This is a genomic window from Pseudomonas sp. TWP3-1, assembly GCF_049896625.1.
Lineage (GTDB): Bacteria > Pseudomonadota > Gammaproteobacteria > Pseudomonadales > Pseudomonadaceae > Aquipseudomonas.
The window spans coordinates 1-57,671 of sequence record NZ_JAFCUQ010000020.1; the positions used below are offsets into that span (position 1 = coordinate 1).

General features: G+C 59.4%; 48 protein-coding genes, 1 tRNA gene and 2 pseudogenes (1 of these 51 running past the window's edge). 25 read left to right on the plus strand and 26 right to left on the minus strand.

Annotated elements, in window-relative coordinates:
* Positions 1-374: 374 nt before the first annotated feature.
* Together fadD1 and fadD2 are read right to left on the minus strand one after the other, a co-directional pair.
* A complete protein-coding gene (gene fadD1 / locus ACP7BN_RS22945; protein ID WP_426206224.1) occupies positions 375-2,072 on the minus strand; it encodes a long-chain-fatty-acid--CoA ligase FadD1 in 1,698 nt (565 codons plus the stop codon).
* 346 nt (positions 2,073-2,418) lie between these two features.
* Complete coding sequence (fadD2, locus tag ACP7BN_RS22950) at positions 2,419-4,107, minus strand: long-chain-fatty-acid--CoA ligase FadD2 (RefSeq protein WP_426206225.1); 1,689 nt, start codon at positions 4,105-4,107, stop codon at positions 2,419-2,421.
* Between the two features lie 223 nt (positions 4,108-4,330).
* On the opposite strand from fadD2, the gene ACP7BN_RS22955 reads away from it, so the two are divergent.
* Positions 4,331-5,275, plus strand: a complete 945-nt coding sequence (locus ACP7BN_RS22955) for a lysophospholipase (RefSeq protein WP_426206226.1) — start codon at positions 4,331-4,333, stop codon at positions 5,273-5,275.
* Positions 5,276-5,318: 43 nt separating this feature from the next.
* Complete coding sequence (locus ACP7BN_RS22960) at positions 5,319-5,789, plus strand: MaoC family dehydratase (RefSeq protein WP_420646355.1); 471 nt, start codon at positions 5,319-5,321, stop codon at positions 5,787-5,789.
* A 74-nt stretch (positions 5,790-5,863) separates the two neighbouring features.
* Here the strand turns inward: ACP7BN_RS22960 and ACP7BN_RS22965 are convergent, their stop codons facing one another.
* The gene (locus tag ACP7BN_RS22965) at positions 5,864-6,331 is read right to left on the minus strand and encodes a ferritin-like domain-containing protein (protein ID WP_426206227.1); all 468 of its coding nucleotides are present in this window, start codon (positions 6,329-6,331) and stop codon (positions 5,864-5,866) included.
* A gap of 207 nt (positions 6,332-6,538) precedes the next feature.
* On the opposite strand from ACP7BN_RS22965, the gene ACP7BN_RS22970 reads away from it, so the two are divergent.
* Both ACP7BN_RS22970 and ACP7BN_RS22975 read left to right on the plus strand, forming a co-directional pair.
* On the plus strand, positions 6,539-6,775 hold the full coding sequence (locus ACP7BN_RS22970) for a DUF3820 family protein (RefSeq protein ID WP_010457368.1): 237 nt from the start codon (positions 6,539-6,541) through the stop codon (positions 6,773-6,775).
* A gap of 26 nt (positions 6,776-6,801) precedes the next feature.
* Positions 6,802-7,983: an aminotransferase class V-fold PLP-dependent enzyme gene (locus tag ACP7BN_RS22975; RefSeq protein WP_426206228.1), complete on the plus strand. Its 1,182-nt coding sequence runs from the start codon at positions 6,802-6,804 to the stop codon at positions 7,981-7,983.
* Here ACP7BN_RS22975 and ACP7BN_RS22980 read toward each other — a convergent pair.
* The 4 genes from ACP7BN_RS22980 to zwf form a co-directional block, all read right to left on the minus strand.
* On the minus strand, positions 7,980-8,696 hold the full coding sequence (locus ACP7BN_RS22980) for an intradiol ring-cleavage dioxygenase (RefSeq protein ID WP_420646351.1): 717 nt from the start codon (positions 8,694-8,696) through the stop codon (positions 7,980-7,982). The genes ACP7BN_RS22975 and ACP7BN_RS22980 overlap by 4 nt on opposite strands.
* A 182-nt stretch (positions 8,697-8,878) precedes the next feature.
* Complete coding sequence (locus ACP7BN_RS22985) at positions 8,879-9,544, minus strand: bifunctional 4-hydroxy-2-oxoglutarate aldolase/2-dehydro-3-deoxy-phosphogluconate aldolase (protein ID WP_426206229.1); 666 nt, start codon at positions 9,542-9,544, stop codon at positions 8,879-8,881.
* Positions 9,545-9,561: 17 nt separating this feature from the next.
* On the minus strand, positions 9,562-10,275 hold the full coding sequence (gene pgl, locus ACP7BN_RS22990; protein WP_420646349.1) for a 6-phosphogluconolactonase: 714 nt from the start codon (positions 10,273-10,275) through the stop codon (positions 9,562-9,564).
* Positions 10,262-11,731, minus strand: coding sequence for a glucose-6-phosphate dehydrogenase (zwf, locus tag ACP7BN_RS22995; protein WP_426206230.1), 1,470 nt, complete (start codon positions 11,729-11,731; stop codon positions 10,262-10,264). The genes pgl and zwf overlap by 14 nt, the downstream gene beginning before the upstream one ends.
* Positions 11,732-11,957: 226 nt before the next feature.
* Between zwf and ACP7BN_RS23000 the strand changes: the two genes are divergently transcribed.
* Complete coding sequence (locus ACP7BN_RS23000) at positions 11,958-12,818, plus strand: MurR/RpiR family transcriptional regulator (RefSeq protein ID WP_178129043.1); 861 nt, start codon at positions 11,958-11,960, stop codon at positions 12,816-12,818.
* 219 nt (positions 12,819-13,037) lie between these two features.
* On the opposite strand, the gene ACP7BN_RS23005 is transcribed toward ACP7BN_RS23000, so the two are convergent.
* From ACP7BN_RS23005 to edd, 11 genes are all read right to left on the minus strand, one after another.
* Positions 13,038-13,892 (minus strand): D-hexose-6-phosphate mutarotase, encoded by an 855-nt coding sequence (locus ACP7BN_RS23005; RefSeq protein ID WP_426206231.1) that lies wholly within the window; start codon positions 13,890-13,892, stop codon positions 13,038-13,040.
* A gap of 287 nt (positions 13,893-14,179) precedes the next feature.
* A complete protein-coding gene (locus tag ACP7BN_RS23010) occupies positions 14,180-15,526 on the minus strand; it encodes a carbohydrate porin (protein ID WP_426206232.1) in 1,347 nt (448 codons plus the stop codon).
* 98 nt (positions 15,527-15,624) lie between these two features.
* The gene (locus tag ACP7BN_RS23015; RefSeq protein WP_426206233.1) at positions 15,625-16,785 is read right to left on the minus strand and encodes an ABC transporter ATP-binding protein; all 1,161 of its coding nucleotides are present in this window, start codon (positions 16,783-16,785) and stop codon (positions 15,625-15,627) included.
* Between the two features lie 2 nt (positions 16,786-16,787).
* Positions 16,788-17,633 carry a carbohydrate ABC transporter permease gene (locus ACP7BN_RS23020; RefSeq protein WP_426206234.1) on the minus strand — a complete coding sequence of 282 codons (846 nt, stop codon included), beginning with the start codon at positions 17,631-17,633 and terminating at the stop codon, positions 16,788-16,790.
* Entirely contained in the window at positions 17,626-18,534 is a 909-nt protein-coding gene (locus ACP7BN_RS23025) for a carbohydrate ABC transporter permease (RefSeq protein ID WP_420646343.1), read from the minus strand. The genes ACP7BN_RS23020 and ACP7BN_RS23025 overlap by 8 nt, the downstream gene beginning before the upstream one ends.
* Before the next feature lie 165 nt (positions 18,535-18,699).
* A complete protein-coding gene (locus ACP7BN_RS23030; RefSeq protein ID WP_426206235.1) occupies positions 18,700-20,001 on the minus strand; it encodes an ABC transporter substrate-binding protein in 1,302 nt (433 codons plus the stop codon).
* Positions 20,002-20,118: 117 nt separating this feature from the next.
* Positions 20,119-21,378: an AGE family epimerase/isomerase gene (locus ACP7BN_RS23035; RefSeq protein WP_426206236.1), complete on the minus strand. Its 1,260-nt coding sequence runs from the start codon at positions 21,376-21,378 to the stop codon at positions 20,119-20,121.
* A 295-nt stretch (positions 21,379-21,673) separates the two neighbouring features.
* On the minus strand, positions 21,674-23,143 hold the full coding sequence (locus ACP7BN_RS23040; RefSeq protein ID WP_426206237.1) for an ATP-binding protein: 1,470 nt from the start codon (positions 23,141-23,143) through the stop codon (positions 21,674-21,676).
* Positions 23,133-23,864 carry a response regulator gene (locus ACP7BN_RS23045; RefSeq protein WP_420646339.1) on the minus strand — a complete coding sequence of 244 codons (732 nt, stop codon included), beginning with the start codon at positions 23,862-23,864 and terminating at the stop codon, positions 23,133-23,135. Before ACP7BN_RS23045 ends, ACP7BN_RS23040 begins: the two co-directional genes overlap by 11 nt.
* Before the next feature lie 202 nt (positions 23,865-24,066).
* A complete protein-coding gene (locus ACP7BN_RS23050; RefSeq protein ID WP_426206238.1) occupies positions 24,067-25,026 on the minus strand; it encodes a glucokinase in 960 nt (319 codons plus the stop codon).
* Positions 25,023-26,849, minus strand: a complete 1,827-nt coding sequence (gene edd / locus ACP7BN_RS23055; protein WP_426206239.1) for a phosphogluconate dehydratase — start codon at positions 26,847-26,849, stop codon at positions 25,023-25,025. Before edd ends, ACP7BN_RS23050 begins: the two co-directional genes overlap by 4 nt.
* 220 nt (positions 26,850-27,069) lie before the next feature.
* Between edd and gap the strand changes: the two genes are divergently transcribed.
* From gap to ACP7BN_RS23095, 8 genes and pseudogenes are all read left to right on the plus strand, one after another.
* Positions 27,070-28,071 (plus strand): type I glyceraldehyde-3-phosphate dehydrogenase, encoded by a 1,002-nt coding sequence (gene gap, locus ACP7BN_RS23060; RefSeq protein WP_420646336.1) that lies wholly within the window; start codon positions 27,070-27,072, stop codon positions 28,069-28,071.
* Positions 28,072-28,152: 81 nt separating this feature from the next.
* Complete coding sequence (locus ACP7BN_RS23065; protein ID WP_426206240.1) at positions 28,153-28,671, plus strand: RNA polymerase sigma factor; 519 nt, start codon at positions 28,153-28,155, stop codon at positions 28,669-28,671.
* 126 nt (positions 28,672-28,797) lie between these two features.
* Entirely contained in the window at positions 28,798-29,763 is a 966-nt protein-coding gene (locus ACP7BN_RS23070) for a FecR family protein (RefSeq protein WP_426206241.1), read from the plus strand.
* Between the two features lie 120 nt (positions 29,764-29,883).
* The gene (locus ACP7BN_RS23075; protein ID WP_426206242.1) at positions 29,884-32,442 is read left to right on the plus strand and encodes a TonB-dependent receptor; all 2,559 of its coding nucleotides are present in this window, start codon (positions 29,884-29,886) and stop codon (positions 32,440-32,442) included.
* Positions 32,443-32,553: 111 nt separating this feature from the next.
* Positions 32,554-33,150 (plus strand): biliverdin-producing heme oxygenase, encoded by a 597-nt coding sequence (locus ACP7BN_RS23080; protein WP_426206243.1) that lies wholly within the window; start codon positions 32,554-32,556, stop codon positions 33,148-33,150.
* Positions 33,151-33,316: 166 nt separating this feature from the next.
* Positions 33,317-33,706 (plus strand): YbaN family protein, encoded by a 390-nt coding sequence (locus ACP7BN_RS23085; RefSeq protein WP_426206244.1) that lies wholly within the window; start codon positions 33,317-33,319, stop codon positions 33,704-33,706.
* Positions 33,707-34,328: 622 nt separating this feature from the next.
* Positions 34,329-35,288 (plus strand): annotated as a pseudogene (locus ACP7BN_RS23090) (chemotaxis protein); the annotation flags it as partial.
* Positions 35,289-35,666: 378 nt separating this feature from the next.
* Positions 35,667-36,194, plus strand: a pseudogene (locus ACP7BN_RS23095) (methyl-accepting chemotaxis protein); the annotation flags it as partial.
* 222 nt (positions 36,195-36,416) lie between these two features.
* On the opposite strand, the gene arcD (ACP7BN_RS23100) reads toward ACP7BN_RS23095, so the two are convergent.
* Positions 36,417-37,844, minus strand: coding sequence for an arginine-ornithine antiporter (gene arcD / locus ACP7BN_RS23100; protein ID WP_426206245.1), 1,428 nt, complete (start codon positions 37,842-37,844; stop codon positions 36,417-36,419).
* A 401-nt stretch (positions 37,845-38,245) separates the two neighbouring features.
* Here arcD (ACP7BN_RS23100) and arcD (ACP7BN_RS23105) point away from each other — a divergent pair, with 401 nt between their 5' ends.
* The 12 genes from arcD (ACP7BN_RS23105) (at position 38,246) to ACP7BN_RS23160 (ending at position 53,012) form a co-directional block, all read left to right on the plus strand.
* Positions 38,246-39,673 (plus strand): arginine-ornithine antiporter, encoded by a 1,428-nt coding sequence (gene arcD, locus ACP7BN_RS23105; RefSeq protein WP_426206246.1) that lies wholly within the window; start codon positions 38,246-38,248, stop codon positions 39,671-39,673.
* A 34-nt stretch (positions 39,674-39,707) separates the two neighbouring features.
* On the plus strand, positions 39,708-40,964 hold the full coding sequence (arcA, locus tag ACP7BN_RS23110; RefSeq protein WP_420646328.1) for an arginine deiminase: 1,257 nt from the start codon (positions 39,708-39,710) through the stop codon (positions 40,962-40,964).
* Between the two features lie 69 nt (positions 40,965-41,033).
* Positions 41,034-42,044, plus strand: coding sequence for an ornithine carbamoyltransferase (locus tag ACP7BN_RS23115; protein ID WP_426206247.1), 1,011 nt, complete (start codon positions 41,034-41,036; stop codon positions 42,042-42,044).
* Positions 42,045-42,204: 160 nt separating this feature from the next.
* Positions 42,205-43,134, plus strand: coding sequence for a carbamate kinase (arcC, locus tag ACP7BN_RS23120; protein ID WP_426206248.1), 930 nt, complete (start codon positions 42,205-42,207; stop codon positions 43,132-43,134).
* A gap of 12 nt (positions 43,135-43,146) precedes the next feature.
* Positions 43,147-43,509, plus strand: a complete 363-nt coding sequence (locus ACP7BN_RS23125; RefSeq protein WP_426206249.1) for a DUF5064 family protein — start codon at positions 43,147-43,149, stop codon at positions 43,507-43,509.
* A 258-nt stretch (positions 43,510-43,767) separates the two neighbouring features.
* Entirely contained in the window at positions 43,768-45,276 is a 1,509-nt protein-coding gene (locus ACP7BN_RS23130; RefSeq protein WP_420646324.1) for a sigma-54-dependent transcriptional regulator, read from the plus strand.
* A gap of 433 nt (positions 45,277-45,709) precedes the next feature.
* Complete coding sequence (gene gcvH, locus ACP7BN_RS23135; protein ID WP_426206250.1) at positions 45,710-46,093, plus strand: glycine cleavage system protein GcvH; 384 nt, start codon at positions 45,710-45,712, stop codon at positions 46,091-46,093.
* Positions 46,094-46,103: 10 nt separating this feature from the next.
* Positions 46,104-48,956 carry an aminomethyl-transferring glycine dehydrogenase gene (gene gcvP, locus ACP7BN_RS23140; protein WP_426206251.1) on the plus strand — a complete coding sequence of 951 codons (2,853 nt, stop codon included), beginning with the start codon at positions 46,104-46,106 and terminating at the stop codon, positions 48,954-48,956.
* Between the two features lie 228 nt (positions 48,957-49,184).
* Entirely contained in the window at positions 49,185-50,561 is a 1,377-nt protein-coding gene (locus ACP7BN_RS23145; RefSeq protein WP_426206252.1) for an L-serine ammonia-lyase, read from the plus strand.
* Between the two features lie 125 nt (positions 50,562-50,686).
* Positions 50,687-51,811, plus strand: coding sequence for a glycine cleavage system aminomethyltransferase GcvT (gcvT, locus tag ACP7BN_RS23150; RefSeq protein WP_426206253.1), 1,125 nt, complete (start codon positions 50,687-50,689; stop codon positions 51,809-51,811).
* A 402-nt stretch (positions 51,812-52,213) separates the two neighbouring features.
* Positions 52,214-52,426: a cold-shock protein gene (locus ACP7BN_RS23155; RefSeq protein WP_003227496.1), complete on the plus strand. Its 213-nt coding sequence runs from the start codon at positions 52,214-52,216 to the stop codon at positions 52,424-52,426.
* Between the two features lie 97 nt (positions 52,427-52,523).
* Positions 52,524-53,012 (plus strand): RDD family protein, encoded by a 489-nt coding sequence (locus ACP7BN_RS23160; protein WP_426206254.1) that lies wholly within the window; start codon positions 52,524-52,526, stop codon positions 53,010-53,012.
* Positions 53,013-53,066: 54 nt separating this feature from the next.
* Here the strand turns inward: ACP7BN_RS23160 and nadA are convergent, their stop codons facing one another.
* From nadA to tolB, 7 genes are all read right to left on the minus strand, one after another.
* Positions 53,067-54,125, minus strand: coding sequence for a quinolinate synthase NadA (gene nadA, locus ACP7BN_RS23165; protein ID WP_426206255.1), 1,059 nt, complete (start codon positions 54,123-54,125; stop codon positions 53,067-53,069).
* A 259-nt stretch (positions 54,126-54,384) separates the two neighbouring features.
* Positions 54,385-54,460: transfer RNA gene (locus ACP7BN_RS23170), tRNA-Lys, on the minus strand.
* 63 nt (positions 54,461-54,523) lie between these two features.
* On the minus strand, positions 54,524-55,216 hold the full coding sequence (gene queC / locus ACP7BN_RS23175) for a 7-cyano-7-deazaguanine synthase QueC (protein ID WP_426206256.1): 693 nt from the start codon (positions 55,214-55,216) through the stop codon (positions 54,524-54,526).
* Between the two features lies 1 nt (position 55,217).
* Complete coding sequence (gene queE / locus ACP7BN_RS23180) at positions 55,218-55,865, minus strand: 7-carboxy-7-deazaguanine synthase QueE (RefSeq protein WP_426206257.1); 648 nt, start codon at positions 55,863-55,865, stop codon at positions 55,218-55,220.
* Between the two features lie 166 nt (positions 55,866-56,031).
* The gene (ybgF, locus tag ACP7BN_RS23185; protein WP_420646315.1) at positions 56,032-56,868 is read right to left on the minus strand and encodes a tol-pal system protein YbgF; all 837 of its coding nucleotides are present in this window, start codon (positions 56,866-56,868) and stop codon (positions 56,032-56,034) included.
* Between the two features lie 6 nt (positions 56,869-56,874).
* Positions 56,875-57,372 (minus strand): peptidoglycan-associated lipoprotein Pal, encoded by a 498-nt coding sequence (gene pal, locus ACP7BN_RS23190; RefSeq protein ID WP_003178634.1) that lies wholly within the window; start codon positions 57,370-57,372, stop codon positions 56,875-56,877.
* 52 nt (positions 57,373-57,424) lie between these two features.
* Positions 57,425-57,671, minus strand: partial view of a Tol-Pal system beta propeller repeat protein TolB gene (tolB, locus tag ACP7BN_RS23195; protein WP_420646678.1) — the end only. The gene runs 1,034 nt beyond the window's last position; only the last 247 of its 1,281 coding nucleotides appear in the window; its start codon lies off the right edge, out of view; its stop codon occupies positions 57,425-57,427.

A 57,671-nucleotide genomic window follows, 5' to 3' on the forward strand; every position in this document is an offset into this window, starting at 1 on the left:
TTTTACAACAACGAACGGCTGCACTCGAAACTGGGATATCTGCCACCGACCGTTTATGAGCGGGCAATGGCGTCAAAACCACCTATCGAGGTGCCCGGAATTAGTTGACCACTGCACTTTCGTCAGTGAGATTGGGGGATGGCCGTTTCCCCTCACCCTAGCCCTCTCCCGGAGGGAGAGGGGACTGACCGAAGTGTTTGGCCTTAAGACATTGACCTGAAAGTTATGAGTCGAACTCAGGATCTGAATAGCATAAAGATCGGCCCCCTTTCCCCCTCTCCCATTGGGAGAGGGCTGGGGTGAGGGGCTGGTTCTAATTAACAGCAAATAACTCATGCCGAATAAAAAAGCCCCGCATCTGCGGGGCTCTTTGTTTAAGCGGCGTTCTTCGCCTTGATCTTCTTCAGCTCTTCATCGCGCAACTCGCGACGCAAGATCTTGCCAACGTTGGTCGTCGGCAGCGCATCACGAAATTCCACCGAACGCGGCACCTTGTAACCCGTGACGTTGGCGCGCATGTGCTCCATCACGGTTTCCTTGGTCAGCGTCACACCCGGTTTGGCGACGATAAAAATCTTGATCGACTCGCCGGATTTCTCGTCCGGAATGCCGATGGCTGCGCACTGCAATACGCCTGGCAGGGTCGCCAACACGTCTTCCAGTTCATTCGGATAGACGTTGAAACCAGAAACCAGAATCATGTCTTTCTTGCGATCAACGATGCGCATGTAGCCATCCGGCTGAATCAGCGCGATGTCGCCGGTTTTCAGCCAGCCTTCGCTGTCGAGCATTTCGTCGGTGGCGTCCTGACGCTGCCAGTAGCCCTTCATCACTTGCGGGCCTTTGACGCACAGTTCGCCGATCGAACCCAGCGGTTGCTCGACACCGGCATCGTCGATGACTTTGCACACGGTCGATGGCACCGGAATGCCGATGGTGCCGATCTGGATATGCTGGATCGGGTTGACCGTGGCCACCGGGCTGGTTTCGGTCATGCCGTAGCCTTCGCAGATGGAGCAACCGGTAACTTCTTTCCAGCGCTCGGCCGCCGCCAGTTGCAGGGCCATGCCGCCGGACAAGGTGACTTTCAGCGCCGAGAAATCCAGCTTGCGGAAGCCTTCGTTGTTGCACAGCGCCACGAACAGCGTGTTGAGGCCGACGAAACCGCTGAACTTCCACTTCGACAGTTCCTTGACCATCGCCGGCAGGTCGCGCGGGTTGCTGATCAGGATGTTGTGGTTGCCGATCAGCATCATCGCCATGCAATGAAAGGTGAACGCATAGATGTGGTACAGCGGCAGCGGCGTGATCAGGATTTCGCAACCTTCATTCAGGTTGGAACCCATCAGCGCCTTGCACTGCAGCATGTTGGCGACGAGGTTGCGATGGGTGAGCATCGCGCCCTTGGCTACGCCGGTGGTGCCGCCGGTGTATTGCAACACCGCGACGTCGCCGCTGTGCGGATTGGCTTCGGCGACTGGCTGGCCGTGGCCCTTGCTCATCACGTCGTTGAACTTGACGGCTTTCGGCAGGTGATAGGCCGGCACCATTTTCTTCACGTACTTGATGACGCTGTTGATCAGCAGGCGCTTGAGCGGCGGCAACAGGTCGGCAACTTCGGTGACGATGATGTGTTTGACGCCGGTTTTCGGCACCACGGCTTCCGCCAGGTGCGCCATGTTCGCCAGGCACACCAGGGCTTTTGCGCCGGAGTCGTTGAATTGGTGTTCCATTTCCCGCGCGGTGTACAGCGGGTTGGTGTTGACCACGATCAGCCCGGCGCGGATGGCACCGAAGACTGCGACCGGGTACTGCAACACGTTGGGCAGTTGCACGGCGATTCGATCACCGGGCTGCAAATCGGTATGCTGTTGCAGGTAAGCAGCAAAAGCACCGGACAATTCGTACAGTTCACCGTAGGTGATTGTCTTGCCCAGGTTGCTGAATGCCGGTTTGTCGGCGAAGCGTTGGCAGGATTGCTTCAACACTGCCTGAATATTCGGGTACTCGTCTGGATTGATGTCGGCAGCAATACCAGCGGGGTACTTATCCTTCCAAAAGTCTTCGTTCATGGAAGCCCACTCCTCAGCAACGCGAATTCAGCACCGCATTTGATGCGATTATTATTGGTGTGTGTTTTGTGTTGGTGAATCTGGCTTTTTAGCGGCCGAGAAGTCACAAAGCGCGCCGAGAGTAGCAGCTTTGGAAAGGGTCGACTAGAGCCAAAAGTAGCCCCTACAGTCACATTGATGACTCAAGAATTGCTGGCAGTCATTTTAGAGCAAAAATCCTAGACCACCTTGAAAGTCCCGCATTCTCGGCGCTCGCACAAACAAAATCGCTAGCAGGCTAGCTCCCACAGGATCACCGAAAACCTTGTGGGAGCTAGCCTGCTAGCGATTGTGCGAAGCGCAGCCTTTATGCGATATCGCGCAACTCCCTACGCAAAATCTTCCCGACCGGCGTCATCGGCAACGACTCGCGCAACACGATGTGCTTGGGCACTTTGTATGCGGTGAAATTCTCTTTGCAGTAGGCCTTCAGCTCTTCCAGGCTGACGCCGGTTTCGCGCGCCACCACAAACAGCTTCACCGCTTCGCCCGAACGCTCGTCCGGCACGCCGATCACCGCGCAGTTGGCGACTTTCGGATGGGCCATCACCACGTCTTCGATCTCGTTCGGGTACACGTTGAAACCAGAGACAATGATCATGTCTTTCTTGCGATCAACGATGCGCACGAAACCGTCCGGGTCGATCACCGCGATATCACCCGACTTGAACCAGCCCTCGGCATCCAGCACTTCGGCGGTGGCCTCGGGTTTCTGCCAGTAGCCTTTCATGATCTGCGGGCCTTTGATGCACAGCTCACCGCGCTCCCCCGCCGGTTGTTCGACACCGTCGTCATTGATGACTTTCAGCGTGGTGCCCGGCACCGGCAGGCCGACTGTACCGAGCCGCGACAGCTCACCGTACGGATTGGTGCAGGCCACCGGTGAGGTTTCGGTCAGACCGTAACCTTCGGTGATGCGGCAACCGGTGAGAGCTTCCCAACGTTCGGCAGTGGCCTTGACCAGCGCGGTGCCGCCGGAGTTGGTGAGTTTGAGCGTGGAGAAATCCAGCGTCTTGAAATCCGGGTGCTCCATCAGCGCGACGAACAGCGTGTTGAGGCCCAGCAGCGCGGAGAATTTCCAGTTTTTCAGCTCCTTGATGAAGCCGGCAATGTCACGCGGATTGGTGATCAGAATGTTGTGGTTGCCCGAGACCATCATGCACATGCAATTCGCGGTGAACGCATAGATGTGGTACAGCGGCAGCGGCGCGATCATCACCTCCTGGCCCTCGCGCAGCAGCGGCTGACCGTCGCTGCCGAACTGCCCGAGGCAGGCGCGCACCTGCTGCATGTTCGCCACCAGATTGCCGTGCGTGAGCATCGCGCCTTTGGCCAGTCCGGTAGTGCCGCCGGTGTATTGCAGCACCGCGATGTCATCCAGGCTGACCTTCAGCGGCTTGATCCCGAGACCACGCCCCTGGCGCAACGCACTTTTGAACGAGATGGCCTGGGGCAACGAATACGCCGGCACCATCTTCTTCACTTTGCTGACCACTGTGTTGACCAGCCAGCCTTTGGCGGTGGGCATCAGATCGCCCATCTTCGCTTCGATCAAGTACTCGATGTCGGTGTCCGCCAGCACTTCCTGGACTTTCTGGCCGAACATGTTCAGGTAAACCAACGCCCGGGCGCCGGAGTCCTTGAACTGGTGGCGCATCTCCCGCGCGGTGTACAGCGGGTTGGTGTTGACCACGATCAGCCCGGCGCGCAACGCGCCGAACACGGCAATCGGATAATGCAGGATGTTGGGCATCTGCACCGCAATGCGATCCCCGGGTACCAGATCGGTGTGCGCTTGCAGGTAACCGGCGAACGCCGCGCTCTGACGCTCGAGTTCGGCGTAGGTCAGGGTCACGCCCATGTTGCTGAACGCCGGGCGGTCAGCGAATTTCTTGCAGGAACGCTCGAACACCTCGATCACCGACTTGAATTCGCCCATGTCGATGTCCAGGGGTACGCCCGCCGGGCGTTTGTCATTCCAGAAATCAGGTTGCATTGTTCTTGTCCTCTTTACCTGAGCCGATCCGGGCCGCTGTTCTGTCACTTCGCAGCAAGCCGAAGTGACAAGCGGTGCTTCACGGACACTAGCAGCTATGGTCAATCAGGCAAATACGCCCAGCGTCCTCATTGATCGTATGAATCTTCCTGCCGTGGCGTGGGCTGATCGGACGCGCTATACAATGCAACGTCAGACCGCCCATGTAGCAAAAGGAAGCGCCATGATCCACGACACCTTCTGGCTGGACGCGAGTGACCGCAGCCGCCTGTTCGTCAACCAGTGGTTGCCGGGCGCACCGCTCAAAGCCGTGATTTTGCTGGCCCACGGCATGGCCGAACACAGTGGCCGCTATGCGCAACTGGCGGAGCAGTTGTGCGCTGAAGGTTACGGCGTATATGCCCCGGATCTGCGTGGACATGGCAAAACCGCCGAACATGGGACGCTCGGACATTTCGCCGATGACGATGGCTGGTGCAAGGTGATCGGCGATCTGGCCAGCCTCAACCAGCACATCGGGCAGCGCCATCCCGGCGTACCGATCGTGCTGCTCGGGCACAGCATGGGCAGCTATTTGGGTCAGGCGTATTTGCTGCACCACAGCGCCAGTCTGCACGGGGCGATCCTCAGCGGTTCGAATTTTCAGCCCGTGGCGCTGTACCGCGCAGCCCGGCAGATCGCCCGCCTTGAGAAATTGCGCCAAGGCGCCAAGGGCCGCAGTGCGCTGATCGAGTGGCTGTCGTTTGGCTCGTTCAACAACAAATTCAAACCGGTGCGCACGCAGTTCGACTGGCTGAGTCGCGACCCGGTCGAGGTCGACAAGTACGCCAGCGACCCGCTGTGCGGCTTTCGCTGCACCAATCAACTGTGGATCGACCTGCTCGGCGGCTTGCAGCAAATCAGCAAAGCGTCCAATCTCGCGCAGATTGATCCCGGCCTGCCGTTGCTGGTGATCGGCGGCGAATGTGATCCGGTGAGCGACGGCAAGCGTCTGACTGATCTGGCCAACGCCTTGCGCTCGGCCGGCAGCCAGAACCTGCAGTTGAATATCTACCCGCAGGCGCGCCACGAATTGTTCAACGAGAGCAACCGCGAGCAAGTGATCGCCGATGTGCTGGCCTGGATCGACCAGGCCCTGAGCCACCGCCGACCTCACCGAAGCGAATAATTTTTTGTGGATTGATCGAATCCCGCTACAGGAATTGATACCGATGACCCAGGTTACCAACACCCCTTACGAAGCCCTCGAAGTCGGCCAGACCGCCAGCTACACCAAGCACGTCGAAGAGCGCGACATTCAGCTGTTCGCCGCGATGTCGGGTGACCACAACCCGGTGCACCTCGACGCCGAATTCGCCGCCGCCAGCATGTTCAAGGAGCGTATCGCCCACGGCATGTTCAGTGGCGCGCTGATCAGTGCTGCGGTTGCCTGTGAGTTGCCTGGGCCGGGGACCATTTATATCGGTCAGCAGATGAGCTTTCAGAAGCCGGTGAAAATTGGTGACACCTTGACCGTGCGCCTGGAGATTCTCGAGAAGCTGCCGAAGTTTCGCGTACGGATTGCTACTCGCGTGTTCAACCAGCGTGATGAATTGGTGGTGGATGGCGAGGCGGAGATTCTGGCACCACGCAAGCAACAGACTGTGACATTGCCGGTTTTGCCGCCAATCAGTATTGGCTGATTTCTGAGCGGCCTGAATTGCAGACATAAAAAAACGCCAGACTGGCTGGCGTTTTTTCTACTGACTACGAACGCTTAAGAACGCGCACGAGCCTGGTTACGCAGGGCTTTCACCTGGTCGTGGTTACGTTGCACGCCGTGGTATTGACGCTCAACCAGATCACGAATACCAACAAGGCCGTGCTTGTTGATCTTCTCGATCGCTTCACGATAAGCCTTCAGCGCGTGGTCTTCACCGCGCTCGGCTTCGTTCAGAACTGCCTCTTCGTCTTTGCCGGTGAACATGGCTTTGACGTCGACCCAACGACGGTGCAGATCACCGCTGACGCTGGTGGAAGTTTCCGGATCGCCGCCCAGCTTGCGAACTTCGGCCTGCAATTCTGCAGCTGCTGCAGCGCAGTCGGCGGAGCGGGTTACGAACAGGGTTTTCAGCTCTGGGTGCTTGATGTCTTCAGCGCAAGTCTTGAACCCTTCCTGACCGTCTTTGCTGGTTTCGATCAGGTCGTTGAGTACGGAGATGGCTTCTTTATTCATGTCGGTCATTTTTCAATTCCTTGCGGGTTGATGAAAGATGCAAGGGATATTGCAGAGTGTGTGCCAGCTTTTTTATTTTTAAAAATTCGTTAATTATCAATGACTTAAAGATAATTGAACTATCTGTATCTCGGTAATTTGCATGATCTGTCATTTGGCCTGCATGCAGAATGCCTGTATTTTCCACAGTGTTTTTGAAGCCAGACGGTCGCGCCGATGAATCCCGAAAAACTTGAACTGCTGATCACCCGCGAGATGCCTTTCGGCAAATACAAGGGCCGGATCATTGCCGACCTGCCCGGCCAGTACCTCAACTGGTTCGCCCGCGAAGGTTTCCCCCACGGCGAACTCGGCGGGCTGCTGGCGTTGATGCAGGAAATCGATCATAACGGTCTGTCGGACTTGCTCGAACCGCTGCGCGCCAAACATGGCAAACCTGCACCGCGCCACTGAGGGCGCATCCTTGAATCGAGTCAAACATGCCTGATAACACCCTGCGCGCCCACGATGAAGATTTTTGGGAAACCTTTTGCGGCCGCTACGACCTGCAATCGGGCCCGATCAATCTGGAGAACGGTTACTTCGGGCGCATGTCGCGCACGGTGGTCGAGGAATATCAGCGCAACATCGAGCTGATCAACAACAGCAATTCGATCTACGTGCGCCAGCAGTTCGAACAGCGCGACAGCCTCGACATCCGCGCGCAACTGGCCGAGTTGATAGGCGTGCGTGCGCAAAGCGTGGCCTTCACTCACAACGCTACTGCCGGCCTGCAAGCGCTGATTCGCAACTACAACCAGTTGCAGCCGGGCGATCAGGTGTTGATCAGTGATTTGGAGTACGACACGGTCAAGGGCGCAATGCGTTGGCTGGCACGCCATCGCGGGGTCGAAGTGATCGAGATCGAACACGCACATCCGACCAGTTTCGATTACCTGCTGGCCACCTACCGCGAAGCGTTCATCCGCTATCCCAAGCTCAAGTTGATGGCGCTGACTCATGTTACCCACCGCACCGGTCTGGTGATGCCAGTGCAGGCGATTGCTGCGCAGGCCAAAGAGCACGGTGTCGATATCATCCTCGACGGCGCTCACGCACTGGGGCAGATCGAATTCGATCTCGAAGCGCTGGGCATCAGCTTCGCCGCGTACAACCTGCACAAATGGATCGGTTCGCCGCTGACTCTCGGTTTCCTGTATATCGCGCCGCAGCGCCTGGCCGATATTGATCCGGACATGGGCGAGATGCATTTCCCGATCAGCGATATTCGTTCGCGTGTGCCCTACAGCACGCCGAATATTCCGGCTCTGATGACTTTGCCGCTGGTGTTCGAAGAACACCGCTCGCTGGGTGGCGCGGCCGCCAAGGGTGCGCGGGTGAATTACCTGCGCAACCTGTGGGTCAGCGCCGTGCGCAATCTGCCCGGCATCGAAGTACTGACTCCGGATGACCCACGCCTGTATTGCGGCATCACGGCATTTCGCTTTACCCGGCATACCGATCAACAAGCCATGGTTGAACGCTTGTTCGATAAGTACAACTTGTTCACCGTAGTGCGCACAGGTGCAGCCTGCGGGCCGTGCATTCGCATCACCTCCGGGCTGACCACCACCGTGGCGGACATCGAGTTATTGATCGGCGCCCTGAACGAACTTCGCTAAACCGTGTACTTGTCGAAATCCTCGGGCTTGATCTGCGACGATACCGCAAAGGTGTCGATGCCGATCGTCAGGTGACCGAAGAATCCGTCTTCATTGGAATCGCGGCCCACCGGCCAGACCGTCAGGGTCGACGCCTCACCCCCCATGTTCGCGTAATAGCTGTCCTCGGCGTTGTTCAACGGCGCCGAACCACGTCCGCGATAGGCTTTGGCATTCAGCACCGAACGTGAGGCGACTTCCGGGAAATACAGCTGACCGACCCAGGCGACGTTGCGTTCCTCCAGGTATTCATTACCGGCGACGATGCGCACCGCCACGTGAATGTGTAGCGCACGCCCCGCATAGAATCCCGGATAGATCGTAGTGAAGCGCACCCTGCCCTTGTGATCGCTGAACTGGCCGCCGCGCAGGTAAGTGTCGTCGTCGGTGCGCGGGATCGAGCCGATATCGTCGACAGTGACTTCCTGATCCGGATCAAGCCGGCTCCAGCCGGAGTAAGCGCCACGCGCGTTGCAGTGCCAGATATCCACCAATGCTCCATTGACCGGTTCGCCGGTCATGGCGTCGACGATGGTCAGACGCAAAAGAAGCGGCAAGCCCTCGGCGCCTTCGCTGATGTTGCGGCGCAGCAGTTTAGGGTTACGGAAATACGGCCCGGCGACTTGCTCGGGGGCCAATTGATAGATTGTTGAGGATGAAGACTGGTTTTCCATCTCGCGTTCTCTCTTCCTTAAGATGAACGCAGGTTAGCCCCACACGCCATGCCAAGTGCGGTAACTATGTATCGCGACATAACAAAGATTTTTGCGGGCAAAAAAAAACGGCGCACCGACCAAGTGCACCGCTAAAGCCGTAGAACACACAACGAAGTGTCAGGTAACAATTAAGTCCAGCATCAGTCCAGCAGCGCCAACGCCTCGGCGGTGCATTCCTGAATGCGCGCCCAGTCGCCGTTCTTGATCCACTCCGGATCAAGCATCCAGCTACCGCCCACGCACATGACGTTTTTCAGCGCCATGTAGCTTTTGATATTGGCCGGGCTGACGCCGCCAGTCGGGCAGAATTTCACTTCACCGAACGGGCCGCCCAGCGCTTTGATCGCTGCGACGCCACCGCTGACTTCAGCCGGGAACAGCTTGAAGCGGCGATAACCCAGGCCGTAACCTTCCATGATCCCGGAGGCATTGCTGATGCCCGGCAACAGCGGAATCGGGCTGTCGACGCTGGCTTCCAGCAGGTCACGGGTGATGCCCGGCGTGACGATGAATTGCGAACCGGCGGCTTCGGCAGCCGCGAGCATGTTGCGGTCGAGCACGGTGCCGGCGCCGGTCATCAGCTCTGGACGCTGCTCACGCAGAATCTGGATCGCCTTGAGGCCGAATTGCGAACGCAGAGTCACTTCCAGCGCAGTCAAACCACCGGCAGCCAGGGCGTCCGCCAGTGGCAGCACGTCCTGTTCACGAGCGATGGTGATCACCGGCAGAATCCGCGCCTTGGCACAGAGGCTGTCGATCAGGGCAACTTTATCCGCCATGGAAACGGTCGGGGATGGGATTGTCATAGCGGCTGTTCCTTGGCTCATGGGCACCAGTAAATCTCTAACGTGGGTTGCAGAAACGCGCGAATCGGCAATGCGGCAACATCGTCACCCGCCAGTGCGGTATTCAGGGTGGTCAGTTTCGACTGACCGGAAATCGATAGAATCTTGTGCTTCGCCGAAGCCAGCAGCGCCCGGCTCATGGTCAGGCGCTGACGCGGCACGCTCGGCGCGAGCATCGACCAGCAGCGACGCGTGCCATCGACTTGCAGCGCTTCGGCAAGGTTCGGGCTGCCGGGGAACAGCGACGCGGTGTGCCCGTCATCACCCATGCCCAGCACCAGCACGTCGATACCCGGCAGCTCGCCGAGCAAACGATCGGCCTGTTCAGCCGCCTGCTCTACATTCGCCGCAGCGCTGTACAGACTAAGGAACTGCGCCTTGGCCGCCGGGCCTTTGAGCAGATACTGCTTGAGCAAACCGGCATTGCTGTCGGCATGTTCGACCGGTACCCAACGCTCATCGGCGAGGGTCACGACAACGTTGGCCCAATCCAGATCCTGCTTGGCCAAGTGCTGGAAAAATGCCACCGGGCTACGCCCGCCAGACACCACCAACACCGCAGTGCCGCGCGCCGCCAGTGCGTCGCTCAATTGCTTGGCGACATTCAGCGCCAGGCCTTCGGCAAGCAACACCGGACTCTTGAACTCGTGGGCGTTCACGCCCTCGGGCAGTTTCACATCAGATATCGCCATACCACGACCTCCCGTCCCGCGTGATCAATGCAATCGAGCTCATCGGCCCCCACGACCCGGCCGCGTACGGCTTGGGCGCGTCACCGGATTTTTTCCAGCCGGCGATCAACTGATCACACCATTTCCACGCGGCTTCGATTTCATCTTTACGGACAAACAGGTTCTGATTGCCGTTCATCACTTCCAGCAACAGCCGCTCGTAGGCATCGGGGATCCGCGCGCTACGCCAGGTGTCGGAGAAATTCAGTTGCAGCGGACCGCTGCGCAGTTGCATACCCTTGTCCAGACCCTGTTCCTTGGTCATCACGCGCAAGGAAATACCTTCGTCCGGTTGCAGGCGAATGATCAGTTTGTTGCTGATCTGCAGGCGCTGCTCGGGGGCGAAGATGTAGTGCGACGGTTCTTTGAAATGGATAACGATCTGCGACAGTTTCTGCGGCATGCGCTTGCCGGTACGCAGGTAAAACGGCACGCCGGCCCAGCGCCAGTTGCGGATGTCGGCACGCAAAGCGACGAAGGTTTCGGTGTCGCTCTGGGTGTTGGAATTCGGTTCTTCGAGATAGCCCGGTACGGACTTGCCTTCGCTGTGACCGGCTATGTACTGACCGCGCACCACTTGCGTGGTCAGACCTTCCGGGCTGATCGGCGCGAGGGCCTTGAGCACTTTGACTTTCTCGTCACGGATGCTGTCGGCGGACAGGTCGGCCGGCGGGTCCATGGCGATCAGGCACAGCAGCTGCAACAGGTGATTCTGGATCATGTCGCGCAGTTGGCCGGCCTTGTCGAAGTAGCCCCAACGGCCTTCGATGCCAACCTTCTCGGCCACGGTGATTTCCACGTGGGAGATGTAATTCTGGTTCCACTGGGTTTCGAACAGGCTGTTGGCGAAACGCAGGGCGATCAGGTTCTGAACGGTTTCTTTGCCCAGATAGTGGTCGATGCGGTAGGTGCGGTTCTCCGGGAAAAACTGCGCCACCGCGTCGTTGACCTTGCGCGAGGATTCGAGATCCGAACCGATCGGTTTTTCCAGCACCACGCGCGTATTTTCGGCCAGACCGACTTTCGCCAGGTTCTCGCAAATAGCGCCGTAGACGGCGGCCGGCGTGGCGAAGTAGGCAATCATGCGTTGGCTGCTGCCGGCCAGTTCGGCCAGCGCGACGTAGTCATCAGCCTTGAGAAAGTCGACGTGCAGGTAGGTCAGCCGCGCGAGAAAGCGCTCGACCACGGCTTCATTGAGATCTTTGGCTTCGACGTAACGGCGCAGTTCTTTAGTGATCAGCGCCAAGTGCTCCTGCTCGGTGCCGGGCTCACGGGCCAGCGCGATGATGCGCGTGTCCGCGTGCAGCAGATCGGCGCCGTCCAGCTGATAGAGAGCAGGGAACAGCTTGCGCAGGGCCAGATCGCCAAGCGCGCCGAACAAGGCAAAGGTGCACGGTTCAACCGTAATCGAAGGCATGATGTTTGTTCTTTTATCAAGTTAAGCTACAAATACCTTTTTTCAAGGCATCACTCAAGGGAAAATGTAGTAATAACCACAACATTTTCGCAAAATTCAGATTCCGAGTGGTGGACAGTCGGAGCCATCAGTAGGATAGGCCACCGTCACGGGCCATATCAAAGGCCCAATTTGCATAGCTGCGCGCTGATCGGCGCCGGTGAATCTAGGAATCCATATGGACCGCGTGCGAAATTTACTGGAACAAATCCAGAATCGCCTTGAAGACCTGAACAAGGCCGAACGCAAAGTCGCCGAAGTGATCCTGCTCAACCCACAGCAGGCCACCCGGTTCAGCATCGCCGCCCTCGCCCAGGCCTCCAAGGTCAGCGAGCCGACGGTCAACCGTTTCTGCCGTTCGTTCGGTGTCAGTGGTTATCCGGAACTCAAGCTGCAGCTGGCGCAGAGCCTGGCCAGCGGCGCGGCGTATGTCAGCCGCGCGGTGGAAGCGGATGACAATCCCGAGGCCTACACGCAGAAGATTTTCGGCAGCGCCATCGCGTCCTTGGACAGCGCTTGTCAGGCGCTCGACCCGAACCTGATCAGCCGCGCGGTCGACCTGTTGATCCAGGCCCGTCAGATCCACTTCTTCGGCCTCGGTGCTTCAGCTCCGGTGGCGCTGGATGCGCAGCACAAGTTCTTCCGCTTCAACCTCGCGGTGACGGCCCACGCCGATGTGCTGATGCAACGCATGATTGCGTCGGTGGCACATACCGGCGAGTTATTCGTGATCATTTCCTATACTGGGCGTACCCGCGAGCTGGTGGAAGTGGCGCGCATTGCTCGCGAGAATGGCGCTTCGGTGTTGGGTCTGACGGCAGAGAATTCGCCGTTGGCCAAGGCCAGTACTCTGAGCCTGAACATTCCGCTGCCGGAAGACACCGACATCTATATGCCGATGACTTCGCGGATCATTCAGTTGACCGTGCTGGATGTGCTGGCGACTGGCATGACGTTGCGTCGCGGGGTGGATTTCCAGCCGCACTTGCGCAAGATCAAAGAGAGCTTGAATGCGAGCCGGTATCCGGTGGGGGATGAGTTCAACTGAGGCTTTAGAAGCCAAAAGCCTACCCTCACCCCAGCCCTCTCCCGGAGGGAGAGGGGGCCGACCGAGGTGTCTGGCGTTGTCCATCGACCTGAAAGATCCAGTCGATTATGGATTCAACGAACGTCGTTCAGGTCGGCGTATTTCTGCAGCATCCCCCAATCGGTCCCCTCTACCTCTGGGAGAGGGCTAGGGTGAGGGCCGACTATAGGCCTGACACACTCAAGCCGCAGCCCAAGCCTGCAAACTCAAATGCGCCTTCTCCCCCGGCGCCAGATGCACACTGTCAGTGCCCCCCGCCGCCGCCTCGACACAGACAAACTCCGACACCTCATCCCAGCTCACACCCAGCAGCGGCCGCGATCCCGGATGCCAGACCACCGTGTCCCCACTGTCCCCGGTATCGATGCACAATTCACGCTGCCAGGCGTGATCCTTGAGCTGTAATTCACCGTCGTGCTGGAACACGCGCTGACAGCCACCATCAACCCGTAACTCGCCTTCCTGCTGGCAAGCCTGACGATTCAACTGGTCATAACCCTGCGCGCCCTCAAGCCCAGACAGCGCTATCTCGGAAACATCGCCAATACGCCAGTAAGCGTGCAAGGCCTGACTCATCTGGCACGGCATGTCGTCCTGATGCTCGGTGCTCAGGCGTAACTCCATGCGTTCACCGAGGTGCGCGTGCAGATCAACCTGCCAGTCGCACAGCTGTAACTGCCAGTGCAGACGCACGCCGTCGTCACTGGTGCTGCTGTCGAGCAGCTTCCAGTCGAGCAACCGCGCCCAGCCATGCGATGGCCACGCATTTTCACTTGGATGCCGGCCGTACCACGGCCAGCAAACCGGCACGCCGCCGCGAATCGCGCCGACATGCGGCCACTTCGCCGCGCACCACAACCAGGGCTTTTGTCCGCGCGGCTGGAAGTGCAGCAACTGCGCGCCCTGACGACTGAACACCGCCTGACACAGCGGGTGATCGATCACCAACACATCGCGCATCTGATAGCGCTCCCAGGCGAACACCGGTCGTTCGCGCAAGGATTTGAAGAAGCGTTGCAGCGGATGCTCATGCATTTGCCACGGTCCTGAAAATCATGGGGGTATTCAACAATCCACATTGCTCTTGTGGCGAGGGAGCTTGCTCCCGCTGGGCTGCGAAGCGGCCCCAAAACCATTCACTGTTGTGTATCAGTCAAACCGCATTTTCAGGGCTTACGACTGCTGCGCAGCCGAGCGGGAGCAAGCTCCCTCGCCACAAATGCATACTTCACAAAACATACTTGCAAGTCTCGCAAAAAAAAGCGGACAGCCTTGGCTGTCCGCAAATATGCGCACATAGAGAGGAGCTTATCGCAGACGCGTTAGAACACCGACTGAATTTTCAGGCCAGCGACCAGAGCGTTGTCGACTTCATCCACACCGCCCGGGTGAGTGACGTATTGCAGGTTAGGACGTACGGTCAGCCAGTTGGTGACGTGGAAGCCGTAGTTGATCTCGTAGTTGTATTCGGTTTCACGAATTGGCGAGAACAGTGGGTTATCGTAGTTATCGACACCGTTGGCAGCGTTGACCAGTTCGGCATTGCGCTTCACGTCCTTGTTGACGTGAGTGCGAGCGAAACCGATGCCGACGTCATCTTTCGGACGTGCGTCGAACGGACCTTTGTACACGAACATCAGCGACTGGTAGTTGTCGATGAAGTTGGTGTCCTTGTCGTGGAAGGTCGCGTTGGCCGCGATGTTCAGACCGCGAGTCTTGTCACCGTTGTGGCTGGTGAGTTGCTGTTGCGCGACGAACCAGTAGCCGGATTTGCTGCTGTGGCTGCGGTAGGCGTTGCCCGTGGTGGCTGCGTCATTACCGTTGTCGTCTTCGCGAACATCATCGGCCTTGGCCGTGCTCTTGTAGTAACCGACACGGTATTCGCCAGGAAGGCTGTTCGGGTTAGGCAACCAGACCAGTTCAACCGGCAACACGGTGCCTTTGGTGCCGCTGCCGCTGAGCTTGAAGCCGTTGCCGTGTTCGAGTTGCGACGGATTCTGGTTGTAAGCACCGATCTGCGCGTAGAGCTCGTCGTTGATGTTGTACTTCACACGAATCGCGGCCTGGCTGACTGGCCAGTTGTACCAGATGTTGGTGGCCCAGTTACCCACTTGCGAACCGCAGAACGCCAGGTTCTGGAACTCGCACGGGAAGGTGTTGAAGTCTTCGCCTTCGCCGAAGTAACCGGCCTTGATGTCGAGTTTGTTGTCGAAGAACTGGTGTTTGATCCACAACTGGGTCAGACGCACCATGTGGCCACGGCCGTAGACTTCTTGCGACGAACTCAGGGTGCCGGCACGCGGGTCGCCAACGCGGTCGTTGGAGATATTCTGGCCGTTACGGTTGGTCAGTTGGATCTTCGCCTGAGTGTTATCCCAGCCCCAGAGTTTTTGCAGGTCGAGGGCCACGCCCAGACCAAACTGGTCGGCATAACGCGCAGTCTTGTCGTTGTTGAAGCCACCGTGCAGGTTGCCGCCAACTTCACCGACGTAGTCTGCCTTGATGTCGATACCCTGCTCGATCAGCTTGGTCCGCTCTCCGCCCCAATCCCCGGTCATCCACTCGGAATCCGAGCTGAACGCGTCAGCCGCGTGAACGCTACCGGCGAGCATCATTGCCGCAATCGCAGACAACTGGCCGATACGCTGAGCGTTGGTGTTGTTCTTCATCCCTACATCCTCGTTTTATTGTTATTAACTGTTTTTATCTAACGCGGTTTACATAAATTGCGCTGGATGACAGGCCATCCAGCGCGGATCCGTTGCAATCAGCGACCCTTGAACTGCGCGACGTTGGCGCTGTGCGCCTCGGTCTGCGCCACGCCTGCAACCCCCAGGCGTTCGCCAGTCTTGGCATCAAACAGCAGCACTTTCGATGGATCGAATTGCAGGGTCAGGGTCTCGCCCACCTGCGGTGCCACGTCCGGTGCCAGTCGGCAGCAGACCTTGGTTTCGTTCAGGTTGACGAACACCAGCGTGTCCGGCCCGGTCGGTTCGGTGACTTGCACTTCAGCGCGAATGGTCGGCAGGCCGTTGGCTTCGCTGCCGGCCAGAGCAATCTGCTCCGGACGCAGACCGAGGATCACTTCACGGTCTTCGAGACCGGCGTCCTGCATGCCCATCGGCAATTCGCAACGCGCCTGACCGCTGTCGAGCAGGGCCAGCAGACGACCGTCCTTGCGCTGCAAACGCAGGGGGATGAAGTTCATCGGCGGCGAACCGATGAAGCTCGCCACGAACAGGTTGGCCGGGTCGTTGTAGATCTGTTTCGGCGTGCCGAACTGCTGAATGATGCCGTCCTTCATCACCGCCACTTTGTCGCCCAGGGTCATCGCTTCGATCTGGTCGTGGGTCACGTAGACCGTGGTGGTTTTCAGGCGCTGGTGCATCAGTTTCATTTCGGTGCGCATCTCGACCCGCAGCTTGGCGTCGAGGTTGGACAGCGGTTCGTCGAACAGATAAATCTTCGGCCGCCGCGCCAGCGCCCGGCCCATCGCCACGCGCTGTTGCTGACCACCGGAGAGCTGGCCCGGCTTGCGATTGAGCAGGTGCTCGATCTGCAGCAGTTTGGCCACGCGGGCGACTTCTTCATCGATCGCCGGCTGACTCATCTTGCGGATCTTCAGACCGAACTCGATGTTCTCGCGCACGCTCATGGTCGGGTACAGCGCGTAGGACTGGAACACCATGGCGATGTCGCGATCTTTCGGGCTCATGCCGCTGACGTCCTGGTCATCGATCATGATCGCGCCGCCGCTGATGGTTTCCAGTCCGGCGATGCAGTTCATCAGGGTCGATTTACCGCAACCCGAAGGGCCGACGAGGATCAGGAACTCACCGTCCTTGATCGACAGTTCGATGTTCTTCAGGGTGTCCGGCAGGCCGGCGCCATAGGTCTTGTTTACATTGCGAAGTTCGAGCGTAGCCATGATTACCCCTTGACTGCGCCGGCCGTCAGCCCGCGCACGAAATACTTGCCTGCGACCACATAGACCAGCAGGGTCGGCAATCCGGCGATCATCGCCGCCGCCATATCCACGTTGTATTCCTTGGCCCCGGTACTGGTGTTGACCAAGTTGTTCAGCGCCACCGTGATCGGTTGCGAATCACCGCTGGAGAACACCACACCGAACAGGAAGTCGTTCCAGATCTGGGTGAACTGCCAGATCAGGCAGACCATGATGATCGGCGTCGACATCGGCAGGATGATCATGCGGAAGATCGTAAAGAACCCCGCGCCATCGAGGCGTGCGGCCTTGATCAGCGCATCCGGAATGCTCACGTAGTAGTTACGGAAGAACAGCGTGGTGAACGCCAGACCGTAGACCACATGGATGAACACCAGGCCGGTGGTGGTGCTCGCCAGCCCCATCTTGCCGAGGGTGAACGAGGCCGGCAGCAGCACGGTCTGGAACGGCAGGAAGCAGCCGAACAACAGCAGACCGAAGAACAGCTGCGAACCACGAAAGCGCCAGAACGACAGCACATAGCCGTTCAACGCACCGATGGCGGTGGAGATGATTACGGCCGGAACGGTGATCTTGATCGAGTTCCAGAAATAGCCGTCAACCGTGGCCCAGGCTTTCACCCAGCCAATGCCGCTGACCACGGTCGGCCAGCTCAGCAGGTTGCCGGTGCTGATGTCTTCCGGGGTCTTGAAGCTGGTCAACAGCATCACTACCAACGGCACCAGATACAGCAGAACGGCGAGGATCAGCACCGCGTAGATCGCGATGCGACTCAGACTGATGGCGGGTTTGCTAGCGAGACTAGTCATTACGCTTGGTCCTCAGCTCGGAGTACAGGTAAGGCACGATGATCGCGAGGATCGCACCGAGCATCAGAATCGCACTGGCCGAACCCATGCCCATCTGGCCGCGACTGAAGGTGAAGGAATACATGAACATCGCTGGCAGGTCGGACGAGTAGCCCGGGCCACCGGCCGTCATCGCCGCCACCAGATCGAAACTCTTGATCGCGATGTGCGCCAGAATCATCACGGCGCTGAAGAACACCGGACGCAGGCTTGGCAGCACGACTTTCCAATAGATGCGCGGCATGCTCGCGCCGTCGATCTGCGCGGCACGGATGATCGACTGATCAACCCCGCGCAGGCCGGCGAGGAACATCGCCATGATGAAGCCCGAGGCTTGCCACACAGCCGCGATGACCAGGCAATACACCACGCGATCCGGGTCGATCAGCCAGTCCAGACGGAAGCCTTCCCAGCCCCAGTCACGCAACAATTTGTCCAGGCCCATGCCCGGGTTGAGCAGCCATTTCCACGCGGTACCGGTGACGATCATCGAGAGCGCCATCGGGTACAGGTAAATGGTGCGGATGAAGCCTTCGCGACGGATTTTCTGGTCGAGGAAGATCGCCAGTGTCACGCCGATCACCAAGGTGATACCGATGAACATGCCACCGAACACCGCGAGGTTTTTGCTCGCGACCCACCAGCGGTCGTTGTCGAACAGGCGCTCGTATTGCGCCAGCCCGGCCCACTTGTAGGTCGGCAGAAACGTCGAGCTGGTGAACGACAGAACGAACGTCCACAGGATGTAGCCATAGAAGCCCACCAGAACGATGAACATGCTCGGCGCCAGCACCAGTTTCGGGAGCCAACGCTGCAATGCATCGAACGGCGAGGCCTTGCTGAACACAGCAACAGAACTCATGGGGAAATCCAGTACAGGGAAAAAGGACTACAGCCTTGAAGAATCAGTTTGTGGCGAGGGAGCTTGCTCCCGCTCGACTGCGCAGCAGACGCCGCCTTTGGGGGCGCTTCGCACCCCAGCGGGAGCAAGCTCCCTCGCCACAGCAACCCGACTCCTGCAAAGGTGTTATTTGGCAGACTTGATCGCGCTGCCGAGTTTCTTCGCAGCATCGGCCGGGTCGGCTTTCGGGTCGTTGATGTAGTTGGTCACAACATCAAAGAACGCGCCCTGCACGGCCAGCGTGGTCGCCATGTTGTGCGCCATGCTTGGTTGCAGGCCGCCGGACTTGGCGTCCGCCAGGAAGTCTTTGGCAGCAGTCTGTGCACACGAGTCGAAGCCGAGTTTTTCCATGTTGTTCAACATGTCGATGCGAACCGGGATCGAGCCCTTGTTGATGCTGAAGACTTTCTGGAAGTTCTCACCCAGCACGACTTTGGCGATGTCTTGCTGACCCGCCGCGGTGCCTGCGTCTTTTTGCTTGAACACCGCCAGGGAGTCGATGTTGTAGGTGAACGCCTTGTCGGTGCCCGGGAACGCTACGCACTCGTAGTCCTTGCCGGCGACTTTCTTGGCGGCGGTCCATTCGGACTTGGCCCAGTCACCCATGATCTGCATGCCGGCCTTGCCGTTGATGACCTTGGCCGCTTCGAGGTTCCAGTCCTGGCCTTTGCCGTCCTGGTCCATATAGGTCGCGACTTTCTTCAGCTCGGTCAGCGCCTTGACCATTTCCGGGCCGGTCAGGGTGGCGTTGTCCAGGTCAACCAGGGCTTTCTTGTAACCGTCGACGCCCATGACCGAAAGCACTACCGCTTCGAACACGGTGCTGTCCTGCCAAGGCTGGCCACCGTGGGCCAATGGAATGAAGCCTGCAGCCTTGAGCTTGTCGCCCGCTGCGTAGAATTCTGCGAGGGTGGTCGGCGCTTTTTCGATCCCGGCTTTCTTGAACACTTCCGGGTTGATCCACAGCCAGTTCACACGGTGAATGTTCACCGGCACGGCTACGTAATCACCTTCGAACTTGACGGTGTCGGAGACTTTCTTGTCGAGCAGGCTGTCCCACTTTTCCGACTTGGAAACGTCTTTCAGCACGTCAGTGTCGAGCAGACCGGTGGATGCCCATTCCTGGATATCCGGGCCTTTGATCTGGGCTACGCCCGGCGGGTTACCGGCGACGGCGCGGCTCTTCAGCACGGTCATGGCAGTTGCACCGCCACCGCCGGCTACGGCGCCATCCTTCCAGGTAAAGCCGTCTTTTTCGACCTGGGCCTTGAGCACATCGACCGCAGCCTTTTCACCACCCGACGTCCACCAATGCACAACTTCCACCGAACCTTTGGAATCGGCAGCGGAAACACTGAGCGGCAACACAGCGAGAGGGAACAGGGAGGCAACAGAAATGACAGTGGCTAGGCGAGAAATCGCATTCATCTGAGATGTACCTTTCTTGTTGTTATGCATGCAAGTCTGGTGCTTGCGCTGCACGGAGTTTAAACAGAGCGCATCCCTGCGCAGGTAACGAAGGGACGCGCGAATGTCACGACATGGTTACACAGGAACAGCGCAGGATAATTGCGCCAGAGCACTGGCCATGCTCGGCGTCAGTGGCAGACGCGGGATCAAAACCGCCTGCCAGGCGTGATACAGATCGGGTTTGCCCGCCCAGATATCGGCACTCGGGCGATTCTGCGGGTCGAGTTCGTGGTGCCAACTGCCGTCGCAGCGATCAATGAAATGGCTTTCACAAAATTCCCAGAACAGTCGGTACCAGGTTTCGTATTGCGCATCTCCGGTGCGTTTGAGTAGAGCGCTGGCGGCGGCGCTGGCTTCGGCGTGAGTCCAGTGCAAGCGGTGGCGAACCACGGCTTTGTTGTGCCAGTCGAGGGTGTAGACGATGCCTGGCGCGCCATCGACGTCCCAGCCATGACGGCAGTTGTTTTCGAAGAGTTTCTGCGCGTCGGTGACGAGCCAGCCGGGGGTGAGCATGCCCGCCTGCACGCGTGCGGCTTCAAGGTGCAGCAACAGCCGCGCCCACTCGAACCCGTGGCCCGGCGTGGTGCCGTAAGGGCGGAAGCCATCGGCGGGATTGTCTGAGTTGTACTCGCGCAGCGGCTGCCAGTCGCGGTCGAAATGCTCGATCACCAGGTAATCGTTGGCGGCGGCGTGGCCGTGGATCACCCGCTCGACGATGCGTTGCGCACGCACCAGCCAGCGCGGGTCTTCAGTGACATCGGCCAGTGCGAGGAAGGCTTCGGTGGCGTGCATGTTGCTGTTGGCGCCGCGATAGGCTTCTTCTTCGCTCCAGTCGCGGTTGAAGAATTCGCGCATGGCGCCCTCTTCTTCGCTCCAGAAATAGGTGTCGATAATGTCGATCGCGTCATCGAGCAGCGCTTGGGCGCCGGGGCGATTGGCGACCACCGCGGAACTCGCGGCGAGGGCGACGAAGGCGTGCAGATAAGCGTTCTTGCCGGTATTGCCGTCGCGGTGTTCGGCAGTGGCGAACCATCCGCCGTGCAACGCATCACGCAGTGGCCCACGCAGGGCCTGAATGCCGTGATCGATCAGCTCGGCGTAACCCGGCAGGCCTTGGATGTGGGCCATGGCGAAGCTGTGGGTCATGCGCGCGGTGTTCATGGTTTCGGCTTGCGCATCAGCCGGCAAGTGGCCGCGCTCGTCGAGGTTGCCGAAGCCTTCAGGCAGGCGCGAAGCCTTGGCGAACGCCAGCAGACGCAGGCCTTCGGCAGCCAGCCATTGCTGGTGCGCGGGGGCGTTGAGCCAACTGCTGAAGCCGGGTTGGAAGTGATCCATGGGTGGCCTTTTTTGTTGTTATGACTGCGCGGAGTCTAAACAACGGGCCGGGACTGCCTTGTAACGAAGGGGGCGGGGTTTGTCACAGGACCGTGACAAAGAGCGACCCTCACCCCAGCCCTCTCCCGGAGGGAGAGGGGGCCGACCAAGGTGTCTACGGTCAAACATCGACCTGAAAGACCTTATCGATTATGGATTCAGCAAAACACTTTCAGGTCGGCTTATTTCTTCAGCATCCCCCAATCAGTCCCCTCTCCCTCCGGGAGAGGGTTAGGGTGAGGGCCTTTTTTGATCTTCAGTCAGCAGAACGCGGAAGTTGGAGGGTCACGCGCAACCCGCCTTCACGCAGATTCTGCAATGTCACCTCACCACCATGACTATGCGCGATATTGCGCGCGATCCCCAATCCAAGACCATACCCCTGCTGCTGCCCCGCCAGTCGAAAGTGCGGTTCAAACACCTGCTCCAACCGCTGCTCCGGCACGCCCGGGCCTTCATCATCGACGTGCAGCACAAACGCGCTCTCGTCATCATCGATATGCAAATGCGCGTTCTGCCCGTACTTCAAAGCGTTGTCGATCAGATTGCCGATGCAGCGTTTCAGCGCCAACGGCTTACCGGAATACGCGGCCAGCGCCCGCCCCTGCTGGGTCACGCGGCCATTGCCATTGGGTGCCAGATACGGCTCCACCAGACAATCAAGCACATGATTGAGATCCACCGGTTCGATGTTCTCGTGGATGTCGGTGTCTTTAACACATTGCAACGCGCCTTTGACCAGCAGTTCCAGCTCATCCAGATCGCGACCGAACTTGGCTTGCAGCTTTTCGTCTTCCAACAGTTCGACGCGCAGACGCAGGCGAGTGATCGGCGTGCGCAAGTCGTGGGAAATTGCGCTGAACAACTGGCTGCGTTCGGTCAGATAGCGGCTGATGCGCTCGCGCATGGTGTTGAATGCGCGACCGACTTCGACCACTTCACTGCCACCGCCCTCGGCCACCGGTTCGACATCCGCACCCAGCGACAAGTCCCGCGCCGCCCGCGCCAGGCGCTTGAGCGGCCGGCTCTGCCAGTGCACCAGCAGGCCAATAAACAACAGCAAAAAGCCGCTGGTGAGGACGATGAACCACACCTGCTGCGCCGGCAGGCCTTGTTCTTCAAGACTGGTGTACGGCTCGGGCAACAGGGAGGCGATGTACAGCCATTCGCCCGGCGCCATTTGAATCTGCGTGACCAGCACCGGCGGATTCACCGGCTCCAGCGTCAGCGCGTAGTGCGCCCAGGAGCGTGGCAACTCATCGAGTTTCAGCCCGGCATTGAAGATCCGCAGATCCTCGGGGCTGACGAAGGTCACCAGAATATCCGTGTCGTGGCCCAGCGACTGGCGCAACACTTCGTCGACTGCTTGCATCACCGCTGCCTTGCGCGGCGTGACCGGCAGCACTTCCATATCCAGCGGCTTGTCGTTGAGCGTCACGACAAAACGTGTACCGCCCATGCTGCGCAACTGATCCAGCACCAGCGGTCGATAGGCCACCGGCAATGAGCGGAAATAGCTGACGCTGGCGGTCATCGAATGCGCGAGGCTACGGGCGCTGGTGACCAGGCCTTCAAGTTGCGTGGCGCGCAATTGCGAAACCCAGATCACGCTGGACAAGGTCTGCGCGAACAACACCGCCAACAACGTCAGCAGCAGCATGCGCCCGAGCAGCGAACGCGGCACCGGCACTTTGGCTGCGGCGTTGCGCAGGAACTCAGTGACCATTGCCGGCAACCACGTTGGCTGCCAATTGGTAGCCGCTGCCACGCACGGTGCGGATCAGGCGTGGCGGTTTTTCCGTGTCGCGCAGGCGTTGGCGCAAGCGGCTGACGGCCATGTCGACAATGCGATCGAGCGGCATCAGGTCGCGGCCACGGGTGGCGTTGCCGATGGTGTCGCGGTCGAGGATTTGCTGGGGATGATCGAGGAACAGCTTGAGCAGCGCGAAGTCGGCGCCGGACAGAATCACTTCTTCACCGTCGGTGTGAAACAGTCGGTGGCTGACCATGTCCAGCCGCCACTCATCGAAGGCCAGCACTTCACTGCCGCTGCGTTCCTGGCCGAACTGAGCGCGGCGCAACAGGGCTTTGATCCGTGCTTGCAGCTCACGCGGGCTGAAGGGCTTGCCAAGGTAGTCGTCAGCGCCGAGTTCCAGACCGATTACGCGGTCGGCCTCATCGGAGCTGGCGGTGAGCATGATGATCGGCACCTGCGCCTGACGCGGATGCTGACGCACCCAACGGCACAGACTGAAGCCGTCCTCGTCGGGCAGCATCACATCAAGGATCACCAGATCGCTCGGCGCGTCGTTCAGCGCCTGACGAAAACTGGCGCCATCGGCCGTGGCCCGCACCTGAAAACCCGCGCGGGTCAGGTAGGTCTCGAGCAACTCGCGTATTTCCTGGTCGTCATCGACCAACAATATCGACTTGTTGACTGAGCTCACTTCGAAGGCATCCTTGTTGTTGGAATTGGGGCGGATTATGCCTGAGCCAAAACAGATGGCGTACGAGCTTTTGTGGCGAGGGAGCTTGCTCCCGCTGGGCTGCGAAGCGGCCCTATTGGTTTTCCAGTCAAATCGCGTGAGCCGCAGGTACGACTGCTGCGCAGCCGAGCGGGAGCAAGCTCCCTCGCCACAGTAAATCCTGCTAAACAGGGATTGCCTGGTCCAGCGCCACTCCCGCACCCACCAGCCCGGAATACGGCGCCGTCACCAGCCACACCGGAATCCCCTTGAAGTAATCACTCATGCAGCCCTTGTCGGCGAAGCTGCGAGCAAAACCGCTTTCAACGAAGAAATCAGCAAAGCGTGGAATCACCCCGCCAACGATATACACCCCGCCACGCCCGCCCGTGGTCAGCACGTTATTGCCCGCCACCCGACCGAGCCAGCAGCAGAACTGCTCAAGCACTTCCAGCGCAATCGGATCGCCCGCCAGACCGGCAGCGGTGATCGCTTCTGGCGTATCAAGCGTCGGCTCATGCCCATCCACCGCGCAGATCGCGCGGTAGACACGCGGCAAACCGCTGCCGCTCAACGCCGTTTCCGCGCTGACGTGGCCGATTTCGTTGTGGATGTGTTGCCACAGTTGCGTTTCACGCGGGCTGCTCAGCGGCAGATCGACGTGACCGCCCTCGCCCGGCAGTGCAGCAAAGCGCCCTTCGCCAAGATCAAGCAAAGTGCCGACGCCAAGGCCTGTGCCCGGGCCGATCACCACAGCCGGGCGCAACGGTTCCGGCGTGCCTGCGCAGACCACGCGGAATTCACCGGGCTGCAACCGGGTCATGCCCAGCGCCATCGCCGAGAAGTCGTTGACCAGCAACAACTGCTCGACCTGCAACGCCTCGCAAAACGCCTTGCGGCTAAGGCGCCAGTGGTTGTTGGTGAACTTGAATTCATCGCCGCTGACCGGACCGGCCACCGACAGGCACACCGAACCGATGTCCCCCGGCGCCAGACCCAGCCCGCTCAGATACAGGCTGATCGCCGCCTCCGGGCTGGCATGCTCGGCAGTGGCCAGCACCTGCACGGACTCGAGCTGCTGATCTTTCCACAACGCAAATCGCGCGTTGGTGCCTCCGATGTCACCGACCAAAGCCAGTTTCAATTAAGCGTCTCCAGGGCAGAAGTGAAGGCGCTGGCGCCCTGCTCCGCCGAGCTGAAGGCCAAACGCATGAAGCCGAACAGTTCGCGACCGCTGCCGATGTTGTTGCCCAACAGGCCTTTGGCGGGTTCGCGTGCTGCAAATTCGGCGGCGTCGACTTTAAGTTCCAAAGTACCTTTGACGCCATCGACGCGGATGATATCGCCCTCTTGCACGCGCGCCAAAGCGCCGCCGACATATGCTTCCGGACTGACGTGAATCGCAGCCGGAATTTTCCCCGATGCACCGGACATGCGCCCGTCAGTCACCAGCGCGACTTTGAAGCCGCGATCCTGCAACACACCGAGGAACGGCGTCATCTTGTGCAACTCGGGCATGCCGTTGGAACGCGGGCCCTGGAAGCGCATCACTGCGACGAAATCTTTCTCGAGCAAACCGGCCTTGAACGCGTCGGCCAGATCCTGTTGATCCTGGAACACCATCGCCGGTGCTTCGACGATCTGGTTTTCCAGCGCGACGGCGGAAACTTTCATCACACCGCGACCGAGGTTGCCTTCCATCACGCGCAAGCCGCCCTCCGGCGAGAACGCACGCGCCACCGGACGCAGGATGTTTTCGTCGAGGCTATCAATCGGGCCTTCGCGCCAGACCAGCTCGCCGTTATCGAGGAACGGTTCTTTGGTGTAACGGCTCAGGCCGTGGCCGAGCACGGTGTTGACGTCTTCGTGCAGCAGACCGGCGCCGAGCAGTTCGCGGATCAGGAACGACATGCCGCCAGCGGCCTGGAAGTGGTTGATGTCAGCCTTGCCGTTCGGGTAGACGTGGCTCAGGGTCGGCACGACTTCGGAGAGGTCGGCCATGTCCTGCCAGGTCAATTGAATGCCCGCCGCCATGGCGATGGCCGGCATGTGCAGGGTGTGGTTGGTCGAGCCGCCAGTGGCGTGCAGCGCCACGATCGAGTTGACCAGCGACTTTTCATCGACGATTTCGCCGATCGGCATGAAGTTGCCATTTTGTTTGGTCAGACGCGTGACTTGATGCGCGGCTTCGCGGGTCAGCGCTTCGCGCAGTGGCGTGTTCGGATTGACGAAGGACGCGCCCGGCAAGTGCAGGCCCATGACTTCCATCAGCAACTGGTTGGTGTTGGCGGTGCCGTAGAAGGTGCAAGTGCCAGGGCTGTGATAGGACTTCATTTCCGATTCCAGCAGCTCTTCGCGAGTCGCCTTGCCCTCGGCGTACTTCTGGCGCACGTCGGCTTTTTCCTTGTTGGAAATCCCCGACACCATCGGCCCGCCCGGCACGAAGATCGTCGGCAGATGACCGAAACGCAGCGAGCCCATCATCAGCCCCGGCACGATCTTGTCGCAGATGCCGAGCATCAGCGCGCCGTCGAACATGTTGTGCGACAGCGCCACCGCGGTGGACATCGCGATCACTTCGCGGCTCGGCAGGCTTAGCTCCATGCCCGGCTCGCCTTGGGTCACGCCATCGCACATCGCCGGAGTGCCACCCGCGAACTGGCCAACCGAGCCGATTTCACGCAGGGCATTCTTGATTTGTTCCGGGAACACTTCATACGGCTGATGCGCCGAGAGCATGTCGTTATATGACGAAACAATTGCGATGTTGGCCGAGTTCATCATCCGCAAGCTGTGCTTGTCTTCGGTGCCGCAACCGGCCACGCCGTGGGCGAAATTGGCGCATTGCAGCTTGCCGCGCATCGGGCCATCAGTTGCAGCGCCGCGAATCAGCGCAAGGTAAGCCTGACGTGTGGCGCGGCTGCGGGCGATAAGCCGTTCGGTGACCTCAAGGACGCGGGGATGCATGTGTAGAACTCCAGGCTAACGGATGTGGCGACCTGATTGTCTATGCTGATCAAAGCGCCGCTCGCGTGGGATGACGGGCGGTTCTGTCGATCATTCGGACCAGTTGATTCAGGTCACTCGTTGTAGATAAAACAAAATATTGCCACTAAAAAGGCTTGTTTTCTATTTTTATGCGAATAATCTTGTAATTCCAACAACAAAACGACGGCGGCGCTGCTCAATGACTCTTCGAATTGCAATCAATGGTTTTGGCCGCATCGGCCGTAATGTCCTGCGCGCACTGTATACCCAAGGCTATCGTCAGGATTTGCAGATCGTCGCCATCAACGATCTGGGCGACAGCTCGATGAATGCCCATCTGCTCAAATACGACACCGTGCATGGCACGTTCGACGCTGAAGTGGCGCACGACAACGAGAGCCTGACCGTCAACGGCGACCGTATTTCGGTCAGCGCCATTCGCAACCCGGCCGAACTGCCATGGGCTGCGGAAAAGATTGATGTGGTATTCGAATGCACCGGTCTGTTCACCGACCGCGCCAAAGCCGCCGCGCATATTACCGCCGGCGCACGCAAAGTAATCATCTCGGCCCCGGCCAAAGGCGCCGATGCCACCGTGGTTTATGGTGTGAACCACGACATTCTGCGCCAGTCGCACCAGATCATCTCCAACGCTTCGTGCACCACCAACTGCCTCGCGCCAGTGGCGCAGGTGCTGCACCGTGAGCTGGGCATCGAGAGCGGTCTGATGACCACCATTCATGCCTACACCAACGATCAGAACCTGACCGACGTCTACCACACCGATCCGTACCGCGCGCGTTCGGCCACGCAAAACATGATCCCGAGCAAGACCGGTGCGGCTGAAGCCGTGGGCCTGGTGCTGCCGGAACTGGCGGGCAAACTGACCGGCATGGCCGTGCGCGTGCCGGTGATCAATGTCTCGCTGGTTGACTTGACTGTGCAACTGAAGAAGGAAGCCAGCGCCGAAGAAGTCAACGCGCTGTTGAAGGCCGCGAGCCAGCATTCGAAAATCCTTGGCTACAACACGCTGCCGTTGGTTTCGAGCGACTTCAACCACAACCCGCTGTCGTCGATCTTCGACGCCAACCACACCAAAGTCAGCGGCAAACTGCTGAAAGTGCTGGCCTGGTACGACAACGAGTGGGGCTTCTCCAACCGCATGCTGGATAACTGCCTGGCACTCTGCAACGCCGAGTAAGCAAACTTCTACAAATCAACACTTGACCACTCGAGCGGATGATAAGCATTATCATTCGCTCGAAATGGATCAGGCCTTCCCGTGAGTCAGTCGCGCTTCAATCACGTTTTCCTCGCCCAGCGCAGTGCCCTGCTGCGAACACTGGAGCGCATGGTCAACAACCACAGCACCGCCGAAGACCTGTTGCAGGAAACCTACCTGCGCGTCACGCGAGCGCTGAGCGAGCGGGCCATCGAGCACCTTGAACCCTTTGTCTTTCAGACCGCGCGCAATCTGGCGCTGGATCATCTGCGTGCGCGCAAGATTCATTCGCGCACCATGGTCGATGACGTGCCGCAAGAGGTGGTGCACAGCATCGCCGCCCCTGCCAGCAGCGCCGAAGACGCCGCCCACGCCGAACAATTACTCGAGCGCCTGAACGTGAGCCTCAGTCAACTCAGCCCGCGTCAGCAGCGGATTTTCATCCTCAGCCGCCTGCACGGAAACAGCTATCAGGAAATCGCCGACGAGCTCAACGTGTCGCTGAGTACCGTGCAAAAAGAACTCAAATTGATCATGACGGTGTGCATCGGGGTCGCCGAACGCCTGAATGGCGAGTGATTACCGTAAGACTTTTCTCGCCGCCAACAGGATCGACTGCACTGATCATCGGGCTTTGCTACCCTTGCCCGACATTTACGCTTCACTAAAAAAACAGCCGTGCGCAGACACTGCCGAGGAAACACCGTGACCGACACCCACCGCTCTCCTTCGCCCGATACGGCGCAGGACGCCGCCAGCGCAATGGACCAGGCTTTGGACTGGCTCATCGTGCTCGGCAGTCCGGACGCGGAGCAGTCGCGGCAGTTTCATGCGTGGCTGTCGGCCGATCCGTTGAATGCCGAAGCGTTCGCCAAAGCGCAAGCCATTTGGGACGGCCCGCAAATCGCCCAATGCGCGCAAAACCTCGCCGCGCAGCCAAAGAAGGTCACGTTCCTGCGCCGTCTGCGCCCGCACTGGAAACCGCTGGCCACCGCCGCCGTGCTGGTACTCGGCCTTTTCAGTTTCAGCAATCTGCCGCTGCGGCTGCAGGCCGATCATCTGACCGTGGTTGGCGAGCGCCAGCGCCTGCAACTGGAGGACGGCTCGAAAGTTCTGCTCAATACCAACTCGGCATTTTCCAGCACGATCAATGATCAGCAACGGGTCGCTCGGCTGTATCAGGGCGAAGCGTTTTTCGAAGTCCCGGCCAACCGTGGCCAGCCGCTGGAGATTGATGCCGGCCCGGTGAAAGCCAGCGTGCGCGACACCGATTTCGCTGTGCGTTACCTGGACGGCGTGGCGCAGGTGCGCGTGCAGCGTGGTGATGTCGATTTGCGCGCCACGCGTGATGACGCGCGTGTGCGTTTGTCGGCAGGCGAAAGCATCAGCATTGGCCCCAACGGTTTCGACCGCCCGGCCAAGGTTGATCCGGCCACTGATCTGGCCTGGGTGCAAGGTCGGCTTGTCTTCGAGAACTGCCCGCTGAACCAAGTGCTGGCCGAACTGCGCCGCTACTATCCGGGCTTCATCATCAACACCAATCAGCAGTTGGCCGATGTCGCCGTCACCGGCAATTTTCGTCTCGACCAGCCGCTCGATGTCGTGCGTTCGCTGGCGCACATCACCTCAGCCAAGTTGCAGGAATATCCGGCGCTGGTGATCTTGAACTAAATGAGAATTATTTTTACTCGATAGCTGGAGCCCGTTCGTCTCGTTATAGCCAATGCAATTGATTCGCATCACGCGAACAATCAGCACCTATAAAGATTCGTGCGACACGGAGCGCTATCGATGTCCTCTCGCCTTACCCGCCAGACTGCTTCCCCTTCCCGCGTACTGTCGTTGCTGACCGCCGCCATTCTCATGGCCGGCACCGCGCCGCTGATGGCCGCCACCGAACAACCGACGCGCAACATGGGCGATTACTCGTTCGCCATCGGCCAGCAACCGCTGGTTTCAGCCCTCAATGCCTTCACCGCCGTGACCGGTTGGCAGGTCGGTTTGCCGGCAGAACTGGGACAAAACGTGGCGTCGCCGGGTGTGCGTGGTTCGCTGCCGCCGGAAAAAGCCCTGGAGCGCCTGTTGGTGGGGACCAACCTGAGCTTCCGCAAACTGAGCAACAACAACGTGGTGCTGGAGAAACGCAGCGCCAGCGGTGCGCTCAATCTGGATCAGGTGACCATCAGCGCCACCCGCCAGGAGCAATCGGTGAACAGCGTACCGAGCACCGTCAGCGTGCAGACCCGCGAGGAGCTCGACCGCAACAACGTCAACTCGATCAAGGATCTGGTGCGTTACGAACCGGGCGTTTCGGTGGGCGGCGCCGGTCAGCGTGCCGGACTGACCGGCTACAACATTCGCGGGATCGACGGCGACCGCGTGCTGACTCAGGTCGACGGCGTGCAAGTGCCCGACAGCTTCTTCAATGGTCCGTACGCGCAGAGCAACCGCAATTACGTCGACCCGGAAATCGTCAAACGCGTGGAAATCCTGCGTGGTCCGGCCTCCGTGCTCTACGGCAGCAACGCCATCGGCGGCGCGGTCAGCTACTACACCCTCGACCCGGACGACATCATCAAGCCCGGCAAAGACGTCGGCGCGCGTCTGAAAACCGGTTACAGCTCCGCCGACGACAGCTGGCTGAGGTCCGGCACCGTCGCTGGTCGGACCGGCGACTTAGACGGCTTGCTGCACCTGAGCCAGCGCAATGGTCATGAAAGCGAATCCTACGGCGAAACCGGCGGCACCGGCCTGAACCGCACCGAGGCCAACCCTGAGGATGTGCGCACCACCAACGTCCTGGCCAAACTCGGCTGGAACTACGCCGACGATGCGCGCTTCGGTCTGACCTACGAACACTACAAGGATGATCGCGACACTAACCAGTTGAGCGCCGTCGGCGGGCCATTCAACGCGGGACGTGGTTTCGGTTTCTACAAATCGCGCACCGGCAACGACACGGTCACCCGCGAGCGTTTCGGCCTGGAGCACAGTTTCGGTCTCGACAGCGCGCTGGCTGACCACATCAAGTGGTCGCTGAATTACCAGATTGCGAAAACCGATCAGCGCACCGAAGAAATCTACGCGCCTTCGCGCACCGTATTGCGTGAGCGCAAAACCACTTACAAAGATCGCCAATGGGTGTTCGATACCCAGGCGGACAAGGCCTTCGCCATCGCCGACACCGATCACGTCGTCACCTACGGCACCACCATCAAGCAGGACAAAGTTACCGGTCTGCGCACCGGCAGCGGCACTTGCCTGACCGTCGCCGGCGCCTGCCGCGTGATCGGCGCGGCGAGCGCTGCCGATACCCTGACACCGGCCAGCGACTTCCCCGACCCGACCATCAACAGCTACAGCCTGTTTGCCCAGGATCAGATCAGCTGGGGCAACTGGACGTTCCTGCCGGGCGCACGTTACGACTACACCCAGCTCAAGCCGCACATCACCGATGAGTTCCTCGCCACTGCCGACCAGAGCGGCAACGGCACGGTGAGCGACAAAACCAAGACCTGGCATCGTCTGTCGCCCAAGTTCGGTACCACTTACAACTTCAACGACAACTACACCTGGTACGGTCAGTACGCCGAAGGCTTCCGCACGCCGACCGCCAAAGCGCTGTACGGCCGCTTTGAAAACCTCAGCGGGGGCTATCAGGTCGCACCGAATCCGGATCTCGATCCGGAAAAGAGCAAGAGCTATGAAACCGGCCTGCGCGGACAGTTCGAGGCAGGCACGTTTGACGTGGCGGTGTTCTATAACAAGTACCGTGATTTCATCGACGAAAACGCCATCACCCCCGGCTATTCCGAAACCACGTTCCAGAGCAACAACATCAAGCACGCCACCATCAAGGGTGTGGAGCTCAAGGGTCGTCTGAACCTCGATACGTTCGGCGCGCCTGCCGGACTCTACACACAAGGCTCGATGGCCTACCTGTATGGCCGCAACGATGACAGCGGACAACCACTCAATAGCGTCAATCCGCTGACCGGCGTGTTTGGCCTCGGTTATGACCAGGACAACTACGGTGCCCTGCTCAGCTGGACGCTGGTCAAGCGCAAGGATCGTGTCGACAGCAGTAGTTTCAAAACGCCGGATGGCACCAGCACGCAGTTCAAGACACCGGGTTATGGCGTGCTCGACCTCGCCGGGTTCTACAAGGTCACCGACGACGTGACGCTGAATGCCGGCCTCTACAACCTGACCGACAAAAAATACTGGCAGTGGGATGACGTGCGCGGTTACGACAGCGTGGGCGAAGCCTCGGTCACGCAACCGGCCAACCTCGATCGCCTGACTCAACCGGGTCGCAACTTCGCGATCAATCTGGTCTGGGATATCTGATCCGGACTGCCTCACGGCGCCCATTGAATGGCGCGCCGTGAGGTTTTTTTACTGTCCGGCGCATGCCCGAACGTCTCGTTATCAAGCGCCTCTTCTTTTCAAGGACACCTCATGACCACCCCGGAAAAAGCCCTGCGTTCGCAACGCCTGAACCAGATCACCCACGAGCCGCACGCTAAGCTCGACGCACTGGTCAAAGCACACGCCCCGTTCGAGACCCGCGCCAACTTCGCGCGCTTCGTGGTCGCGCAATACCTGTTCCAGTCGGAACTGGTGGGGTTGTACAACGACCCTGAACTGCGCGAAATCGTTGCCGATCTGCCGGCGCGTTGCCGTGCTGATGCGGCCAAGGCTGACCTGGCTGATCTGGATACCGAAGTACCGGCGCCGGTTGCTGGCGCAGTGAAGAACCCGGGCAAGGCGCGCGCCTTGGGCTGGATCTTCGTTTCCGAAGGTTCGAAGCTCGGTGCGGCGTTTTTGATCAAGCGTGCGGTGGCGCTGGAGCTGAGTGAAAACTTTGGTGCGCGTCACTTGGGCGAGCCAGAGGGTGGCCGCGCTGAAGGCTGGAAGCGTTTTGTCAGAACCCTCGATGCACTGGAGTTCACGCCTGAGGAGGAAGCAGAAGTCGAGCAAGGCGCAATCGATGCGTTCAACCGCTTCACGGTGTTGCTCGAACAGGCCTACTCAACCCAAGCCGAACCTGCCTGAAGCCACACTGCAAAAACCTGTGGGAGCTGGCTTGCCAGCGATGACGGAGTGTCAGCCAACATTTATGCCGACTGACATACCGCTATCGCTGGCAAGCCAGCTCCCACAGTGAATGGCGTAAGTCTGTAAGATTCCCATCCCGCTTCAGAAGTAACTCGCTGAGCCCATGCCCCAACCCGCCCACTCCAAACTCGCCCGCCTGCTGTTCGGCCTGCTCGCCTATGTCAGCCTCGGCATCGGCCTGATCGCGATCATCGTGCCCGGCCTGCCGACCACCGAGTTCATCCTGCTCGCCGCGTGGGCCGCGACGCGCAGTTCGCCGCGCCTGAGTGCCTGGCTGGAAAACCATCGCTTGTTCGGCCCGATTCTGCACAACTGGCGCAACGGCAGAATCATCGCGCGCCGCGCCAAGGTCAGCGCCACTGTCAGCATGCTGCTCTGCGCAACCTTGATGCTGGTGATGCTCGACCACGGCTGGCCGATCTATCTGGCCATCGCCGGCATGAGCATGGGCAACCTATGGATATGGTCACGACCAGAAGCCCTCCCCGCTTAATCCCCTGTGGCGAGGGGATTCATCCCCGTCCGGCTGCGAAGCAGTCGTAAAACCAAACAACTCGGTATGTCTTACAAACCGTACAGGTCCAATTTGGGGCGGCTTCGCCACCCAACGGGGATAAATCCCCTCGCCACAAAAGCCTTTGCACATAGCTGAAACTTCCCTGTAATTAAGACCCTTTTCAGCACATTATCCTGCGCAAACGTTTAGCCTCTACCGTTCGTCGGCAAGCCACTCATGCAAACCTGCCTCCGCGCCGATGAGCATTGAATGGCGCTGAATGGATTTGGCGAACCGGGGCGTTCCAGCCCGTAGCCAACAGCTCATCCCTTCGCGAGAACGCCCTATGTTCGACTCTCTGTCCATCCGCCTGAAAATCGTGCTGCTCTCCGGCCTGTGCCTGCTTGGCGTGGTCGCGCTGATCGTCGGCATGAACATCTACCAGACCAACCAGAACGACCAACTGGTCAGTGCCTCCAGCAGCAAGATGCTCACCGCCAGTGTGCAGAACCTGTTGCAGGCCAAGGCGGGCGAACAAGCGATTCGCCTGCAGAAAACCTTTGGCGAAAACCTGTCGGTGATTACCGCGCTGGCGGATCAGATCAAGGACCTGCGCACGATGGCCGCCAAGCGTTCGCTGGACGCCGGTGCCTTGCGTGAAGAGTTGAACCAGAGCCTGAAAACCGCGTTCGAGCGCAACAACAAAGTGCTCGGCATCTGGCTGGCATTCGAGCCCGATGCGCTGGACGGCAAGGACAGCGAGTTCGCCAACGACGCCGCGCGTCAGTCCAACGAAGCCGGGCGTTTCGCCAGCTATTGGAGTCGTGCCGGCGGCGCTGCGCTCAATACCATCATGGTTGAAGAAGACCTGACCAAAACCACCATGAGTGTCAGCGGCACGCCGTACAACAGTTGGTACACCTGCCCTCGCGACAACAAGCGCACCTGCCTGCTCGACCCGTATGCGGACACCGTCGGCGGCAAGGAAATGCTCATGACCACGATTTCCGTACCGTTGCTGGTGGATGGCAAGGCCATCGGCGTGGTCGGCGTCGACATTGCCCTCGACGCCTTGCAAGCGGCAGCCGTTGACGCCCAGCGCGAGCTGTTCAGCGGAGCCGGGCACATGTTGATTGTGTCCGGCAGCGGTGTACTCGGCGCCTACAGCACTGACGCAAGCAAGGTCGGCAAAAGCATCGGCGACACCCTCGGCGCTGAAGGCAAGGAAGTGCTGCAACTGCTCAGCTCCGGCACACCGAAGATTCTCGAGCAGGGCGATTTGATTCGCGCGGTGTACCCGGTCAGCCCGATCAGCGACTCCAAAGCGTGGGGCGTAGTCATCGACCTGCCGAAACAAGTGCTGCTGGCCGACTCGGTCAAGCTGCAAGCAGTACTGGATGACGCACAGGAAACCGGCACCATCACCGCGATCTCGGTGGCAGTGATTGCTGGTTTGGTCGGGCTGCTGCTGATCTGGCTCACCGCGTCGGGCGTAACCCGTCCGATCAACAGCGTCGCCGAGATGCTGAAGAACATCGCCAGCGGCGAAGGCGATCTGACGCAACGGCTGAACTACAGCAAAAAGGATGAACTGGGCGAGCTGGTGAACTGGTTCAACCGCTTCCTCGACAAGCTGCAACCGACCATCGCCCAGATCAAACAAAGCATCACCGAAGCGCGCGGCACTGCCGATCAGTCTTCGGAAATCGCCCGCCAGACCAGCGAAGGCATGCAGGTGCAGTTCCGCGAGATCGATCAGGTTGCCACCGCGTCGAACGAAATGAGCGCCACTGCCCACGACGTGGCCAACAGCGCGTCGAACGCGGCCAACGCAGCCAAAGGTGCTGATCAATCGGCCCGCGAAGGCATGTCGATCATCGAGCGCAGCACCCGCGACATCAATCAACTGGCCGACGAAGTCAGCAAAGCAGTGACCGAAGTCGAAGCGCTGGCGGTCAACAGCGAGCAGATCGGTTCGGTGCTGGAAGTGATCCGCAGCATCGCCGAACAGACCAACCTGCTAGCGCTGAACGCCGCCATTGAAGCGGCGCGCGCCGGTGAAAGCGGTCGCGGTTTTGCGGTGGTGGCCGACGAAGTGCGCAACCTCGCCAAGCGCACCCAGGATTCGGTTGAAGAAATTCGCGTGGTCATCGAACGCATCCAGACCGGCACTCGCGGCGTGGTCGCGACCATGCATTCAAGCCAGACTCAGGCGCACAACAATGCCGGGCAGATTCGTCATGCAGTGGATGCGCTGGGCAAGATCAGCGACGCAGTGACGGTGATCAGCGACATGAACCTGCAAATCGCCAGCGCCGCCGAACAGCAGAGCGCGGTGGCTGAAGAGGTCAACCGTAACGTTTCGGCGATTCGTACCGTCACCGAAACCTTGACCGGACAAGCCACCGAATCGGCAGCGATCAGCAGCCAGTTGAATGCGCTGGCCAGTCAGCAGATGAAGCTGATGGATCAGTTCCGCGTGTAATCAGGAAGCATCAGCGATGGCGGCAGGTCAGTTATTTCATCTGTTGACTGACACACCGCTATCGCTGGCAAGTCGAATCGTCGCACCGCAGCTCCCACAGGTTAAGAGGTGTTGACAGATTTTGTGTACGACTCGAAAACTGTGGGAGCTGCGGTGCGACGATTCGACTTGCCAGCGATGAGGCCCGACCTGTCACCACAAAATCTGATCAACCAAACATCCTCACAGCGACAACAACCCGCTATACAACCCATAAGCCGCCAACCCCGCACCAATAATCACGCAGGTAAAAATCCCCTTTTCAACCGTGGTGAACAACGGCTCACCCTGCTCACGCTTGGCCTTGGCAAACAGGATCACCCCCGGCGCGTACAACAACGCCGACAGCAGCAAGTACTTCACCCCGCCGGCGTACAACAACCACACCGCGTAACTCAGGGCGATGCCGCCGATCAGCAGATCCTTGGTGCGCTCGGCCGACGCGTGTTCGTAGGTTTCGCCGCGCCCGCTCAACAGCACCGCGTAGGCCGCCGACCACAGATACGGCACCAGAATCATCGACGAGGCGAGGTAGATCAGGCTGGTGTAAGTGCCAGCCGAGAACAGTGTGATCAGCAGGAAAATCTGGATCATCACGTTGGTCAGCCACAGCGCATTGACCGGCACATGGTTGGCATTTTCCTTCTTGAGGAACGCCGGCATGGTCTTGTCCTTGGCCGTGGCGAAGAGGATTTCTGCACACAGCAGTGCCCACGAAAGCAGCGCCCCCAGTAGCGAAATCGCCAAGCCAATGCTGATCAGCAGCGCGCCCCACGGACCGACCACATGTTCCAGCACCGCCGCCAGCGACGGGTTCTGCAAGCTCGCCAGTTCCGGCTGGCTCATGATCCCCAGCGACAGCACGTTGACCAGCACCAACAGCGCCAGCACGCCGACAAATCCGATCACCGTGGCGCGCCCGACGTCGCGGCGTTTCTCTGCGCGCGCTGAATACACGCTGGCGCCTTCGATGCCGATGAACACGAACACCGTGACCAGCATCATGTTGCGCACCTGATCCATCACCCCGCCGAAATTCGGGTTGCTCTGACCCCAGATGTCACGGGTAAAAATATCAGCCTTGAACGCGACGGCAGCGATGACGATGAACATGATCAACGGCACCACTTTGGCCACGGTGGTCAATTGATTGATCAGCGCCGCCTCCTTGATTCCGCGCATCACCAGAAAATGCACCGCCCACAGCAGCACTGATGCGCAGGCGATGGCAATCGGCGTGTTGCCCTGGCCGAACACCGGGAAGAAGTAGCCGAGGGTGCTGAACAGCAGAACGAAATAGCCGACGTTGCCCAGCCACGCGCTGATCCAGTAGCCCCACGCCGATGAGAAACCCATGTAATCGCCGAACCCGGCCTTGGCGTAGGCATACACGCCCGAATCGAGTTCCGGTTTGCGATTGGCCAAGGTCTGGAAGACGAACGCCAGGGTCAGCATGCCAATTGCGGTGATGCCCCAGCCGATCAGAATCGCCCCGGCATCGGCGCGGGCCGCCATGTTCTGCGGCAGCGAAAAAATCCCGCCACCAATCATCGATCCGACCACCAGGGCGATCAGTGCGCCAAGGCGCAGCTTTTGCGTCGGTTGCGACATTCCAGTCTCCCTTTATCAATTTCTGAAGCCTGATTACGTTTAATAGATAACCCCAATTAACGTCGGTTATTTATAGCCATAAACGCTAACGCTTAGCAGGAGTGTATGACTTTTGTGCGCTAGTCCTGACAAATCAATTCTGTACTGAAAACAGATGCCGAAAATTTGCCAAATGCTGAAAACCAACTAGCGTGATAATTCGAAAGTAATACGATCCATTCCCACTCAAATCGACAAAAGCCCTCTAGGACGGGCCTTACAGACAATAGCGTTATGCCTTTACTTGGTGCCTAAGTCATTCATTAACAATGGAATGTGCCCATGCACTGATCCACGTCAGTTGTTTGAACAGTCAACAGATCTACCCTGTGAACTCTTCTCTCCGGCAATGGAGTCATGCAATGTCTGAAGCTCCCGGAAAACTACGATTAGGTGCGCTGGTCGCCTTGGTAGTCGGTTCAATGATCGGTGGCGGGATATTCTCTTTGCCACAAAACATGGCAGCCAGCGCCGACGTCGGCGCAGTACTCATCGGCTGGGCCATCACCGCTGTCGGCATGCTCACCCTCGCTTTCGTCTTCCAGACCCTCGCCAACCGCAAACCTGACCTCGACGGCGGCGTGTATGCCTACGCCAAGGCCGGTTTCGGCGATTACATGGGTTTCTCATCGGCCTGGGGTTACTGGATCAGTGCCTGGCTGGGCAACGTCGGTTACTTCGTGCTGCTGTTCAGCACCCTCGGTTATTTCTTTCCGGTTTTCGGTGAAGGCAACACGGTTGCTGCGGTGATCGGCGCGTCGATTCTTTTGTGGGCCGTGCACTTTCTGGTACTGCGCGGGATCAAGGAAGCGGCGTTCATCAACCTCGTCACCACGGTCGCCAAAGTCGTGCCGCTGGTACTGTTCGTGTTGATCGCGGTGTTCGCTTTCAAGCTGGATATCTTCACCGCCGACATCTGGGGCATAAAAAACCCGGATCTGGGCAGCGTGATGAACCAGGTGCGCAACATGATGCTGGTCACCGTCTGGGTGTTCATCGGCATTGAAGGCGCGAGCATTTTCTCGGCGCGGGCGGAGAAACGTTCGGACGTCGGTAAAGCCACGGTGATCGGTTTCATCACTGTGCTGCTGTTCCTGGTACTGGTGAATGTGCTGTCGCTGGGGATCATGACTCAACCGGAACTGGCCAAACTGCAAAACCCGTCGATGGCTGCCGTGCTCGAGCACGTGGTCGGTCACTGGGGGGCGGTGCTGATCAGCGTCGGTCTGATCATCTCGCTGCTCGGGGCGTTGTTGTCGTGGGTGCTGCTGTGTGCGGAGATCATGTTCGCCGCCGCCAAAGACCACACCATGCCCGAGTTTCTGCGCAAGGAAAACGCCAACCACGTACCGGTCAACGCCCTGTGGCTGACCAACGCGATGGTGCAGATTTTCCTGATCATCACCCTGTTCTCGGCCAGCACTTACCTGTCGCTGATCTACCTCGCCACCTCGATGATTCTGGTGCCTTACCTGTGGTCGGCGGCGTATGCCCTGCTGCTGGCGGTACGCGGCGAAAGCTACGAAGGCTTCGCGGCTGAACGGCGCAAGGATCTGCTGATCGGCGGCATCGCCCTGATCTACGCGGTCTGGCTGCTGTACGCCGGCGGGGTCAAGTACCTGCTGCTCTCTGCTCTGTTGTATGCGCCCGGCGCGATCCTGTTCGCCAAGGCCAAGCTCGAACTCAAACAACCGGTATTCACCAACGTCGAGAAGCTGATTTTCGCCGCAGTGGTCGTGGGCGCTCTGGTAGCAGCCTACGGACTGTATGACGGCTTCCTGACTCTGTAATTGCCAAACGTTTTATCTCTGGAGGATCACTGCAATGACCACGGAAAAAGTTAAGTACGGCGTCCATTCCGAAGCCGGCAAACTGCGCAAAGTCATGGTCTGCTCCCCAGGTCTGGCCCATCAGCGGCTGACCCCGAACAACTGCGATGAACTGCTGTTCGATGACGTGCTGTGGGTGGCTCAGGCCAAGCGCGACCACTTCGACTTCGTGACCAAGATGCGCGAACGCGGGATCGACGTGCTGGAAATGCACAACCTGCTGACCGACATCGTCGCCAACCCGGAAGCGCTGGACTGGATTCTCGAGCGCAAGGTCACCGCCGATTCGGTGGGCCTCGGTCTGATCAACGAAGTCAAATCCTGGCTGAAAAGCCTTGAGCCACGGCACATCGCCGAGTTCCTGATTGGTGGCGTGTCTGCCGATGATCTGCCGGACAGCTTCGGCGGCAAGACCATTCAGATGTTCCGCGACTTCCTCGGCCACTCCAGCTTCATTCTGCCGCCGCTGCCGAACACTCAGTTCACCCGCGACACTACCTGCTGGATCTACGGTGGCGTGACCCTGAACCCGATGTACTGGCCGGCGCGCCGTCAGGAAACTTTGCTGGCCACCGCCATCTACAAATTCCACCCGCAATTCACCAACGCCGAATTCGAAATCTGGTACGGCGACCCGGACAAGGAACACGGCAGCTCGACCCTTGAGGGCGGCGACGTGATGCCGATCGGCAACGGCGTGGTGTTGATCGGCATGGGCGAACGTTCGTCGCGTCAGGCCATCGGCCAACTGGCGCTGAACCTGTTCAAGAACAAGGCCGTGGAAAAAGTCATCGTTGCCGGCCTGCCGAAATCCCGCGCAGCGATGCACCTCGACACCGTGTTCAGCTTCTGCGACCGCGACCTCGTCACGATTTTCCCGGAAGTGGTCAATCAGATCGTAGCCTTCACCCTGCGTCCTGACGAAAGCAAACAGGGCGGCATCGACATCCGCCGTGAAGAAAGCAGCTTCCTCGACACCGTGGCCGCTGCGCTGAAACTGCCGAAGCTGCGCGTGGTGGAAACCGGCGGCAACAGCTTCGCCGCCGAACGCGAGCAGTGGGACGACGGCAACAACGTGGTGGCCGTGGAACCTGGCGTGGTCATCGGCTACGACCGCAACACCTACACCAACACCCTGCTGCGCAAGGCCGGGGTCGAGGTGATCACCATCAGCGCCGGTGAACTCGGTCGCGGCCGTGGCGGCGGTCACTGCATGACCTGCCCGATCATTCGCGACCCAATCGACTATTGATTTGTATGCCCTGCTTCGCGCCTATCCGGCGTGAAGCAGGCGGATAACCGAAACCCAAGGAGATCCATCATGGCTTTTAACATGCGCAACCGCAGCTTGCTGAGTTTGATGCACCACACCACTCGCGAGCTCAACTACCTGATCGACCTGTCCCGCGACCTCAAACGCGCCAAGTACACCGGCACCGAGCGTCCGCACCTGCAAGGCAAGAACATCGCGCTGATCTTCGAAAAAACTTCGACCCGTACCCGTTGCGCCTTCGAAGTGGCGGCCCACGATCAGGGTGCTCACGTCACCTACATCGACCCGGTGTCGTCGCAGATCGGCCACAAAGAAAGCATGAAAGACACCGCCCGCGTCCTCGGCCGGATGTTCGATGCCATCGAGTACCGTGGCTTCGAACAGGAAATCGTCGAAGAGCTGGCCAAGTACGCCGGCGTGCCGGTGTTCAACGGTCTGACCGCTGAATTCCACCCGACCCAAATGATCGCCGACGTGCTGACCATGCGCGAACACAGCGACAAGCCGATGCACGACATCAGCTACGCCTACCTCGGCGACGCCCGTTACAACATGGGCAACTCGTTGCTGATGATCGGCGCCAAACTCGGCATGGACGTGCGCATCGCCGCGCCGAAAGCGCTGTGGCCGCACGCTGATTTCATCGCGCAGTGCAAAGCGTTCGCCGAAGAAAGCGGCGCGCGCATCACCATCACCGAAGACCCGAAAGAAGCGGTCAAGGGCGTGGACTTCATTCACACCGATATCTGGGTGTCGATGGGTGAGCCGGTGGAAGCGTGGGACGAGCGCATCGAGCAACTGCTGCCGTACCAGGTCAACAGCAACATGATGAAAGCCTCGGGCAACCCACGGGTGAAATTCATGCACTGCCTGCCGGCGTTCCACAACAGCGAAACCAAGGTCGGCAAAGACATCGCCGCCCGCTATCCGCACCTGGCCAATGGCGTCGAAGTCACCGAAGAGGTCTTCGAATCCCCGGCCAACATCGCCTTCGAGCAAGCAGAAAACCGCATGCACACCATCAAGGCGATTCTGGTGTCGGCGTTGGCGGATATCTAATTGATCGACACGATCACTGTGGGAGCTGGCTTGCCAGCGATAGCGGTGTGTCAGCCGACAGAAATACTGACTGATACACCGCCATCGCGGGCAAGCCCGGCTCCCACAGGGATCGCATTCGTCCTGCACGAATTCACTGTTTTCTAGAAGGACATGCACCATGCGTATCGTCGTAGCTCTGGGCGGTAACGCCCTGCTCCGCCGTGGTGAGCCGATGACCGCTGACAACCAGCGCGCCAACATCCGCATCGCCACCGAGCAAATCGCCAAGATTTATCCCGGCAACCAACTGGTCATTGCCCACGGCAATGGTCCGCAAGTCGGCCTGCTGTCGTTGCAAGCCGCCGCTTACACCTCGGTCGCACCCTACCCGCTGGACGTGCTCGGTGCCGAAACCGAAGGCATGATCGGCTACATCATCGAACAGGAACTGGGCAACCTGCTGGACTTTGAAGTGCCGTTCGCCACACTGCTGACGCAAGTAGAGGTCGACGCCAACGACCCGGCGTTCAAGAACCCGACCAAGCCGATCGGCCCGGTCTACACCAAGGCCGACGCGGAAAAACTCGCTGCCGAAAAAGGCTGGGCGATTGCTCCCGATGGCGACAAGTATCGTCGTGTAGTGGCCAGTCCACGACCAAAACGCATCTTCGAAATCCGCCCGATCAAGTGGCTGCTGGACAAGGGCAGCATCGTCATTTGCGCGGGTGGCGGCGGTATTCCGACCATGTACGACGAGAACCGCAATCTCAAAGGCATCGAAGCGGTGATCGACAAGGATCTGTGCTCGGCGCTGCTCGCCGAACAGCTGGAAAGTGACTTGCTGGTGATCGCCACCGACGTCAACGCGGCTTATATCGATTTCGGCAAACCGACCCAGAAAGCCATCGCCCAGGCCCACCCGGATGAACTTGAACGTCTCGGTTTCGCCGCCGGCTCGATGGGGCCGAAGGTACAGGCAGCTTGCGAATTCGCCCGCAATACTGGCAAGGTCGCGGTGATCGGTTCGCTGGCGGACATCGAAGCGATTGTCCAGGGCACGGCCGGTACGCGCATCAGCACGGCGAAACCTGGCATTACTTATTTGTGAGGAGAAACAGCAATGGCAACGTTCGACCCGGGACATTTGCACTTCGAGCGTCACGCTCTGACCAAGGATGATGTCAGCTACGACTTGCACCTCGACTATGAAGTCGTACAGGACGCCAAAGAAGGCAAAGGGATGCAGTTCACACTGCATGGTTCGATCGAAGGCAAGGACGTGAAGGAAACGTTCTTCCTGCCCAAGGACCAGGCGTACAACTTCGCCAGCAACGTCACGAAAATCCTGGAAAAGAACGGCATCCCCAAAGCGCACAGCAGCCTCGGTTCGAGTCACAAGTACTACGACCTGATGTTTGAGGATGTGCGGGTGCAGTTGAATATGAAATCGGGGGATCCGGTCAAACCCGAACATCTGGAGTGAACCTGAAAAGCCCCTCACCCTAGCCCTCTCCCAAGGGAGAGGGGACTGATTGGGGGATGCTCTGAAAATCCGTCGACCTGATCGCGCTTTGCCGAATCCATAATCGACTCGATTTCTCAGGTCGATGTATAGCGTCAGACACCTCGGTCAGCTCCCTCTCCCTCCGGGAGAGGGCTGGGCGGGCGGCGATCCGATGAGGGGGCTTTTGATTTAAGGCATACTTGCCCACCTCCGCAATCCAGAACCCAAATCCGCCCCATGCGTATCCACGTCAGTTTCATCGACCGCGTCGGCATCACCCAGGAAGTCCTGGCCTTGCTCGGTGGGCGCAACCTCAATCTGGATGCGGTGGAAATGGTTCCGCCGAACGTCTACATCGACGCCCCGACGCTGAGTCCGGATGTGCTCGAAGAGCTGAAAGATGCCCTGTTTCGTGTGCTTGGCGTCGAAGCGGTAACGGTGGTCGACATCCTGCCCGGCCAGCGTCGGCACTTGCAGCTCGACGCCTTGCTCGCAGCCATGACCGACCCGGTACTGGCCCTCGACAGCGCCGGCAAGGTGCTGCTGGCCAACCCGGCGTTGATCGCTCTATACGGACGCGAACCGGCCGGTGAAAGCGTCTCTGAACTGTTCAACGATCCGGCCCTGCTCGACACCTTGCTCGAACACGGCTTCCGCCTGCCGCTGCGCGAGATCACCGTCAACGGCCAGACCTTGCTGCTGGATGCCACGCCGATCACCGACGCCGGCGCCCTGCTCACGCTGTATCAACCGAACCGCATCGGCGAACAGCTCTCGGCACTGCACCACGATCACGCTGAAGGTTTCGATGCGCTGCTCGGCGAATCCCCGGCAATCCGCACGCTAAAGGCCCGCGCTCAGCGAGTCGCAGCACTTGATGCTCCGTTACTGATTCAGGGTGAAACCGGCACTGGCAAAGAGCTGGTAGCGCGCGCCTGTCATGCGATCAGTGCGCGGCACAGTGCGCCGTTTCTCGCGCTGAACTGCGCGGCCCTGCCGGAGAATCTCGCCGAGAGCGAGCTGTTCGGCTACGCCCCCGGCGCCTTCACTGGCGCACAACGCGGTGGCAAACCGGGACTTATGGAACTGGCCAACCAAGGCACAGTTTTCCTCGACGAGATCGGCGAGATGTCGCCGTACTTGCAGGCCAAGCTGCTGCGGTTTCTAAACGACGGCAGCTTCCGTCGAGTCGGCGGTGATCGCGAGGTGAAGGTCAACGTGCGCATCCTCAGCGCGACCCACCGCGATCTGGAAAAAATGGTCAGCGAAGGCACGTTCCGCGAAGACCTCTTCTATCGCCTCAACGTGCTCAACGTCGAAGTGCCGCCGCTGCGCGAACGCGGTCAGGACATTCTGCTGCTGGCGCGCTATTTCATGCAGCAGGCCTGTGCGCAGATTCAGCGCCCGGTCTGTCGTCTCGCCCCCGGCACCTATCCGGCGCTGCTGGGCAATCGCTGGCCGGGCAACGTGCGCCAGTTACAGAACGTGATCTTCCGTGCTGCGGCGATTTGCGAAAGCAGCCTGGTGGACATTGGCGACCTCGACATCGCCGGCACCTCCGTGGCGCGGCAGACTGACAGCGATGTCGACAGTCTCGAACAAGCGGTCGAAGCTTTCGAAAAAACCCTGCTGGAAAAACTCTACGTGAGTTATCCATCGACCCGCCAACTCGCCAGCCGCCTGCAAACCTCGCATACCGCAATCGCCCACCGACTGCGCAAGTACGGCATCCCCAACAAACCTTAGCAACGACATAAGGCCCTGTGGGAGCTGGCTTGCCAGCGATGACGTCGGCACAGTCAACAATGAAGGTGACTGACACATCCCAATCGCTGGCAAGCCAGCTCCCACAGGTTTTTGTGGTCACCTGAGCATCCGCGGTAAAAACGACCTCCATCTGTACTGAAAGCGCTACAGCGGAACGATATCGTTCCACCCTCCTCCGATCACTGCTGTGCAAGGCTTTGATCCGCTTCAGCTTTTTTCCTCGCCCCATGCTGTAGCGATATCGCTACAGCCCTTGGTTAAACATTTCCGCCTAAGATCTCTAACCAGCTGATTCATATAGACTTTTTAACCTTGGCCGCAATCTTGCTAACCCAACCCTCATAAATAAGGGCCTCTGCGCCCGAGTATTCCACCGCGTCCACCAGACGAGTCTGGCCCCTGAGGAGTTTCCATGAGCGAGTTGCGTTTTACTGAAGATCACGAATGGCTGCGCGCCGAGGCTGACGGTTCCGTCACCGTCGGTATCACCGCTTTCGCGCAGAACGCCCTGGGCGACGTGGTGTTCGTGCAACTGCCTGAGTTGCAGGCTTACGACAAAGGCGCTGAAGCCGCTACCGTCGAATCGGTGAAAGCCGCCAGCGGCGTGTACATGCCGCTCGATGGTGAGGTGCTCGAAGTCAATCCGGGGCTGGACGCCAGCCCGGAGCTGGTCAACGAAGATCCGCTGGGCGAAGGCTGGTTCTTCCGCTTCAAGCCAAGCGACGCCGCCGCTGTCGGCAAACTGCTTGATCAAGACGCCTACGACCGTCTGATCAAAGCCCAAGCCGAAGCCTGAGGAAACTGACATGACCCAAGTAAATCTCGGCACCCAAAACGAATTCATCGCCCGTCACATCGGCCCGCGCGCCGGTGACGAGCAAACCATGCTCAACAGCCTCGGCTTCGACTCGCTCGAAGCCCTGAGCGCCAGCGTCATCCCGGAAAGCATCAAGGGCACCAGCGTGCTCGGCATGGACGACGGCCTGAGCGAAGCCGACGCACTGGCGATGATCAAAGGCATCGCCGGCAAGAACCAACTGTTCAAGACCTACATCGGCCAGGGCTACTACAACTGCCACACGCCGTCGCCGATCCTGCGCAACCTGCTGGAAAACCCGGCCTGGTACACCGCTTACACGCCGTACCAGCCAGAAATCTCCCAAGGCCGTCTCGAAGCGCTGCTGAACTTTCAGACGCTGATCAGCGACCTCACCGGTCTGCCGATTGCCAACGCATCCTTGCTCGACGAAGCCACCGCCGCTGCCGAAGCCATGACCTTCTGCAAACGCCTGAGCAAGAACAAGGGCAGCCACCAGTTCTTCGCTTCGATCCACAGCCACCCGCAAACTCTCGACGTGCTGCGCACCCGTGCCGAGCCGCTGGGCATCGACGTGGTAGTGGGCGATGAGCGCGAACTGACTGACGTGGCGCCGTTCTTCGGCGCGCTGCTGCAATACCCGGCAAGCAACGGTGATGTGTTCGATTACCGCGAACTGACCGAACGCTTCCACGCCGCCAACGCACTGGTCGCGGTCGCGGCCGATCTGCTGGCGCTGACTCTGCTGACCCCGCCGGGCGAATTCGGCGCCGACGTGGCCATCGGCTCCGCACAACGTTTCGGCGTGCCGCTGGGCTTCGGCGGCCCGCACGCGGCGTACTTCTCCACCAAAGATGCGTTCAAGCGCGACATGCCCGGCCGTCTGGTCGGCGTTTCGGTTGACCGCTTCGGCAAACCGGCACTACGTCTGGCAATGCAGACTCGCGAGCAGCACATCCGTCGCGAGAAAGCCACGTCGAACATTTGCACCGCGCAAGTGCTGCTGGCCAACATCGCCAGCATGTACGCCGTGTACCACGGCCCGAAAGGCCTGACGCAGATCGCCAATCGTATTCACCACCTGACGGCGATTCTGGCCAAAGGTCTGAGTGCTTTGGGTCTGCAAGTCGAACAAGCGAATTTCTTCGACACCCTGACCCTGGCCACTGGCGCGAACACTGCTGCCCTGCACGACCAGGCGCGTGACCGGCAGATCAACCTGCGTGTGGTCGATGACCAGCGTCTGGGCCTGTCGGTGGATGAAACCACCACCGCTGCCGACATCGAAATCCTGTGGAGTCTGTTCGCTGACGGCAAAACCCTGCCGGACTTTGCTGCTCTGGCCGCTACGGTCGAAAGCACCATTCCCGCCGCGCTGCTGCGTCAGTCGCCAATCCTCAGCCACCCGGTGTTCAACCGCTATCACTCGGAAACCGAGCTGATGCGCTACCTGCGCAAACTGGCGGACAAGGATCTGGCGCTCGATCGCACCATGATCCCGCTGGGTTCGTGCACCATGAAACTCAACGCCGCCAGCGAAATGATCCCGGTGACCTGGGCTGAATTCGGCGCGCTGCACCCTTTCGCTCCAGCCGAACAAAGTGCCGGTTATCAACAACTGACCGACGAACTGGAAGCGATGCTCTGCGCCGCCACCGGTTACGACGCAATCTCGCTGCAACCGAACGCCGGTTCGCAAGGTGAATACGCCGGTCTGCTGGCGATCCGCGCTTATCACCAGAGTCGTGGCGATGAACGTCGTGACATCTGCCTGATCCCGTCCTCCGCCCACGGCACTAACCCGGCCACTGCCAACATGGCTGGCATGCGCGTGGTCGTGACTGCGTGCGATGCGCGTGGCAACGTCGATATCGAAGACCTGCGCGCCAAGGCCATCGAGCACCGCGAACATCTCGCTGCGCTGATGATCACCTACCCGTCGACCCACGGCGTATTCGAAGAAGGCATCCGCGAGATCTGCGGGATCATTCATGACAACGGCGGCCAGGTGTACATCGACGGCGCCAACATGAACGCGATGGTCGGCCTCTGCGCACCGGGCAAGTTCGGCGGCGACGTGTCGCACCTGAACCTGCACAAAACCTTCTGCATCCCGCACGGCGGTGGCGGCCCGGGTGTTGGCCCGATTGGCGTCAAATCGCACCTGACGCCATTCCTGCCCGGCCACGGCCATATGCAACGCAAGGAAGGCGCGGTCTGCGCGGCACCGTTCGGCAGCGCGAGCATTCTGCCGATCACCTGGATGTACATTCGCATGATGGGCGGCGCCGGTCTGAAACGCGCTTCGCAACTGGCGATCCTCAATGCCAACTACATCTCGCGTCGCCTCGAAGAGCACTATCCAGTGCTGTACACCGGCAGCAACGGTCTGGTGGCGCACGAGTGCATCCTGGATCTGCGTCCGTTGAAAGACAGCAGCGGCATCAGCGTGGATGACGTCGCCAAACGCCTGATCGACTTTGGTTTCCACGCGCCGACCATGTCGTTCCCGGTGGCTGGCACGCTGATGATCGAGCCGACCGAAAGTGAATCCAAGGAAGAACTGGACCGCTTCTGCGACGCCATGATCCGCATCCGCGAAGAAATCCGCGCAGTGGAAAACGGCACGCTGGACAAGGAAGACAACCCGCTGAAAAACGCCCCGCACACCGCCGCCGAACTGGTAGGAGAGTGGAAGCACCCGTACAGCCGCGAGCAAGCGGTGTACCCGGTAGCGTCGTTGATCGAAGGCAAATACTGGCCGCCGGTCGGTCGCGTCGACAACGTGTTCGGTGACCGCAACCTGGTCTGCGCCTGCCCGTCGATCGAAAGCTACGCTTAAAAGAATGAAGGGGCATTCAATGCCCCCAACTTCACGCACACCACTGCCCCCTGTAGGAGCTGCCGCAGGCTCGGGCCGCGATCGGACGATCTTTTGATCTTGCTGTTCAAAGATCAAGATCAAAAGATCGTCCGATCGCGGCCCGAGCCTGCGGCAGCTCCTACAGAGGGAATGCATCAAGCTTTGGATTTCCGCCAATTCCTATAACAAGAAACCGGAGAACAACTCATGTCGTTAAGCGTGTTCGACCTGTTCAAGATTGGCATCGGCCCCTCCAGCTCCCACACCGTCGGCCCGATGCGTGCCGCCGCGCGTTTCGTCGAAGGCTTGCGTCGGGAAAATATGCTGTCCGCGACCGCGAGCGTCAGGGTTGAGCTGTACGGATCCCTCGGCGCCACCGGCAAAGGCCACGGCAGCGACAAAGCCGTGCTGCTCGGTCTGGAAGGTGAACACCCGGACACCGTGGATACAGAAACCGTCGCCGCACGTCTCGCGCAAATCCGTGGCAGCGGACAATTGAATCTGCTCGGTGAACACAGCATTGCGTTCAATGAGAAAGAACACCTGGCGATGATCCGCAAACCGCTGGCCTACCACCCCAATGGCATGATTTTCCGCGCGTTCGATGCGGCCGGTTTGCAGATCCGCAGTCGCGAATATTATTCGGTCGGTGGTGGCTTTGTGGTCGATGAGGACGCGGCCGGTGCCGACCGCATCGTCGAAGACGCCACATCACTGACCTTCCCGTTCAAAAGTGCCAAGGACTTGCTCAGTCATTGCGCCACCTATGGGCTGTCGATCAGCCAGGTCATGCTGACCAACGAAAGCGCTTGGCGTCCGGAGGCGGAAACCCGCGCAGGTCTGCTGAACATCTGGCAAGTGATGCAGGACTGCGTGGCCGCTGGCTGTCGCAACGAAGGTATTTTGCCGGGTGGGCTGAAGGTCAAACGGCGGGCGGCGGCGTTGCATCGGCAACTGTGCAAGAACCCGGAATCGGCACTGCGCGATCCGCTGTCAGTGCTCGACTGGGTCAACCTGTATGCGCTCGCGGTCAACGAAGAAAACGCCAATGGCGGTCGCGTCGTTACAGCGCCCACCAACGGCGCGGCGGGGATTGTCCCGGCGGTGTTGCATTACTACATACGCTTCATCCCCGGCGCCAATGAAGACGGCGTGGTGCGTTTTCTGCTGACCGCTGCGGCGATCGGCATTTTGTATAAAGAGAACGCTTCGATCTCCGGCGCCGAAGTCGGCTGTCAGGGTGAAGTCGGCGTCGCTTGCTCGATGGCCGCCGGCGCCTTGTGTGAAGTCCTCGGCGGCAGCGTTTCGCAGGTGGAAAACGCCGCCGAAATCGGCATGGAACACAACCTCGGTCTGACATGCGATCCGATTGGCGGGCTGGTGCAAGTGCCGTGCATCGAGCGCAACGCGATGGGTTCGGTGAAAGCGATCAACGCGGTGCGCATGGCATTGCGTGGCGACGGCCAGCACTTCGTCTCCCTCGACAAAGTCATCCGCACCATGCGCCAGACCGGCGCCGACATGAAAAGCAAATACAAAGAGACCGCCCGCGGCGGTCTGGCGGTCAACATTATCGAATGCTGATCACGTAATTAACGCCCTCTCCCTCCGGGGGGAGAACACCAGACTAGCCCCCTCTCCCTCCGGGAGAGGGCTGGGGTGAGGGGCTTTTGATCTTGCCCCTGAACCAACATTTCAAGGAGTTCCGCATGTCCACCGAACAACTGTCGAAAACCCCGCTCCACGCACTGCACATCGAACTCGGCGCGCGCATGGTGCCGTTCGCCGGCTACGACATGCCGGTGCAGTACCCGTTGGGCGTGATGAAAGAACACCAGCACACCCGCGAACAGGCCGGTTTGTTCGACGTTTCGCACATGGGCCAGATTCGCCTGACTGGCGCCAACGCTGCCAAAGCTCTGGAAACCCTGGTGCCAGTCGACATCATCGACCTGCCGGTCGGCATGCAGCGCTACGCGATGTTCACCAACGAAACCGGCGGCATCCTCGATGACCTGATGGTCGCCAACCTCGGTAACGATGAGCTGATCCTGGTCGTCAACGCTGCGTGCAAGGATCAGGATCTCGCCCATCTGCAGAAGCACATCGGCGCTGAGTGCAACATCGAACCACTGTTCGAAGAACGTGCCCTGCTCGCCCTGCAAGGTCCGGCGGCCGTGACCGTGCTCGCGCGTCTGGCGCCGGAAGTGGCGCAGATGACTTTCATGCAGTTCAAGCGCGTGACACTGCTGGGTGTGGAATGCTTTGTCAGCCGTTCGGGCTACACCGGTGAAGACGGTTTCGAAATCTCCGTGCCAGCCGCCGACGCAGAAAAACTTGCCCGCGCCTTGCTGGCCGAACCCGAAGTGGCAGCCATCGGTCTTGGCGCCCGCGATTCGCTACGCCTTGAAGCCGGTCTGTGCCTGTACGGCCACGACATGAACACTGAAACCACGCCAATCGAAGCCAGCCTTCTGTGGGCGATCTCCAAGCCGCGTCGCGCTGACGGTGCACGCGCTGGTGGTTTCCCCGGCGCGGAAACGATTTTCGCTCAACAACAGAACGGCGTGGCGCGCAAACGCGTTGGTCTGCTGCCCCAGGAACGCACACCGGTGCGCGAAGGCGCGGAAATCGTCAACGAAGCGGGCGAGATCATCGGCAGCGTGTGCAGCGGCGGTTTCGGTCCGACCCTGGGTGCACCTTTGGCGATGGGTTACGTCGACAGCGCCTATATCACCCTTGATACGCCAGTCTGGGCAATCGTCCGTGGGAAAAAGGTGCCGCTGCTTGTAAGCAAAATGCCATTTGTTGCGCAACGCTACTATCGTGGTTGATTGACTGTTTCTATAAGTAACGCGATTGCGTTATGCGTGCACTAATGTGTAACGCAATCGCCATAAAACAGTGCACAGATTATTCAATGCTTCGAATATGAACGCGGCTTATAACGTTCGAAAACAATTGAACACATCAATCGAATAAGCCCGCCCCGGCGAATAACTAACTACCAGCAGGCGCAGCAAAACCGGGGACTTCGCGGGGCTTGTTTTTTCTTTGGTAGTTGGCGTAAAGTTTGTTCACTGTGTTTGCATGGGTCAGCTTTGAATCGTGACCTGGGCAGTAGCCTACAAGTTAGCTACATCCCGCTCGGCGTTTTCTTACTCTCCTGCAACCAGCCCCAGTACTCTTTCATGGGAAAGAGGCTGTCATCAATTTATGCGTCAAAGGAATAAGAAATGTCCACACGTCAGAGCGGTACCGTCAAGTGGTTTAACGACGAGAAAGGTTTTGGTTTCATCACTCCAGAAAGCGGTCCGGATCTGTTCGTGCATTTCCGCGCCATTCAGGGCAACGGCTTCAAGAGCCTGAAAGAAGGCCAGAAAGTAACCTTCGTTGCAGTGCAGGGCCAAAAAGGCATGCAGGCTGACGAAGTACAAGCAGAAGCCTAACCTTCTGTAACGAAAAAGCCCCTGATATTGATATCAGGGGCTTTTTTGTGCGCGCGAATCCGTAAAATGCCGGCTAACTTTCCGTCCAGAGGCTGCCATGTCGAAACACCTGCTCGTTCCACAGGGCGATTTCCCCACCGTGGGCCTCGGCCGGCGCCTGGCAGCGATGTTCTATGATTTTCTGCTGTGCACCGCCCTGCTGATCGTCACCGGCGGCATTTACAAGATGATTCAGGCTGCAATCATTGGCGAAGAGCGCCTGCGGGTGTTGACCGATGCCGGGCAACTGGATGGCGATCCGCTGTATTCCACCGTGCTGGTGCTGGTGCTGTTTGGCTTCTTCGCCAAGTTCTGGACCCACGGCGGGCAGACGCTGGGGATGCAGGTGTGGGGCATTCGCGTGCAGAACGCCAATGGCACTGCGATCAGCCTGTGGCAGGCGCTGTTGCGCTTCATGGTATCGATTGCGTCGTGGCTGTGCGTGGGGTTGGGTTTCTTCTGGTCGCTGTATGACAAGCAGAAGCGCACCTGGCATGACATCTACTCCGATACCCGGGTAGTGCGAGTGCCGAAGAAACAAAAGTAGCGTCACCGATCACTGTGGCGAGGGAGCTTGCTCCCTCGCCACAACAGCGGTGAATCAGGCGTTACCAGCCAGCTTCAGCCGCGCAGCCTGGGTGAAATCCAGCATGCGCTTGAGCGGGCGAATCGCCTGGGGAATCAGCGCCGGATCAACCAAGATCTCGCCAGTCCCCTTCTGCAAGCACTTGAGCGTGCGCTCAAGCGTGTTCATGGCCATCCACGGGCAATGTGCGCAACTGCGGCAGGCTGCGCCATTACCGGCGGTTGGCGCCTCAATGAAGACCTTGTCCGGGCACAGCTGCTGCATCTTGTAGAAGATGCCACGGTCAGTGGCCACAATCAGAGTCTTGTTCGGCAACGATTGCGCAGCGGCAATCAGCTGACTGGTGGAACCGACGGCATCCGCCAGTTCGATTACCGCAGTCGGCGACTCCGGGTGCACCAGAATCGCCGCGTCCGGATACAGCGCCTTCATGTCTTCAAGCTGTTTGGACTTGAATTCCTCGTGGACGATGCAGGCACCGTCCCACAGCAGCATGTCGGCACCGGTCTTGCGCTGGATGTAGGTGCCCAGATGCTTGTCCGGCCCCCAGATGATGGTTTCGCCGTTGTCCATCAGGCTTTCGACAATCTCCAGCGCGCAGCTGGAGGTCACCACCCAGTCGGCCCGGGCTTTGACCGCCGCCGAGGTGTTGGCGTACACCACCACCGTGCGCTCCGGATGCTGATCGCAGAACGCCGAGAACTCATCGACCGGGCATCCCAGGTCCAGCGAGCAGGTAGCTTCCAGCGTCGGCATCAGCACGCGTTTCTCAGGGTTGAGAATCTTCGCGGTCTCACCCATGAACTTCACGCCGGCAACCACCACGGTCTTGGCCGGATGGGCATTGCCGAAGCGGGCCATCTCCAGAGAATCAGAGACGCAGCCACCGGTTTCTTCGGCCAGGGCCTGAATGATCGGATCGCAATAGAAGTGGGCAACCAGCACCGCGTCCTGAGCCTTGAGCTCGGCGGCGATGGCTGAACGATAATGAGCCTCTTCCTCGGCACTCAGCGGTTTGGGCTGTTTGGCGTCGAGGTGAGCTTGAACCAGAAGGCGTTCGGAAATCTGCGTCATGTTCGCAAGACCTGCAGGCGCGTTCGCGCGAAAGTCGAGTATACACCCGGCTCCGGACCGCTTGAGGGTACCGCCGGGAGAGTGAGTTTTATCAGGCACGGACAGCGTTGAAGCTGCGCAAGGCTACAGAATATCCCGTTGATACAAAAGATGATTCTGACCTGCGTCATGACGCGGAGATATGCCGGAATTGCAGGCAAAAAAAAACCCGGAAATCCTCACTTGCGTGGGCCTTCCGGATTTTCTAAACCGCCAAAAATGGTGGGTCGTGTGGGATTCGAACCTACGACCAATTGGTTAAAAGCCAACTGCTCTACCAACTGAGCTAACGACCCGCTGTGTGGTGGCGCGTATAATACTGATTTTTAAGGACTATTCAACACCTTTTTTGAAATAAATCAGAAATAAGGTGTTGGGTCGCTGATTCCGGCGGCCGCAAAGCCCTCGGAACGCAGACGGCAGCTGTCGCATTTGCCGCACGCACGGCCTTCGTCATCAGCCTGGTAGCAGGAAACCGTCAACGCGTAATTCACGCCGAGCTTCACGCCCGCCTGAACAATCTGCGCCTTGCTCAGGTTTTGCAGCGGCGCTTGAATGCGGAAACCGTTGCCTTCCACGCCAGCCTTGGTCGCCAGATTGGCCATGCGCTCGAAAGACTCGATGAACTCCGGACGGCAATCCGGGTAGCCCGAATAGTCCACTGCGTTGACACCAATGAAGATGTCGCGCGCGCCAAGCACCTCAGCCCAACCCAGTGCCAGCGACAGGAATACCGTGTTGCGCGCTGGCACGTAAGTGACCGGAATGCCTTCACCCAGCGCTTCTGGAATATCGATGCTGGTGTCGGTCAGGGCCGAGCCGCCCATGCCATCCAGATTCAGGCCAATCACTTTGTGCTCAACCGCCCCCAGATCACGGGAAACACGCGCAGCGGCATGCAGTTCAGCGTGCGAGCGCTGGCCGTAATCGAAACTCATGGTGTAGCAGGCGTAGCCTTCAGCGCGGGCCATGGCCACGACAGTTGCCGAGTCCAGGCCACCGGAGAGCAGGATTACCGCACGTTTTTCGCCAGCGTTCAGTTGTTCGGTCATTTCAGCGCCCCGGCTCGTCATTCCACAGATATTTATGCAGCTGCAGTTGCAAGCGCACTGGCAGGTTGTCCGCCACCACCCAGTCCGCCAGATCCCTTGCGTTCAGATCGTGGTGACTTGGAGAAAACAATACTTCGCCGGCACGCCGGTCGAGACCGTACTGGATCAGCCTGGACACCGCCCAGTCATAGTCTTCGCGCGAGCAGATGACAAACTTCACCTGATCGTTGGACGTGAGCAATTCGATATTTTCGTAACGGTTGCGATGGGCTTCTTTCGAACCCGGCGTTTTCAGGTCAACCACGCGGCTGACGCGCGGATCAACGGCCGAAATATCCAAGGCGCCGCTGGTTTCCAGCGAAACCTCGTAACCGGCATCACAGAGCTGTTTGAGCAACGGAATGGCATTTGGCTGCGCGAGCGGCTCGCCACCGGTGACACACACGTAACGCGGACGGAAACCGGCCACTTGTTCGAGGATGTCGTCGAGGGTGCGAATGGTGCCGCCGCTGAAGGCATAGGCGCTGTCGCAGTATTGGCAACGCAGAGGGCAACCGGTCAGGCGCACAAAAACAGTGGGCAGCCCGGCAGTCCGCGTTTCCCCCTGCAAAGAGTAGAAAACTTCGGTGATTCTCAATGTGTCTTGCATAGTCGCCACGGGCGTAACAGCTAAACAGGCTGTCCGCCTCCGTCAGGCACTTCAAGCAATCCCGCCAACGCGTAGACCACAAGAAGCGTGTTTCAGAAAAAGGGCGTGAATTCTAACGAAAAAACCCGCAACAAGTGCGGGTTTCTTCGAATCGGTTCAAACAGCCTTACATGCGCTGCAGATCGCGTTGGGCCAACTGAGCGGCGGAGGTACCCGGGTATTGGGCCACCACCTGTTGCAGAATACCTTTTACCTTGTCGGTGTGACCGAGGCGGCGCTCTACATCAGCGAGCTTGTACAGCGAATCCGGCACTTTGTTGTGCTTTGGATACAGCTGCGAAACCTTGGCAAACGCCTGACCTGCACCTTGCAGATCACCTTTGGCCAGGTTCACTTCGCCCAACCAGTACTGGGCATTGCCCGCGTATTGGCTGTTCGGGTATTTACGCAGGAAAGCGCTGAAAGCCTGGCTGGCCTTGTCGAAATCCTTGGCTTTGATCAGGTCGAAAGCGGCATCGTAATACAGCTTCTCTTTGGCCGGATCAGCCGGTTCACCACCTGCGGCAGGCGCCTGGGCGGCAGCAGCCCCGGCTCCAGCAGCAGCACCGGCAGCAGCACTTGCATCGCCACCGGCAGAAGAATTCTCGGGAGTCGCGGCAGGTGCAGCACCGGATCCTATGCGCCGATCAAGATCCTGGTATCGCTCCAGGGATTCTTGCTTCATGCGCGCAACCTGATTCTGCAGTTCTTCAATCACGCCTTGCTGGCGCGAGATCTGATCCTGCATCTGTTGCAATTGGTTGAACAGCATGCCGTTTGCCGAGGCAGGGGCCGAAGCCGCTCCCCCGGCATAGGCGCCGTTCGTACCGTAACCCGCAGGCGGATAACTGCTCCCGCTATTGTTATAACCGGAGTTGTCATCGACCACAGGAACCGCAGCCCACGCCGCAAGCGGCGCGAGGCTGAGAGCCAAAACAGTTACAGCACGACGGCACGTTCGCATATCGAATTACTTACGCAGTTCGACGCGACGGTTTTGAGCCCAGGACTGCTCGTCGTTGCCGGTAGCAACTGGACGCTCTTCGCCGTAGGAAACCAGTTCCAGCTGAGCTGGGGAAACACCTTGCAGTACCAGGTAGCGTTGAACGGCTTTCGCACGACGCTCGCCCAGTGCCATGTTGTACTCACGAGTACCACGTTCGTCGGTGTTGCCTTCCAGAACAACGCGAGCGCCGTTTGCTTTCAGGTCTTTGGCGTGAACGTCCAGAGCGCGCATGGCTTCTGGCTTCAGGTCCGAGCTGTCGTATTCGAAGTAGAAGGTGGTGATTGCGCGCAGAGCAGCTTCTTCGCTCAGGGAACCGTCAACGGCACCAGTGTTTGCGCCGTAACCAGCGTTTGGATCAACAGCGCCTTCACCGGCGTTGTCGCCGCCTTTGGACGAGCAACCTACAGCTACAGCCATGGCCAGAGCCAGCGCAGCAAATTTACCAAACTTCAGCATTTCCATCGTGAAACTCCTAATGAACCCCAGTGTGTTAAGTAAAACGTGTAGCGCCCGCTCACTTCAGGTAAGGGGACCAGGACGGTTCTCTGACTTCGCCTTGAGCGGTAGGAAGCGGGAGCCTAACGCGTCCATTAATGGACACGAGCATCAAGACTCCCCGGCCCTGTTGGCGGGTGGCGTAGATTACCATGGTGCCGTTGGGCGCAACAGTAGGCGACTCGTCCAGAGTGCTATCAGTTAGGATTTTTACACTTCCGCGCTGCAAATCCTGGGCTGCCACCTTGAAATTAGTGAATCCGTCC

What these genes read in the sequence shown, in the direction of transcription:
- ACP7BN_RS23155 (WP_003227496.1), top strand. Translation starts at nt 52,214, where the DNA reads ATGTCCACACGTCAGAGCGGTACCGTCAAGTGGTTTAACGACGAGAAA.
- gcvH (WP_426206250.1), top strand. Translation starts at nt 45,710, where the DNA reads ATGAGCGAGTTGCGTTTTACTGAAGATCACGAATGGCTGCGCGCCGAG.
- ACP7BN_RS23125 (WP_426206249.1), top strand. Translation starts at nt 43,147, where the DNA reads ATGGCAACGTTCGACCCGGGACATTTGCACTTCGAGCGTCACGCTCTG.
- ACP7BN_RS23010 (WP_426206232.1), bottom strand. Translation starts at nt 15,526, where the DNA reads ATGAAGAACAACACCAACGCTCAGCGTATCGGCCAGTTGTCTGCGATT.
- queC (WP_426206256.1), bottom strand. Translation starts at nt 55,216, where the DNA reads ATGACCGAACAACTGAACGCTGGCGAAAAACGTGCGGTAATCCTGCTC.
- ACP7BN_RS23145 (WP_426206252.1), top strand. Translation starts at nt 49,185, where the DNA reads ATGTCGTTAAGCGTGTTCGACCTGTTCAAGATTGGCATCGGCCCCTCC.
- ACP7BN_RS23030 (WP_426206235.1), bottom strand. Translation starts at nt 20,001, where the DNA reads ATGAATGCGATTTCTCGCCTAGCCACTGTCATTTCTGTTGCCTCCCTG.
- ACP7BN_RS23075 (WP_426206242.1), top strand. Translation starts at nt 29,884, where the DNA reads ATGTCCTCTCGCCTTACCCGCCAGACTGCTTCCCCTTCCCGCGTACTG.
- ACP7BN_RS23015 (WP_426206233.1), bottom strand. Translation starts at nt 16,785, where the DNA reads ATGGCTACGCTCGAACTTCGCAATGTAAACAAGACCTATGGCGCCGGC.
- ACP7BN_RS23085 (WP_426206244.1), top strand. Translation starts at nt 33,317, where the DNA reads ATGCCCCAACCCGCCCACTCCAAACTCGCCCGCCTGCTGTTCGGCCTG.
- ybgF (WP_420646315.1), bottom strand. Translation starts at nt 56,868, where the DNA reads ATGCGAACGTGCCGTCGTGCTGTAACTGTTTTGGCTCTCAGCCTCGCG.
- pal (WP_003178634.1), bottom strand. Translation starts at nt 57,372, where the DNA reads ATGGAAATGCTGAAGTTTGGTAAATTTGCTGCGCTGGCTCTGGCCATG.
- fadD1 (WP_426206224.1), bottom strand. Translation starts at nt 2,072, where the DNA reads ATGAACGAAGACTTTTGGAAGGATAAGTACCCCGCTGGTATTGCTGCC.
- ACP7BN_RS22985 (WP_426206229.1), bottom strand. Translation starts at nt 9,544, where the DNA reads ATGACAATCCCATCCCCGACCGTTTCCATGGCGGATAAAGTTGCCCTG.
- ACP7BN_RS23130 (WP_420646324.1), top strand. Translation starts at nt 43,768, where the DNA reads ATGCGTATCCACGTCAGTTTCATCGACCGCGTCGGCATCACCCAGGAA.
- zwf (WP_426206230.1), bottom strand. Translation starts at nt 11,731, where the DNA reads ATGCCTTCGATTACGGTTGAACCGTGCACCTTTGCCTTGTTCGGCGCG.
- gap (WP_420646336.1), top strand. Translation starts at nt 27,070, where the DNA reads ATGACTCTTCGAATTGCAATCAATGGTTTTGGCCGCATCGGCCGTAAT.
- ACP7BN_RS23005 (WP_426206231.1), bottom strand. Translation starts at nt 13,892, where the DNA reads ATGCATGAGCATCCGCTGCAACGCTTCTTCAAATCCTTGCGCGAACGA.
- arcD (WP_426206246.1), top strand. Translation starts at nt 38,246, where the DNA reads ATGTCTGAAGCTCCCGGAAAACTACGATTAGGTGCGCTGGTCGCCTTG.
- ACP7BN_RS23160 (WP_426206254.1), top strand. Translation starts at nt 52,524, where the DNA reads ATGTCGAAACACCTGCTCGTTCCACAGGGCGATTTCCCCACCGTGGGC.
- arcD (WP_426206245.1), bottom strand. Translation starts at nt 37,844, where the DNA reads ATGTCGCAACCGACGCAAAAGCTGCGCCTTGGCGCACTGATCGCCCTG.
- ACP7BN_RS23040 (WP_426206237.1), bottom strand. Translation starts at nt 23,143, where the DNA reads ATGGTCACTGAGTTCCTGCGCAACGCCGCAGCCAAAGTGCCGGTGCCG.
- gcvP (WP_426206251.1), top strand. Translation starts at nt 46,104, where the DNA reads ATGACCCAAGTAAATCTCGGCACCCAAAACGAATTCATCGCCCGTCAC.
- gcvT (WP_426206253.1), top strand. Translation starts at nt 50,687, where the DNA reads ATGTCCACCGAACAACTGTCGAAAACCCCGCTCCACGCACTGCACATC.
- ACP7BN_RS23035 (WP_426206236.1), bottom strand. Translation starts at nt 21,378, where the DNA reads ATGGATCACTTCCAACCCGGCTTCAGCAGTTGGCTCAACGCCCCCGCG.
- arcC (WP_426206248.1), top strand. Translation starts at nt 42,205, where the DNA reads ATGCGTATCGTCGTAGCTCTGGGCGGTAACGCCCTGCTCCGCCGTGGT.
- ACP7BN_RS23115 (WP_426206247.1), top strand. Translation starts at nt 41,034, where the DNA reads ATGGCTTTTAACATGCGCAACCGCAGCTTGCTGAGTTTGATGCACCAC.
- pgl (WP_420646349.1), bottom strand. Translation starts at nt 10,275, where the DNA reads ATGGCGATATCTGATGTGAAACTGCCCGAGGGCGTGAACGCCCACGAG.
- ACP7BN_RS22980 (WP_420646351.1), bottom strand. Translation starts at nt 8,696, where the DNA reads ATGGAAAACCAGTCTTCATCCTCAACAATCTATCAATTGGCCCCCGAG.
- ACP7BN_RS23020 (WP_426206234.1), bottom strand. Translation starts at nt 17,633, where the DNA reads ATGACTAGTCTCGCTAGCAAACCCGCCATCAGTCTGAGTCGCATCGCG.
- ACP7BN_RS22965 (WP_426206227.1), bottom strand. Translation starts at nt 6,331, where the DNA reads ATGACCGACATGAATAAAGAAGCCATCTCCGTACTCAACGACCTGATC.
- nadA (WP_426206255.1), bottom strand. Translation starts at nt 54,125, where the DNA reads ATGACGCAGATTTCCGAACGCCTTCTGGTTCAAGCTCACCTCGACGCC.
- ACP7BN_RS22960 (WP_420646355.1), top strand. Translation starts at nt 5,319, where the DNA reads ATGACCCAGGTTACCAACACCCCTTACGAAGCCCTCGAAGTCGGCCAG.
- ACP7BN_RS22970 (WP_010457368.1), top strand. Translation starts at nt 6,539, where the DNA reads ATGAATCCCGAAAAACTTGAACTGCTGATCACCCGCGAGATGCCTTTC.
- edd (WP_426206239.1), bottom strand. Translation starts at nt 26,849, where the DNA reads ATGCATCCCCGCGTCCTTGAGGTCACCGAACGGCTTATCGCCCGCAGC.
- fadD2 (WP_426206225.1), bottom strand. Translation starts at nt 4,107, where the DNA reads ATGCAACCTGATTTCTGGAATGACAAACGCCCGGCGGGCGTACCCCTG.
- ACP7BN_RS23080 (WP_426206243.1), top strand. Translation starts at nt 32,554, where the DNA reads ATGACCACCCCGGAAAAAGCCCTGCGTTCGCAACGCCTGAACCAGATC.
- ACP7BN_RS23025 (WP_420646343.1), bottom strand. Translation starts at nt 18,534, where the DNA reads ATGAGTTCTGTTGCTGTGTTCAGCAAGGCCTCGCCGTTCGATGCATTG.
- queE (WP_426206257.1), bottom strand. Translation starts at nt 55,865, where the DNA reads ATGCAAGACACATTGAGAATCACCGAAGTTTTCTACTCTTTGCAGGGG.
- arcA (WP_420646328.1), top strand. Translation starts at nt 39,708, where the DNA reads ATGACCACGGAAAAAGTTAAGTACGGCGTCCATTCCGAAGCCGGCAAA.
- ACP7BN_RS22975 (WP_426206228.1), top strand. Translation starts at nt 6,802, where the DNA reads ATGCCTGATAACACCCTGCGCGCCCACGATGAAGATTTTTGGGAAACC.
- ACP7BN_RS22955 (WP_426206226.1), top strand. Translation starts at nt 4,331, where the DNA reads ATGATCCACGACACCTTCTGGCTGGACGCGAGTGACCGCAGCCGCCTG.